Origin of the sequence: Agromyces albus (assembly GCF_004134825.1) — a bacterium.
Classification (GTDB): domain Bacteria; phylum Actinomycetota; class Actinomycetes; order Actinomycetales; family Microbacteriaceae; genus Agromyces; species Agromyces albus.
Genome location: NZ_SDPN01000018.1, coordinates 1 through 55,878, shown reverse-complemented (window position 1 = coordinate 55,878; position 55,878 = coordinate 1). Strand labels below are relative to the sequence as shown.

60 protein-coding genes (1 of these 60 only partly in view) are annotated in these 55,878 nt (G+C 68.4%); 9 read left to right on the top strand and 51 right to left on the bottom strand.

The window, feature by feature from the left end:
• The 3 genes from ptsP to ESP51_RS11145 form a co-directional block, all read right to left on the bottom strand.
• A protein-coding gene (gene ptsP, locus ESP51_RS11155; RefSeq protein WP_129520980.1) for a phosphoenolpyruvate--protein phosphotransferase crosses the window boundary here: on the bottom strand, positions 1-74 show its start. The gene continues 1,609 nt to the left of window position 1, outside the view; only the first 74 of its 1,683 coding nucleotides appear in the window; its start codon is at positions 72-74; the stop codon falls past the left edge of the window.
• Positions 75-116: 42 nt separating this feature from the next.
• Positions 117-383, bottom strand: coding sequence for an HPr family phosphocarrier protein (locus ESP51_RS11150; RefSeq protein ID WP_129520979.1), 267 nt, complete (start codon positions 381-383; stop codon positions 117-119).
• A gap of 91 nt (positions 384-474) precedes the next feature.
• On the bottom strand, positions 475-786 hold the full coding sequence (locus ESP51_RS11145; RefSeq protein WP_129520978.1) for a PTS sugar transporter subunit IIB: 312 nt from the start codon (positions 784-786) through the stop codon (positions 475-477).
• A gap of 228 nt (positions 787-1,014) precedes the next feature.
• On the opposite strand from ESP51_RS11145, the gene ESP51_RS11140 reads away from it, so the two are divergent.
• Entirely contained in the window at positions 1,015-2,940 is a 1,926-nt protein-coding gene (locus ESP51_RS11140) for a BglG family transcription antiterminator (RefSeq protein WP_129520977.1), read from the top strand.
• Between the two features lie 36 nt (positions 2,941-2,976).
• Here the strand turns inward: ESP51_RS11140 and map are convergent, their stop codons facing one another.
• The 23 genes from map to rpsJ all read right to left on the bottom strand — a co-directional run bounded on the left by map (position 2,977) and on the right by rpsJ (position 15,443).
• Positions 2,977-3,804 (bottom strand): type I methionyl aminopeptidase, encoded by an 828-nt coding sequence (map, locus tag ESP51_RS11135; RefSeq protein WP_129520976.1) that lies wholly within the window; start codon positions 3,802-3,804, stop codon positions 2,977-2,979.
• Between the two features lie 9 nt (positions 3,805-3,813).
• Positions 3,814-4,437: an adenylate kinase gene (locus ESP51_RS11130; protein WP_129520975.1), complete on the bottom strand. Its 624-nt coding sequence runs from the start codon at positions 4,435-4,437 to the stop codon at positions 3,814-3,816.
• Complete coding sequence (gene secY / locus ESP51_RS11125; RefSeq protein WP_129520974.1) at positions 4,434-5,756, bottom strand: preprotein translocase subunit SecY; 1,323 nt, start codon at positions 5,754-5,756, stop codon at positions 4,434-4,436. Before secY ends, ESP51_RS11130 begins: the two co-directional genes overlap by 4 nt.
• 113 nt (positions 5,757-5,869) lie before the next feature.
• Positions 5,870-6,532 carry a 50S ribosomal protein L15 gene (rplO, locus tag ESP51_RS21060; RefSeq protein ID WP_129520973.1) on the bottom strand — a complete coding sequence of 221 codons (663 nt, stop codon included), beginning with the start codon at positions 6,530-6,532 and terminating at the stop codon, positions 5,870-5,872.
• Entirely contained in the window at positions 6,532-6,714 is a 183-nt protein-coding gene (gene rpmD, locus ESP51_RS11115; protein WP_206737291.1) for a 50S ribosomal protein L30, read from the bottom strand. The genes rplO and rpmD overlap by 1 nt, the downstream gene beginning before the upstream one ends.
• Entirely contained in the window at positions 6,714-7,415 is a 702-nt protein-coding gene (gene rpsE, locus ESP51_RS11110; protein WP_129520971.1) for a 30S ribosomal protein S5, read from the bottom strand. Before rpsE ends, rpmD begins: the two co-directional genes overlap by 1 nt.
• Positions 7,412-7,771: a 50S ribosomal protein L18 gene (rplR, locus tag ESP51_RS11105; protein WP_129520970.1), complete on the bottom strand. Its 360-nt coding sequence runs from the start codon at positions 7,769-7,771 to the stop codon at positions 7,412-7,414. The genes rpsE and rplR overlap by 4 nt, the downstream gene beginning before the upstream one ends.
• A 2-nt stretch (positions 7,772-7,773) precedes the next feature.
• Positions 7,774-8,310, bottom strand: coding sequence for a 50S ribosomal protein L6 (rplF, locus tag ESP51_RS11100; RefSeq protein WP_129520969.1), 537 nt, complete (start codon positions 8,308-8,310; stop codon positions 7,774-7,776).
• A 4-nt stretch (positions 8,311-8,314) separates the two neighbouring features.
• A complete protein-coding gene (rpsH, locus tag ESP51_RS11095) occupies positions 8,315-8,713 on the bottom strand; it encodes a 30S ribosomal protein S8 (RefSeq protein ID WP_129520968.1) in 399 nt (132 codons plus the stop codon).
• An 87-nt stretch (positions 8,714-8,800) separates the two neighbouring features.
• Positions 8,801-9,388, bottom strand: coding sequence for a 50S ribosomal protein L5 (gene rplE / locus ESP51_RS11090; RefSeq protein WP_129520967.1), 588 nt, complete (start codon positions 9,386-9,388; stop codon positions 8,801-8,803).
• Complete coding sequence (rplX, locus tag ESP51_RS11085) at positions 9,388-9,747, bottom strand: 50S ribosomal protein L24 (RefSeq protein ID WP_129520966.1); 360 nt, start codon at positions 9,745-9,747, stop codon at positions 9,388-9,390. The genes rplE and rplX overlap by 1 nt, the downstream gene beginning before the upstream one ends.
• Before the next feature lie 2 nt (positions 9,748-9,749).
• Positions 9,750-10,118, bottom strand: a complete 369-nt coding sequence (gene rplN / locus ESP51_RS11080; RefSeq protein ID WP_129520965.1) for a 50S ribosomal protein L14 — start codon at positions 10,116-10,118, stop codon at positions 9,750-9,752.
• Between the two features lie 32 nt (positions 10,119-10,150).
• On the bottom strand, positions 10,151-10,456 hold the full coding sequence (gene rpsQ, locus ESP51_RS11075) for a 30S ribosomal protein S17 (protein WP_129520964.1): 306 nt from the start codon (positions 10,454-10,456) through the stop codon (positions 10,151-10,153).
• 2 nt (positions 10,457-10,458) lie between these two features.
• Complete coding sequence (gene rpmC / locus ESP51_RS21185) at positions 10,459-10,791, bottom strand: 50S ribosomal protein L29 (RefSeq protein ID WP_129520963.1); 333 nt, start codon at positions 10,789-10,791, stop codon at positions 10,459-10,461.
• Positions 10,791-11,210, bottom strand: a complete 420-nt coding sequence (gene rplP, locus ESP51_RS11065) for a 50S ribosomal protein L16 (protein ID WP_122937453.1) — start codon at positions 11,208-11,210, stop codon at positions 10,791-10,793. Before rplP ends, rpmC begins: the two co-directional genes overlap by 1 nt.
• 2 nt (positions 11,211-11,212) lie before the next feature.
• Positions 11,213-11,965: a 30S ribosomal protein S3 gene (gene rpsC, locus ESP51_RS11060; RefSeq protein WP_129520962.1), complete on the bottom strand. Its 753-nt coding sequence runs from the start codon at positions 11,963-11,965 to the stop codon at positions 11,213-11,215.
• Positions 11,965-12,330, bottom strand: a complete 366-nt coding sequence (gene rplV, locus ESP51_RS11055) for a 50S ribosomal protein L22 (RefSeq protein WP_129520961.1) — start codon at positions 12,328-12,330, stop codon at positions 11,965-11,967. The genes rpsC and rplV overlap by 1 nt, the downstream gene beginning before the upstream one ends.
• A 26-nt stretch (positions 12,331-12,356) precedes the next feature.
• Positions 12,357-12,638 carry a 30S ribosomal protein S19 gene (gene rpsS, locus ESP51_RS11050; protein ID WP_056734934.1) on the bottom strand — a complete coding sequence of 94 codons (282 nt, stop codon included), beginning with the start codon at positions 12,636-12,638 and terminating at the stop codon, positions 12,357-12,359.
• Positions 12,639-12,650: 12 nt separating this feature from the next.
• Positions 12,651-13,490 carry a 50S ribosomal protein L2 gene (gene rplB, locus ESP51_RS11045; RefSeq protein WP_129520960.1) on the bottom strand — a complete coding sequence of 280 codons (840 nt, stop codon included), beginning with the start codon at positions 13,488-13,490 and terminating at the stop codon, positions 12,651-12,653.
• A gap of 19 nt (positions 13,491-13,509) precedes the next feature.
• The gene (rplW, locus tag ESP51_RS11040) at positions 13,510-13,812 is read right to left on the bottom strand and encodes a 50S ribosomal protein L23 (protein WP_129520959.1); all 303 of its coding nucleotides are present in this window, start codon (positions 13,810-13,812) and stop codon (positions 13,510-13,512) included.
• On the bottom strand, positions 13,809-14,465 hold the full coding sequence (rplD, locus tag ESP51_RS11035; RefSeq protein ID WP_129520958.1) for a 50S ribosomal protein L4: 657 nt from the start codon (positions 14,463-14,465) through the stop codon (positions 13,809-13,811). The genes rplW and rplD overlap by 4 nt, the downstream gene beginning before the upstream one ends.
• Positions 14,466-14,469: 4 nt before the next feature.
• The gene (gene rplC, locus ESP51_RS11030; protein WP_129520957.1) at positions 14,470-15,126 is read right to left on the bottom strand and encodes a 50S ribosomal protein L3; all 657 of its coding nucleotides are present in this window, start codon (positions 15,124-15,126) and stop codon (positions 14,470-14,472) included.
• An 8-nt stretch (positions 15,127-15,134) separates the two neighbouring features.
• Positions 15,135-15,443 carry a 30S ribosomal protein S10 gene (rpsJ, locus tag ESP51_RS11025; RefSeq protein ID WP_017201594.1) on the bottom strand — a complete coding sequence of 103 codons (309 nt, stop codon included), beginning with the start codon at positions 15,441-15,443 and terminating at the stop codon, positions 15,135-15,137.
• A gap of 522 nt (positions 15,444-15,965) precedes the next feature.
• On the opposite strand from rpsJ, the gene ESP51_RS11020 reads away from it, so the two are divergent.
• Positions 15,966-16,418, top strand: a complete 453-nt coding sequence (locus tag ESP51_RS11020) for an OsmC family protein (RefSeq protein ID WP_129520956.1) — start codon at positions 15,966-15,968, stop codon at positions 16,416-16,418.
• A gap of 52 nt (positions 16,419-16,470) precedes the next feature.
• Here the strand turns inward: ESP51_RS11020 and ESP51_RS11015 are convergent, their stop codons facing one another.
• The 7 genes from ESP51_RS11015 to ESP51_RS10985 all read right to left on the bottom strand — a co-directional run bounded on the left by ESP51_RS11015 (position 16,471) and on the right by ESP51_RS10985 (position 23,700).
• On the bottom strand, positions 16,471-17,673 hold the full coding sequence (locus tag ESP51_RS11015; protein WP_129520955.1) for an acyltransferase family protein: 1,203 nt from the start codon (positions 17,671-17,673) through the stop codon (positions 16,471-16,473).
• Positions 17,674-17,866: 193 nt separating this feature from the next.
• On the bottom strand, positions 17,867-19,060 hold the full coding sequence (gene tuf, locus ESP51_RS11010; RefSeq protein WP_129520954.1) for an elongation factor Tu: 1,194 nt from the start codon (positions 19,058-19,060) through the stop codon (positions 17,867-17,869).
• A 111-nt stretch (positions 19,061-19,171) separates the two neighbouring features.
• Complete coding sequence (fusA, locus tag ESP51_RS11005) at positions 19,172-21,286, bottom strand: elongation factor G (protein ID WP_129520953.1); 2,115 nt, start codon at positions 21,284-21,286, stop codon at positions 19,172-19,174.
• Positions 21,287-21,370: 84 nt separating this feature from the next.
• Positions 21,371-21,841, bottom strand: coding sequence for a 30S ribosomal protein S7 (gene rpsG, locus ESP51_RS11000; protein ID WP_129520952.1), 471 nt, complete (start codon positions 21,839-21,841; stop codon positions 21,371-21,373).
• Positions 21,841-22,215, bottom strand: coding sequence for a 30S ribosomal protein S12 (rpsL, locus tag ESP51_RS10995; RefSeq protein ID WP_022889720.1), 375 nt, complete (start codon positions 22,213-22,215; stop codon positions 21,841-21,843). The genes rpsG and rpsL overlap by 1 nt, the downstream gene beginning before the upstream one ends.
• A gap of 288 nt (positions 22,216-22,503) precedes the next feature.
• Positions 22,504-23,151: a spermidine/putrescine ABC transporter substrate-binding protein gene (locus ESP51_RS10990; protein ID WP_129520951.1), complete on the bottom strand. Its 648-nt coding sequence runs from the start codon at positions 23,149-23,151 to the stop codon at positions 22,504-22,506.
• Between the two features lie 72 nt (positions 23,152-23,223).
• Entirely contained in the window at positions 23,224-23,700 is a 477-nt protein-coding gene (locus ESP51_RS10985) for a DUF6121 family protein (protein ID WP_129520950.1), read from the bottom strand.
• Between the two features lie 152 nt (positions 23,701-23,852).
• Between ESP51_RS10985 and ESP51_RS10980 the strand changes: the two genes are divergently transcribed.
• Together ESP51_RS10980 and ESP51_RS10975 are read left to right on the top strand one after the other, a co-directional pair.
• Positions 23,853-24,584, top strand: a complete 732-nt coding sequence (locus ESP51_RS10980; protein WP_129520949.1) for a hypothetical protein — start codon at positions 23,853-23,855, stop codon at positions 24,582-24,584.
• Positions 24,581-25,216, top strand: coding sequence for a hypothetical protein (locus ESP51_RS10975; RefSeq protein WP_129520948.1), 636 nt, complete (start codon positions 24,581-24,583; stop codon positions 25,214-25,216). The genes ESP51_RS10980 and ESP51_RS10975 overlap by 4 nt, the downstream gene beginning before the upstream one ends.
• Before the next feature lie 7 nt (positions 25,217-25,223).
• Here ESP51_RS10975 and ESP51_RS10970 read toward each other — a convergent pair whose 3' ends face one another.
• From ESP51_RS10970 to ESP51_RS10920, 11 genes are all read right to left on the bottom strand, one after another.
• A complete protein-coding gene (locus ESP51_RS10970; RefSeq protein WP_129520947.1) occupies positions 25,224-25,562 on the bottom strand; it encodes a hypothetical protein in 339 nt (112 codons plus the stop codon).
• Complete coding sequence (locus tag ESP51_RS10965) at positions 25,562-26,428, bottom strand: T6SS immunity protein Tdi1 domain-containing protein (RefSeq protein WP_164990492.1); 867 nt, start codon at positions 26,426-26,428, stop codon at positions 25,562-25,564. Before ESP51_RS10965 ends, ESP51_RS10970 begins: the two co-directional genes overlap by 1 nt.
• A gap of 200 nt (positions 26,429-26,628) precedes the next feature.
• Entirely contained in the window at positions 26,629-27,006 is a 378-nt protein-coding gene (locus tag ESP51_RS10960; RefSeq protein WP_129520945.1) for a hypothetical protein, read from the bottom strand.
• A 67-nt stretch (positions 27,007-27,073) separates the two neighbouring features.
• Entirely contained in the window at positions 27,074-27,358 is a 285-nt protein-coding gene (locus ESP51_RS10955; RefSeq protein ID WP_129520944.1) for a hypothetical protein, read from the bottom strand.
• An 11-nt stretch (positions 27,359-27,369) separates the two neighbouring features.
• Positions 27,370-32,553: a polymorphic toxin type 15 domain-containing protein gene (locus tag ESP51_RS10950; RefSeq protein WP_129520943.1), complete on the bottom strand. Its 5,184-nt coding sequence runs from the start codon at positions 32,551-32,553 to the stop codon at positions 27,370-27,372.
• Between the two features lie 7 nt (positions 32,554-32,560).
• Positions 32,561-32,869 carry a hypothetical protein gene (locus tag ESP51_RS10945; protein WP_129520942.1) on the bottom strand — a complete coding sequence of 103 codons (309 nt, stop codon included), beginning with the start codon at positions 32,867-32,869 and terminating at the stop codon, positions 32,561-32,563.
• Complete coding sequence (locus ESP51_RS10940; protein ID WP_129520941.1) at positions 32,862-33,527, bottom strand: WXG100 family type VII secretion target; 666 nt, start codon at positions 33,525-33,527, stop codon at positions 32,862-32,864. Before ESP51_RS10940 ends, ESP51_RS10945 begins: the two co-directional genes overlap by 8 nt.
• A gap of 67 nt (positions 33,528-33,594) precedes the next feature.
• The gene (locus ESP51_RS10935) at positions 33,595-33,888 is read right to left on the bottom strand and encodes a WXG100 family type VII secretion target (RefSeq protein ID WP_129520940.1); all 294 of its coding nucleotides are present in this window, start codon (positions 33,886-33,888) and stop codon (positions 33,595-33,597) included.
• An 86-nt stretch (positions 33,889-33,974) separates the two neighbouring features.
• The gene (locus ESP51_RS10930; protein WP_129520939.1) at positions 33,975-34,655 is read right to left on the bottom strand and encodes an FHA domain-containing protein; all 681 of its coding nucleotides are present in this window, start codon (positions 34,653-34,655) and stop codon (positions 33,975-33,977) included.
• A gap of 33 nt (positions 34,656-34,688) precedes the next feature.
• Positions 34,689-39,029, bottom strand: coding sequence for an FtsK/SpoIIIE domain-containing protein (locus ESP51_RS10925; protein WP_129520938.1), 4,341 nt, complete (start codon positions 39,027-39,029; stop codon positions 34,689-34,691).
• A 22-nt stretch (positions 39,030-39,051) separates the two neighbouring features.
• Entirely contained in the window at positions 39,052-40,143 is a 1,092-nt protein-coding gene (locus ESP51_RS10920) for an Ig-like domain-containing protein (RefSeq protein ID WP_129520937.1), read from the bottom strand.
• Between the two features lie 110 nt (positions 40,144-40,253).
• Here ESP51_RS10920 and ESP51_RS10915 point away from each other — a divergent pair, with 110 nt between their 5' ends.
• Both ESP51_RS10915 and ESP51_RS10910 read left to right on the top strand, forming a co-directional pair.
• Positions 40,254-40,808 carry a hypothetical protein gene (locus tag ESP51_RS10915; RefSeq protein WP_129520936.1) on the top strand — a complete coding sequence of 185 codons (555 nt, stop codon included), beginning with the start codon at positions 40,254-40,256 and terminating at the stop codon, positions 40,806-40,808.
• 5 nt (positions 40,809-40,813) lie between these two features.
• On the top strand, positions 40,814-41,572 hold the full coding sequence (locus ESP51_RS10910; protein ID WP_129520935.1) for a hypothetical protein: 759 nt from the start codon (positions 40,814-40,816) through the stop codon (positions 41,570-41,572).
• Between the two features lie 54 nt (positions 41,573-41,626).
• Here the strand turns inward: ESP51_RS10910 and ESP51_RS10905 are convergent, their stop codons facing one another.
• Both ESP51_RS10905 and ESP51_RS10900 read right to left on the bottom strand, forming a co-directional pair.
• Positions 41,627-42,577, bottom strand: coding sequence for a hypothetical protein (locus tag ESP51_RS10905; protein WP_129520934.1), 951 nt, complete (start codon positions 42,575-42,577; stop codon positions 41,627-41,629).
• Positions 42,578-42,690: 113 nt separating this feature from the next.
• Positions 42,691-43,413 (bottom strand): hypothetical protein, encoded by a 723-nt coding sequence (locus ESP51_RS10900; protein WP_129520933.1) that lies wholly within the window; start codon positions 43,411-43,413, stop codon positions 42,691-42,693.
• A 181-nt stretch (positions 43,414-43,594) separates the two neighbouring features.
• On the opposite strand from ESP51_RS10900, the gene ESP51_RS10895 reads away from it, so the two are divergent.
• Complete coding sequence (locus tag ESP51_RS10895; RefSeq protein ID WP_129520932.1) at positions 43,595-44,608, top strand: acetylxylan esterase; 1,014 nt, start codon at positions 43,595-43,597, stop codon at positions 44,606-44,608.
• 77 nt (positions 44,609-44,685) lie between these two features.
• Here the strand turns inward: ESP51_RS10895 and ESP51_RS10890 are convergent, their stop codons facing one another.
• Both ESP51_RS10890 and rpoB read right to left on the bottom strand, forming a co-directional pair.
• Positions 44,686-48,582 (bottom strand): DNA-directed RNA polymerase subunit beta', encoded by a 3,897-nt coding sequence (locus ESP51_RS10890; RefSeq protein ID WP_129520931.1) that lies wholly within the window; start codon positions 48,580-48,582, stop codon positions 44,686-44,688.
• A 41-nt stretch (positions 48,583-48,623) separates the two neighbouring features.
• Positions 48,624-52,115, bottom strand: coding sequence for a DNA-directed RNA polymerase subunit beta (rpoB, locus tag ESP51_RS10885; RefSeq protein WP_129520930.1), 3,492 nt, complete (start codon positions 52,113-52,115; stop codon positions 48,624-48,626).
• A gap of 351 nt (positions 52,116-52,466) precedes the next feature.
• On the opposite strand from rpoB, the gene ESP51_RS10880 reads away from it, so the two are divergent.
• Both ESP51_RS10880 and ESP51_RS10875 read left to right on the top strand, forming a co-directional pair.
• Positions 52,467-53,225, top strand: coding sequence for a spermidine synthase (locus ESP51_RS10880; protein WP_129520929.1), 759 nt, complete (start codon positions 52,467-52,469; stop codon positions 53,223-53,225).
• Positions 53,226-53,269: 44 nt separating this feature from the next.
• The gene (locus ESP51_RS10875; protein ID WP_129520928.1) at positions 53,270-54,130 is read left to right on the top strand and encodes a spermidine synthase; all 861 of its coding nucleotides are present in this window, start codon (positions 53,270-53,272) and stop codon (positions 54,128-54,130) included.
• A 57-nt stretch (positions 54,131-54,187) separates the two neighbouring features.
• Here ESP51_RS10875 and ESP51_RS10870 read toward each other — a convergent pair whose 3' ends face one another.
• From ESP51_RS10870 to ESP51_RS10860, 3 genes are all read right to left on the bottom strand, one after another.
• Complete coding sequence (locus ESP51_RS10870; RefSeq protein WP_129520927.1) at positions 54,188-55,048, bottom strand: 5-oxoprolinase subunit C family protein; 861 nt, start codon at positions 55,046-55,048, stop codon at positions 54,188-54,190.
• Entirely contained in the window at positions 55,045-55,677 is a 633-nt protein-coding gene (locus ESP51_RS10865; RefSeq protein ID WP_129520926.1) for a 5-oxoprolinase subunit B family protein, read from the bottom strand. The genes ESP51_RS10870 and ESP51_RS10865 overlap by 4 nt, the downstream gene beginning before the upstream one ends.
• Positions 55,674-55,878, bottom strand: a 205-nt coding sequence (locus ESP51_RS10860) for a LamB/YcsF family protein (protein WP_206737290.1), incomplete at its 5' end; no start/stop codon positions are given. The genes ESP51_RS10865 and ESP51_RS10860, both read right to left, overlap by 4 nt.

The window sequence follows — 55,878 nt, the reverse complement described above, 5'->3', positions numbered from 1 at the left end:
AGTCGTTCGGCCATTCGCACGACCGGCCCGACTGCGACACCCTGACCGATGCCCGTACCCGTGATGTTCATCATTCGCCTTCCTCGAGCGGTTCGAAGGGAGACGGATGCCCCGCGCTACTCGTCGTGGTCGGTGCTGAGCAGCTCGACCAGCCGGTCGAGCACGACGTGCTCGTCACCGCCGTCGACGACGATCGTGACGTCGTCGCCGTGGTCGATGCCCTGTGCGATGACCGCGAGAATGCTCGCAGCGTTGACGGGGTTGCCACCGGACTTGCTGATCGTGACAGTGGCCCCCGACGAGGCGACGGCCTGGGTGAAGAGTTTGGCAGGCCTCGCGTGCAGGCCGTGCGTCGATCCGATTCGAACTGTGCGTTCCACCATGATTCCGGTCTCCGTCGCTGGCGTCCGTTCCCTCGTTCACCATATCCCCATGCAGCAGGTGACGAGGGGGCGGCGGTTGCCGCGTACTGGTTCATGATCCGGCCCCAGCGAACTCGAGGGCCAGGTCGAGGGCATCCTCGCCGTCGGGCGCAGCTGCGGCGCTCTCGGGCAGGATCGCGATCGGCACGGATGCCGCCGCAGCGCGTTCACGCAGTCGGTCGACACGCTCCGCGAGGTGCGCGCCGATGAGCAGCACGTCTGCCCCGGCGAGCGCCGCATCCAGCGCGGACTCGCTCGTGGCCTTCGCCTCGACGTCGAGCCCGCGGGCTGCTGCGGCCGTGCGGATCCGGTGTGCCACGAACGTGCTCGACGCGCCGGCACCGCAGACGACGATGATTCGCACCCTGCACCTCCTCGCCCCGGCCGCTTCGCGGTCTCCGTTGATCGTGTCGGCCGCGGCGTGCGCCGCGATCACTGTCGATTCTGCGCCCCGGCACGGCCGGCCTCCAGCAGATCCGCTTCCGCTCCCCCGGAAAATCCGCTGCAGGAGGCGCCCTCGGCCCGCGCCGGGTGGTTGACTGGCAGCACCGCTCGGCGCCGCGTGGCGCGGGCGCCGACCCTGGAGCATTGCGTGGCCGAGAAGTGGGAGCGACTCGTCGAGGTCCTCGCTCGCGAGCACGACTGGACGACGGCCGGGGCGCTCGCCGATCGGCTCGGCGTCACGGCGCGCACGATCCGCAGCTACGTCGCGCAGGCGAACGCCGCCGGCGGCCCGGTGGTCGTGTCGGGCCCGCTCGGCTATCGGCTCGACCGTTCGGCTTGGGCTGCACGTGGTGCACTCGCCCCGAGTGACGTCTCCCCCGCCGCTCGAACGGCTCGCGTCATCCGCTCGCTCATCGACGCCGACGACGGCATCGACGTGTTCGAGACGGCGGGCGACCTGCACGTGAGCGAGTCGACGATCGAGTCGGACCTGGGCCGCATCCGATCGCGCCTCGACGGATCGGCGCTCAACCTCGTGCGGAGCGGGCCGCGGGTCTCGCTCACTGGGCCGGAGTCCGCGAGGCGGCGGCTGCTCGGCGTGCTGTTCCGCGAGGAGTCCGCTCGCGGCATGATCGAGCTCGATGAACTGCGTGCGACGTTTCCCCAACTGCCCGCGTTCCGCGGCGCGCTTGTGGCGGGCCTCGCCGAGGCGGGGTTCGCGCCCAACGAGTACGGGCTCAACGACGTGCTCCTGCACATCGCGATCGCACTCGACCGCGTGGCTCGCGACCATCCGCTCGACGCCGACGACGCCGTGCCCGACCGCGCCGCTCGGGCGGATGCCGACGCAGCCGCCGACGACCGCGGGCGACTCATGCTCCTGCTCGACCGGCTCATCGCCGAGCACTTCGGCCGCTCGATCGGCGAGGCGGAGCTCGGCCACCTCGCGCGCCTCCTGCAGACGCGCGCGGCGACGCGAACAGCGTCAACGGCGACGACGGATGCCCCGGCACCGCCGCAATCCGCCCGCGTCGGCCTCGTGCGGGCCATCGTCGCGCGAGCAGCCGCCGAGTACCTGATCGAGCTCGACGACGGCGACTTCGTCGAACGCCTCGCACTGCACGTCGACAACCTCGTCGCCAGGGCCCAGGAACAGCGCTATTCCCGCAACCCCCTGACGACCACGATCAAGTCGGCGTATCCGCTCATCTACGACCTCGCCGTCTACATCGCGAGCGAGCTGGCGCGCACCGAGGGCATCGCCGTCAACGACGACGAGATCGCCTACATCGCCATGCACGTCGGTGCGAACCTCGACCGGCGCAGGGCGGTCGACGAGCGAGTCCGGGCCGCGATCGTCGCGCCCGCCTACCACGACGTGCACACCGCCCTTGCGGCGCGCATCAGGGCGGCCTTCGGCGACGACCTCGATCTCGTCTCGCTCATCGACCGTGCCGACGTCGAATGGGCCTCGCTGCAGGCGGAGCTCGTGATCTCAGTGGTCGAGCCGGCGGTGCCGGTCGAGCACCTCGTGCTGGTCTCGCCGTTCCCGACCGAGGGCGACCTCGACCGCGTGCGCGGCGAGATCGGGCGCATCCGGCGGGCGCGGCGGCGCGGCCGACTCGCGGCATCGCTCTCCCGGTATATCGCCCCGGAGTTGTTCGTGCGTGGGATGCGGGGCCTCGACCGCGAGGGCGTCATCCGGGCACTCGGCGACCGCATGATCGCCGAGGACGTCATCGACCATACCTACGTCGAGGGAGCAATCGAGCGGGAACGCATGTCGTCGACGGCGTTCACCGAGCAGCTCGCCGTGCCGCACGCGATGACCATGTCGGCCAAGCGCACCGCCATCGCGATCGCGATCGACGAGACGCCGCTCGACTGGGCGGGGGCTCGCGTGAACGTCGTCGCGCTCATCGCGTTCTCCGAAGCGGGGCGGGCCGAGTTCCAAGACGTGTTCGACCAGTTCGTCGAGGCCTTCTCCGAGCGCGAGAATGTGCAGCGGCTCGTGCACGGCGCACGGGACTACCCCGGTCTGCTCGTCGAGCTCGCGCACCTCATGGAGCCCTGAGCCTCGTCGCAGTGGCTCAGGGTCGCGTCGTCCGGCTCAGGGAATCGGAACGGGACGCACGCCGTAGGGCTCGAGCCCCGCAGCGCCGCCGTCTTCGGCGGTGAGCACCCAGATCCCGTCACCGTGCACGGCGACGGAATGCTCCCAGTGCGCGGCATCCGCACCATCGGCGGTGGTGACCGTCCACTCGTCGTCGCGCACGAAGGTCTCGACGGCGCCCGCGACGATCATCGGCTCGATCGCGACGACGAGCCCGGGCTTCACGGGGATGCCGCGCCGGTCGACCCGGTAGTTGAAGACGGGGGGCTCCTCGTGCATCGATCGACCGATGCCATGGCCGACGTAGTCGGTCAGGATGCCGTATTCGCCGTCTTCACGCACGGAGTCCTCGATCGCGGCACCCACTTCATTCAGGTGGGTGGCACCGGCGAGAGCGGCGATGCCCCGCCACAGGGCGCGCTCCGTGACCGAGGAGAGCTGCTCTCGTGCCGCGACCACCTGGGGCCTCGAAGGATCGGCCAGCACGACGGTGAACGCCGAATCGCCGTTCCAGCCGTCGAGCTCGGCACCGCCGTCGACCGAGACGATGTCGCCCGGGCGGAACGGACGTTCGCCGGGGATGCCGTGCACGACGTCGTCGTCGACCGAGACGCACAGGGTGTGCCGGTAGCCGGGTACGAGCTGGAAGTTCGGCCGGCCGCCGAGATCGCGGATGACGCGCTCAGCGGCGGCGTCGAGCTCGAGCGGAGTGGCACCGGGTTGCAGCAGGCGCCGCGCCTCAGCGAGCGCCGCGGCCGTCGCGGCGCCCGCCGCGCGCATGGCACGGAGTTCGACCGGCGACTTGTAGACGGAGCGCTTGAACACGAACGCGGGTCAGGCCGTTGCAGCCGTGGGCGCGTCGGGCAGGATTCCGCGGTCGGCGAGGGCGGCGAAGATTCGAGCCGTGACCTCGTCGAGCGAGCCGACGCCGTCGATCTCGGCGACGATCCCGCGATCGCGATAGATGCCGAGGATCGGCGCCGTCTCGCGTTCGTAGATCGCGAGGCGATTGGCGATGATCTCTTCGGTGTCGTCGTTGCGGCCCTGTTCGACCGCGCGCTGGTGGAGCCGGCGGATGCTCTCGTCACGAGGGACGATGAGCTCGATGACCGCATCGAGGGACTCGCCGCGAGAGCGGAGGAACTCGTCGAGATCGTCGAGCTGGCCCTGATTGCGCGGGTAGCCGTCGAGCAGGAAGCCCCGCGCTGCATCGGGCTGCGAAAGCCGATCGCGCACGAGTTCACTGGTGAGCTCATCGGGCACGAGGTCACCCGACTCGATGATGGCCTGCACCCGCTTGCCGAGCTCGGTGCCGCCGGCGACGTTGGAGCGGAAGATGTCGCCGGTGGCGACCTGCGGAACCCCGAACGCCTGGGCGACGAGCACGCCCTGCGTGCCCTTGCCCGAGCCCTGCGGGCCTACGATCAGCAATCGGACCGAGGCGCCCGACGCCGTCATCGGAGGAGTCCTTCGTAGTGCCGCTGCTGGAGCTGGGCGTCGATCTGCTTCACGGTCTCGAGGCCGACACCCACGATGATCAGGATCGAGGCGCCGCCGAACGGGAAGTTCGCGTTTGCTCCCACGAAGGCCAGCGCGATCAGCGGGATGAGCGCGACGACACCCAGGTAGAGCGAGCCGGGCAGCGTGATGCGGGTGAGCACGTAGTCGAGGTACTCGGCCGTCGGACGGCCCGCACGGATGCCGGGGATGAACCCGCCGTACTTCTTCATGTTCTCGGAGACCTCGTCGGGGTTGAACGTGATCGCGACGTAGAAGTACGTGAACCCGACGATGAGGAGGAAGTACAGGAGCATGTAGAACGGCTGGTCGCCCTGCGTGAGGTAGTTCGTGATCCACGTGACCCACGCCTGCGGCGTCTCGCCGGCGGCCGGCTGATTGAACTGGGCGATGAGCGCCGGCAGGTACAACAGCGAGGAGGCGAAGATGACGGGCACGACGCCGGCCATGTTGACCTTGATCGGGATGTAGGTGTTGTTGCCACCGTACGTTCGCCGACCCACCATGCGCTTCGCATACTGCACCGGAATGCGCCGCTGCGACTGCTCGACGAACACCACGGCGACGACGATCAGGAGGCCGATGGCGAGCACGAGGGCGAAGATCTCGAAGCCGCGCTGCTGAGCGATCGACCAGAGCGAACCGGGGAAGGTCGCGGCGATCGACGTGAAGATGAGCAGCGACATGCCGTTGCCGATGCCGCGCTCGGTGATGAGCTCGCCCATCCACATGATGAGGCCGGTGCCGGCGGTCATCGTGATGACCATGAGGAGGATCGCGTACCAGGCATCGTTCGTGATGAGCTGCGTGCACTCGGTGGCGCCCTGCGGGAACAGTGCTCCGGAACGGGCGACCGTGATGAGGGTCGTCGACTGCAGCACGCCGAGCGCGATCGTGAGGTAGCGCGTGTACTGCGTGAGACGGCCCTGGCCGGCCTGGCCCTCTTTGTAGAGGGTCTCGAAGTGTGGGATCACCACACGCAGCAGCTGCACGATGATCGACGCGGTGATGTACGGCATGATGCCGAGCGCGAAGATCGAAAGCTGCAGCAGCGCGCCGCCCGAGAAGAGGTTGACGAGGTCGTAGAGACCTGCCGCGCCGTTCTGGTTGGCCGCGAGGCACGCCTGCACATTGCCGAAGTCCACGAAGGGCGCCGGAATGAAGGAACCGAGGCGGAACAGGGCGACGATGCCCAGCGTGAATCCGATCTTGCGGCGAAGATCCGGCGTGCGGAAGATCCGCCCGATGGCGTTGAACACTCGTCCTCCTGTTGCTCCGTCGTGGAGTCAGTCCATATGCGGCTCGAGCCTGTCGAGACCCCCGTGAATCATACGCGAGGTCCCGACAGGCTCGGGCAATCGGTGGTGCAGTCCTACTTGACCGAGCCGCCGGCGGCGACGATCTTCTGCTCTGCTGAGCCGGAGACCTTGTCGACCGCGACGTTCAGCTTCACCGCGATGTCGCCGTTTCCGAGCACCTTGACGAGCTCGTTCTTGCGGACGGCGCCCTTCTCGACGAGATCGGCGACGGTGACGTCGCCGCCCTTCGGGTAGAGCTCGGCGAGCTTCTGCAGGTTCACGACCTGGTACTCGACACGGAACGGGTTCTTGAAGCCGCGGAGCTTCGGCGCACGCATGTGGTACGGAAGCTGCCCGCCCTCGAAGCCGGGACGGATGTTGCCGCGGGCCTTGGAGCCCTTGGTGCCGCGACCGGCGGTCTTGCCCTTCGAACCCTCACCGCGACCGACGCGGGTCTTGTCCTTCTTGGCGCCGGGAGCCGGGCGGAGGTGGTGCACCTTCAGCACCTGCTCGCGCTTCTCCGCGACATCCGCCTTGGCGGCTGCCTTCTTCGCGGGAGCCTTCTTCGCGGGAGCCTTGTCGGCCTTCGCGTCGTCGGTCTTCGCGGCAGCAGCCTTGGCAGGTGCCTTCTTCGCGGGTGCCGTGTCGGCCTTGTCGGCGGTGGCCTTGGCCGGGGCCTTCTTGGCCGGGGCCTTCTTGGGGGCCACGGCTTCGACGTCGTTCTTCTCGTCAGCCATTAGTCAATCTCCTCAACCTTCACGAGGTGGGCGACGGTGTTCACGTAGCCGCGGTTCTGCGGGGTGTCCTCGCGAACGACCGACTGGCCGATCCGCTTGAGTCCGAGGCTGCGCAGCGTGTCGCGCTGGTACTGCTTCTCGCTCACCTTGGACTTGATCTGGGTCACCTTGAGCTGTGCCATCACGCACCTGCCTTCGCTGCTGCGGCCGCCTCGGCCGCCGCCGCCTCGGCACGGATCAGGCGCGCGGGGGCGACCTGGTCGTAGTCGAGGCCACGACGTGCTGCGACTGCGCGCGGCTCTTCGAGCTGCGACAGTGCCGCGACCGTGGCGTGCACGATGTTGATCGTGTTCGACGAACCGAGCGACTTGCTCAGGACGTCGTGGATGCCGGCGCACTCGAGCACGGCGCGCACCGGTCCACCGGCGATAACGCCGGTACCGGGGCCGGCCGGACGGAGGAGCACGACACCGGCGGCTGCTTCACCCTGCACGGGGTGCGGAATGCTGCCACCGACGCGAGGCACGCGGAAGAAGTTCTTCTTCGCCTCCTCGACGCCCTTCGAGATCGCGGTCGGGACCTCGCGCGCCTTGCCGTAGCCGACGCCGACGAGACCGTTGCCATCGCCCACGACGACGAGCGCCGTGAAGCTGAAGCGACGGCCGCCCTTGACGACCTTCGACACGCGGTTGATGGTCACGACGCGCTCGAGGAACTGGCTCTTCTCGGCGTCACGGCCACCGCGGTCACGGCTCGGTCCACGCTCGCGGCTGCCACGACGGGCCTCGCGCGGCTCGTTCTGGGGGACCTCGCTCGCGGCGGCGGTCTCCACGGGTGCCTCTGCCACTGCAGCCACCTCGTTCTCCTTCTTGTTGTCGGTCACAGGCTCAGCCCCGCCTCTCGCGCGCCATCAGCGATGGCTGCGACACGACCGGCGTACTTGTTGCCACCGCGGTCGAAGACGACCGCCTCGATGCCGGCCTCCTTCGCACGCTCAGCGACGAGTTCGCCGACCTTCTTGGCCTTGGCGGTCTTGTCACCGTCGAAGGTTCGGAGGTCTGCCTCCATGGTGGATGCGGACGCGAGGGTACGACCCACGGCGTCGTCGACGACCTGCACGAAGACGTGGCGGGCCGAACGCGTGACGACGAGGCGCGGACGCTGCTCGGTTCCGATGACCTTCTTGCGAAGGCGGGTGTGGCGGCGCGAGCGCGCAGCCGTCTTGGTCTTCACAGCCATGATTACTTACCTGACTTTCCGGCCTTGCGACGCACGACCTCGCCGGCGTAGCGGATGCCCTTGCCCTTGTAGGGCTCGGGCTTCTTGATCTTGCGGATGTTCGCGGCGGTCTCGCCGACGGCCTGCTTGTCGATGCCGGCGACCGTGATCTTGTTGTTGCCCTCGACGGTCAGCGTGATGCCGGCCGGGGGCTCGACGACCACAGGGTGCGAGAAGCCGAGCGCGAACTCGACCGACGAACCCTTCTGGGCGACGCGGTATCCGGTGCCGACGATCTCGAGGCCCTTGGTGTAGCCCTGCGTGACGCCGATGATCTGGTTCGCGATGAGCGTGCGGGTGAGACCGTGCAGCGAGCGCGAGTTGCGCTCGTCGTCGGGCCGGGTGACGAGCACCTGGTTGTCCTCGATCTTCACCTCGATCGGGTTCGCGACGGTGAGCGCGAGCTCACCCTTGGGGCCCTTGACGGTGACGGCCAGGCCGTCGACCGTGACGTCGACACCCGCGGGGATGTCGATGGGAAGTCGTCCGATTCGTGACATGGAACTACCACACGTAGGCGAGGACTTCCCCACCCACGCCCTTCTTCTCGGCCTGACGGTCGGTGAGCAGACCGTTGGAGGTGGACAGGATCGCGACGCCGAGGCCGCCGAGCACCTTGGGCAGCTCGGTGGACTTCGCGTAGACGCGCAGGCCGGGCTTCGACACGCGCTTGATGCCGGCGATCGAACGCTCGCGGTTCGGGCCGAACTTGAGCTGCAGCGTGAGGGTCTTGCCGACGCGTGCGTCGGTGACCTCGAAGTCGGCGATGTAGCCCTCGTTCTTCAGGATCTCGGCGATGTGCGCCTTGAGCTTCGAGTTGGGCATCGCGACGGAGTCGTGGTGCGCGGAGTTCGCATTCCGCAAGCGGGTCAGCATGTCAGCGACCGGGTCGGTCATCGTCATGGGTATTTCCTATCGTTCACCAGGTTTCGACGCCCGTTCCACGGACGCCGACCTGTGGTGTGGCCGGGGCGGATGCCCCGGTCCGGTTCAGCTGGGGGTTTCGCTCGACCTGAAGGGGAACCCGAGCTGCTTGAGCAGCGCGCGGCCTTCTTCGTCGTTCTTGGCGGTGGTCACCACAGTGATGTCCATGCCGCGGACGCGGTCGATCTTGTCCTGGTCGATCTCGTGGAACACGGACTGCTCCGTGAGACCGAAGGTGTAGTTGCCGTTGCCGTCGAACTGCTTCTCCGACAGGCCGCGGAAGTCACGGATGCGCGGGAGCGCGAGCGAGAGCAGGCGGTCGAGGAACTCCCACATGCGGTCGCCTCGCAGCGTCACGTGCGCGCCGATCGGCTGGCCCTCGCGCAGCTTGAACTGCGCGATGGACTTGCGGGCCTTGGTGACCTGCGGCTTCTGGCCCGTGATCTTCGTGAGGTCGGCGATCGCGCCGTCGATGATCTTGCCGTCGCGGGCCGCCTCACCGACGCCCATGTTCACGACGATCTTCACGAGGCCCGGCACCTGGTGCACGTTGGTGTAGCCGTGCTCCTCGGTGAGAGCCTTCGAGATCTCGGTCCGGTACTTGGTCTTCAGTCGCGGCTGGATTTTGCCAGCCTGCGTTGCCGTATCGGTCATTACAGGTCCTTACCTGACTTCTTGGCGTAGCGGACGCGGACGGTCTTCTCGACGCCGTCCTTCGTCACGGTCTCGAGGCGGAAGCCGACGCGGGTCGGCTTCTTCGACTCGGGGTCGACGAGCGCCACGTTCGAGACGTGGATCGGCGCTTCGTGGGTCTCGATGCCACCCGTCTTCGAGCCGCGCTGCGTCTGGCCGACGCGAACGTGCTTCGTGACGAAGTTGATGCCCTCGACGACGACGCGGTTCTCGGCGACGATCACCTCGAGCACCTTGCCCTGCTTGCCGCGGTCTCCGCCGCGGGCCTGGCTGCGGCCCGAGATGACCTGCACGAGGTCACCCTTCTTGATGTTGGCCATGACTAGATAACCTCCGGTGCCAGCGAGATGATCTTCATGAACTTGCGGTCGCGAAGCTCGCGACCGACCGGTCCGAAGATGCGGGTGCCACGGGGGTCACCATCGTTCTTGAGGATCACCGCTGCGTTCTCGTCGAACTTGATGTAGGAGCCGTCGGAACGACGGGTCTCCTTGACGGTGCGGACGATGACGGCCTTGACCACATCGCCCTTCTTGACGTTGCCGCCGGGGATCGCGTCTTTGACGGTCGCGACGATGGTGTCGCCGAGACCGGCGTACCGACGCTTCGAGCCACCGAGGACGCGGATCGTGAGCAGTTCCTTGGCGCCGGTGTTATCGGCGACCTTGACTCGTGATTCCTGCTGAAGCACTTCTAACTCCTTCTCTCAAGCAAGCGCGAGGCTTACTTGGCCTTCTCGACGATCTCGACGAGGCGCCAGCGCTTGGTGGCGCTGAGGGGCCGGGTCTCGCTGATCACGACGAGGTCGCCGATGCCGGCGGTGTTCAGCTCGTCGTGTGCCTTCACCTTGGAGGAGCGGCGCATCACCTTGCCGTAGAGCGGGTGCTTCACGCGGTCTTCGACCTCGACGACGATGGTCTTGTCCATCTTGTCGCTGGTCACGTAGCCGCGGCGAACCTTGCGGTAACCGCGGACGAGTTCGGCCGACTCGGCGACCTCGGCCTCGACAGCCTTCTTGGTCTCAGCCATGATCAGGCCTCCTTCGTCTCTGCGGCCTCGGCTGCGGCATCCTCGTCGGATGCCGTTGCCTTGGCCTTCTTCGTCTTCTTCTCGGCCTTGGCCGGAGCCTCGACCGGCGCGGGCGTGGCCCGGATGCCGAGTTCGCGCTCACGGATGACCGTGTAGATGCGGGCGATGTCTCGCTTGACCGCGCGCAGGCGGCCGTGGCTCTCGAGCTGACCGGTGGCCGACTGGAAGCGCAGGTTGAACAGCTCTTCCTTGGCCTTCTTCAGCTCATCGAGGAGTCGCTCGTCTTCAAACGTGTCGAGCTCGACCGGGGTGAGCTCCTTGGTTCCGACGGCCATTATGCGTCGCCCTCCTCGCGCTTGATGATGCGTGCCTTGAGGGGCAGCTTGTGGATTGCACGGGTCATGGCCTCACGAGCGAGTTCCTCGGAGACACCCGAGACCTCGAAGAGGACCCGGCCCGGCTTGACGTTGGCGACCCACCACTCGGGCGAACCCTTACCGGAACCCATGCGGGTCTCGGCGGGCTTCTTCGTGAGCGGACGGTCGGGGTAGATGTTGATCCACACCTTGCCGCCACGCTTGATGTGACGGGTCATCGCGATACGAGCGGACTCGATCTGACGGTTCGTCACGTACGCGGGGGTCAGGGCCTGGATGCCGAACTCACCGAAGGTGACCTTCGTGCCACCGGTTGCCTGGCCCGAACGGCCGGGGTGGTGCTGCTTGCGGTACTTGACTCGACGGGGAATCAACATGGTTATGCCTCAACTCCTGCTGCCACCGGCTCCTGCGCCTTGGGCGCACGGCGGGGACGGTCAGTGCGCTCGGGGCGCGACGACTTCTGGTTGGCCTGCTCACGGGCAAGCTCCTTGTTGGTGATGTCGCCCTTGTAGATCCAGACCTTCACGCCGATGCGGCCGAAAGTGGTCTTCGCCTCGTAGAAGCCGTAGTCGATGTTCGCGCGGAGGGTGTGCAGGGGCACACGGCCTTCGCGGTAGAACTCCGAACGGCTCATCTCGGCGCCGCCGAGGCGGCCGGAGACCTGGATGCGGACACCCTTGGCACCGGCGCGCTGGGCACCCTGCAGGCCCTTGCGCATCGCGCGGCGGAAGGCCACGCGGGCGGAGAGCTGCTCGGCGATGCCCTGGGCGACGAGCTGGGCGTCGGCCTCGGGGTTCTTCACCTCGAGGATGTTGAGCTGGATCTGCTTGCCGCTGAGCTTCTCGAGGTCGGAGCGGATGCGCTCCGCCTCGGCGCCGCGGCGGCCGATCACGATGCCGGGACGCGCCGTGTGGATGTCCACGCGGACACGGTCACGGGTGCGTTCGATCTCGATGCGCGAAACTCCCGCGCGGTCGAGCGACGTCTGCAGCAGACGACGGATCTTGATGTCCTCTGCGAGGTAGTCGGAGTAGCGCTGACCGGGCTTCGTCGAGTCGGAGAACCACCGCGACACATGGTCGGTGGTGATGCCGAGACGGAAGCCGTACGGGTTTACCTTCTGACCCATTACTTCGTACCCTCCTCGGGCGTGGCGAGCACAACCGTGATGTGGCTGGTGCGCTTGTTGATGCGGAACGCACGACCCTGCGCGCGCGGCTGGAATCGCTTGAGGGTGGTGCCCTCATCGACGAATGCGCGGCTGATGTACAGGTCCTGCTCGTCCAGGTAGGTGTTCGAGGCATCGGCCTTGACGCGAGCGTTCGCGATGGCCGAGGCGACGAGCTTGTACACCGGCTCGCTCGCACCCTGGGGTGCGAACTTCAGGATGGCCAAGGCCTCCTGAGCCTGCTTGCCGCGGATCAGGTTGACGACGCGACGAGCCTTCTGGGGGGTGACGCGGATGTGTCGCACGCGTGCGATCGACTCCACCATTTCTTCTCCTCCTTCACGTCACCGCGTCAGCGGCGACGGCCCTTCTTGTCGTCCTTCACGTGTCCACGGAAGGTGCGGGTGGGGGCGAACTCGCCGAGCTTGTGGCCCACCATGGTCTCGGTGACGAACACCGGGATGTGCTTGCGACCGTCGTGCACGGCGATCGTGTGACCCAGCATCGCCGGGATGATCATCGATCGGCGTGACCAGGTCTTGATGACGTTCTTGGAACCGGCTTCGTTCTGCGTAACGACCTTGCGAAGCAGGTGGTCGTCGACGAAGGGGCCCTTCTTGAGACTGCGCGGCATCTTCTTCTACTCCTACTTGCGCTTCTTGCCGACGGTGCGACGACGGACGATGAGCTTGTCGCTCTCCTTGTTGGGGCGACGGGTGCGTCCCTCGGACTGACCCCAGGGGCTGACCGGGTGGCGACCACCGGAGGTCTTGCCCTCACCACCACCGTGCGGGTGGTCGACGGGGTTCATTGCGACACCGCGGACGGTCGGGCGGACGCCCTTCCAGCGCTTGCGGCCGGCCTTGCCCCAGTTGATGTTCGACTGCTCGGCGTTGCCGACCTCGCCGACGGTCGCGCGGCAGCGCGCGTCGACGTTGCGGATCTCGCCCGAGGGCAGACGCAGCTGGGCGTAGGGGCCGTCCTTCGCCACGAGGCGAACGGATGCACCGGCCGAGCGGGCCATCTTGGCACCGCCGCCGGGGCGGAGCTCGATCGCGTGGATCACGGTACCGGTGGGGATGTTGCGCAGCGGGAGGTTGTTGCCCGGCTTGATGTCGGCGCCGGGGCCCGACTCGATCGCGTCGCCCTGCGCGAGCTTGTTCGGCGCGAGGATGTAGCGCTTCGTGCCGTCCACGAAGTGGATGAGCGCGATGCGGGCGGTGCGGTTGGGGTCGTACTCGATGTGAGCGACCTTGGCCGGCACGCCGTCCTTGTCGTTGCGACGGAAGTCGATCACGCGGTACTGGCGCTTGTGGCCACCACCGATGTGACGCGTCGTGATGCGGCCCTGGTTGTTGCGGCCACCGGTCTTCGACAGCGGGCGGAGCAGCGACTTCTCAGGGGTCGAGCGGGTGATCTCTGCGAAGTCCGCCACCGACGAACCGCGACGACCCGGAGTCGTGGGCTTGTACTTACGAATAGCCATAGTGTGTTTCCTCTGCTCCCTAGCCGACAGCCGTGAAGATGTCGATCGAGCCGGACTTGAGGGTGACGATCGCGCGCTTGGTGTCCTTGCGCTTGCCCATGCCGAAGCGGGTGCGGCGGGTCTTGCCCTGACGGTTCAGGGTGTTGATCGACGCCACCTGGACGTTGAAGATCTTCTCGATGGCGAGCTTGATCTCGGTCTTGTTCGAGCGGGGGTCCACGATGAACGTGTACTTGCCCTCGTCGATCAGGCCGTAGCTCTTCTCCGAGACGACCGGCGCGATGACGATGTCACGCGGGTCCTTGTTGTGCGCGGCGCTCATGCCGAGACCTCTTCCTTCTTCGCCTTCGAGGCGATGAACGCCTCGAGTGCAGCCGTGCTGAAGACGATGTCGTCGGAGACGAGCACGTCGTAGGCGTTCAGCTGGTCGACGCGCAGCGAGTGCACGGTCGGGATGTTGCGAACGGCACGCTCGCTGAGCTCTTCGCCGCGGGCGACCACGACGAGGAAGCGCTTGGCCGGCGCGATCGCACCGAGGAGCGCGATGGCGTCCTTCGTCTTCGGGGCCTCGCTCGCCGCGAACGTCTCGACGACGTGGATGCGGCCGCCGCGTGCGCGGTCGGAGAGCGAGCCGAGGAGCGCCGCGGCGATCATCTTCTTGGGGGTGCGCTGCGAGTAGTCACGCGGCTGCGGGCCGTGGACGATGCCACCGCCGGTCATCTGCGGTGCGCGGATCGAACCCTGGCGGGCGCGACCGGTGCCCTTCTGCTTGAAGGGCTTGCGACCGGCGCCGGAGACCTCGCCGCGGGTCTTCGTCTTGTGCGTGCCCTGGCGGGCGGCAGCGAGCTGCGCGACGACGACCTGGTGGATGAGCGGGACGTTGGTCTGCACGTCGAAGAGCTCGGCGGGCAGCTCGACGGTGCCGGACTTCTTGCCGGTCACGTCGAGAACGTCGAGGGTGTTGACGGTAGCCATGGAACTACGCCCCCTTCACTGCGTTGCGGACGAAAACGAGACGGCCGCGAGCACCGGGAACCGCGCCCTTGACGAGCAGCAGGCCCTTCTCGGCGTCGACGGCGTGCACGCGGAGGTTCAGCACGGTGACGCGCTCGCCACCCATGCGACCGGCCATGCGCATGCCTTTGAAGACACGGCTGGGGGTCGACGAAGCACCGATCGAGCCGGGCTTGCGGTGGTTGCGGTGCGAACCGTGCGAAGCGGAGACGCCCTTGAAGTTGTGGCGCTTCATGACACCCGCGAAGCCCTTGCCCTTGCTCGTGCCGACGACGTCGACGAGCTGGCCGGCTTCGAAGGTGGCGTCGACCGTGAGCTCCTGGCCGAGCTCGTAGCTCGCGGCATCCGCGGTACGAACCTCGGCGAGGTGACGGCGAGGCGTGACGCCTGCCTCACGGAAGTGGCCGGCGGCAGGCTTGGTGACCTTGCGCGGGTCGATGGCGCCGGCGGCGATCTGGATGGCGTCGTAGCCGTCCTTCTCGGGCGTGCGCAGCTGCGTCACGACGTTCGGTGCGATCTCGATGACGGTGACGGGGACGAGCTGGTTGTTCTCATCCCACACCTGGGTCATGCCCAGCTTGGTGCCGAGCAGTCCCTTCACGTTCTTGGTAGCGGTGGACATCAGTTACCTCAGAGCTTGATCTCGATGTTGACGTCGGCCGGGAGGTCGAGACGCATGAGCGAGTCGACGGCCTTGGGCGTCGGGTCCACGATGTCGATGAGACGCTTGTGGGTGCGCATCTCGAAGTGCTCGCGGCTGTCCTTGTACTTGTGGGGCGAACGGATGACGCACACCACGTTCTTCTCGGTGGGAAGCGGCACGGGGCCGACGACCGTGGCGCCCGCGCGGGTCACCGTGTCGACGATCTTTCGCGCCGAGGTGTCGATGACCTCGTGGTCATACGACTTCAGTCGAATGCGGATCTTTTGTCCCGCCATCTGCTGACTCTCTCTCTGTCAAGGCGTCGTACCCCTTCCAAGGCATTGGACGCCACGTAGCTACTCCGTGTGAAGCACCACTGTTCTGCTGTCAAAGGCCGGTGATCGAGCCTGTCGAAACCACCTGGACGTGGTGGTCTCGACACGCTCGACCTTCGTGCCCCCTCGCCGACCCCTGCACTCGGGCATTCGCCCGGGCGCAGACATACCAGTGCCTTTGCAGGCAAAGGCCCATATCTTGTGGTTGTCGGCTCAGTTGTGTTCTGCTACCCGCGGCCTAGCCTGACCCCTTTTGCTCCGTGGAGCTGGGTGACTATGCACTGCCTGGCAGTGATCCGATCGGCGCGCACTCGGGCACGCGTTCGAAATGTTGAACTCAACGAGTTTGCCACAGTCCGGCCCTTCATGCAACCCGGGCGTGTCGCGCCACCGCCGTTCCCTGCGTGAGCCCAGGCGAGCGGATGCCTCAGCCCCGCGCAGCACGTGATGGAATCGAAGTGCACACCGCCGACGGGAGGCCACATGCCTGAACACGCGCACCAGGTCAGCGCGCACATCGGACCGGGCAGCGTCTCAGTGACGCGCACCGGAACCCGCACCTACGAGGGGATGAACGAACGCGGTTCGACCGTGCGCATCGGCCCGGTCGACGCGGAAGGACACTTCACGCCGGGCGAACTGCTCAAGCTCGCGCTCGTCGGCTGTGCGGGCATGAGCTCCGACCGGGTCGCAGCTCGGCGTCTCGGCGAGGACTACGCGATCACGATCTGGGCGCACGGGACGTCTGATCCCAAGGAGAACCGCTATCTCCGCATCGACGAAGAGCTCCTCGTCGACCTGTCAGGACTCGACGACTCGGAACGCAGCACGCTCATCGACATCATGTCGAAGGCGATCGAACGCGCATGCACCGTGGCGCGCAGCGTGCACGACAGCATCGACCTCGAGACCACCATCGACGGCACGCCGGCCTGAGCGCCGGCATCGGCGCTGACACCGACATCGACGCCGACACCGGCACTCGGCATCACCTGGATCCGTGGTGGGTCGTCACCGAGCTCGCGGCGACCTGCGGCGCCGTGAACCCCGTGACGAGGAGCAGTGCCGCCGCGACCCCGAGGCCGCTGAGGATGACCGCCGGCCGCCGCACCGGGGCATCCGTCGTCCCGATCCGGAAGGGGTCCTCGATCCACCGCTTCGACAACCCGGCGATCGCGAGGCTCAGCCCCACGAGCAACACCATGAGCCATGGCGGGCTCGGAACGCCGGTGACGTACGGCACGAACATGAACACGGGCCAGTGCCAGAGGTAGAGCGAGTACGACACGTCGCCGACCCACTGCACAGGCGCCAGCCCCGTGAGCCGCGCCGTGGACCACGAGGTCAGCGGCATCCCGGCCCAGATGACGGCGAGCGTTCCGGCGACGGGGATCATCGCGACCCAGCCCGGGAAGACCGTCACGCCGGTGAACGTGACGATCGGCACGACGATGAGCGCGAGGCCGAACCAGGAGATGGCGGTGCGCAGCCGCTCGCGCCCCACCGGCGCCGCAACGAGTGCCAGCAGTCCGCCGATGCCGAACTCCCAGCCGCGGGCGATCGTCGAGAAGTAGGCGAGGTTGTGGTCGGCTGCCGTCAGGGCGACGCCATAGGCGAATGAGGCGACGGTGACCACGGCGAGCGCGACGGCGGCGACGGTTCGCACGCTCGCTCCGCGCACTCGCGCGAACCACAGGGAGCCGACCACGAGGAACGGCCAGACGAGGTAGAACTGCTCCTCCACCGAGAGCGACCAGAAGTGCTGCACGGGCGTGGAGCGGAGGTCGTCGCGTGCGGGGTTCTGCGAGTCGGCCGCGAGCTGCCAGTTCTCGACGTAGAGCGTGCTCGTCACGATCTCGCGGAAGAATCCCGACCATTCGCGCTGCGGCACGAACACGAGCGTGAGCACCGACACGGCGAGCAGCGTCGCGACCGCGGCGGGCAGGATGCGTCGGGCGCGTCGCTCGTAGAACCGCTTGAGCGAGACCCGGCGCGCCGATTCGGCGTCGCGCAGCAGGAGCCCCGTGATGAGGAACCCCGACACGACGAAGAACACGTCGACGCCCATGTAGCCCGCCGGCGCCACCGCGGGCCACCCGTGATGGAGCACCACGGCGCAAACGGCGACGGCCCGGAGAGCTTGAATCTCGGGCCGTACGGTGGATCGGGGCAACTCGGGCGGTGAAGCCATCCGATTCAGCGTAACCCGATCGGGGGGTACGGCGCGAACTGTGGATGGTGTAGGCGTAACACAGCGTCCAGTGTCGACGCTCCCCCGCCGGCGAAGGAGCCGGGCGACGACGAAGGGGCCGGGCCCGAAGGCCCGACCCCTGTCGGTGTGCTCGAGGCAGGTCGCGCGGACGCGGCCTCCCTGGTGAGCGGTGTTACTTGATGATCTTCGTGACCGTACCGGCGCCGACGGTGCGACCACCCTCACGGATGGCGAAGCCGAGGCCCTCCTCCATGGCGATCGGCTGGATGAGCTCGACCGTCATGTCGGTGGTGTCGCCGGGCATGACCATCTCGGTGCCCTCGGGCAGCGTGATGACGCCGGTGACGTCGGTGGTGCGGAAGTAGAACTGCGGACGGTAGTTCGCGTAGAACGGGTTGTGACGTCCGCCCTCCTCCTTGGAGAGGATGTACGCGGTGCCCTCGAAGTTCGTGTGCGGGGTGACCGAACCGGGAGCGACGACGACCTGGCCGCGCTCCACGTCTTCGCGCTTGGTGCCGCGGAGGAGGAGGCCGCAGTTCTCGCCGGCCCATGCCTCGTCGAGCTGCTTGTGGAACATCTCGATGCCGGTGACCGTGGTCTTCTGCGTCGGGCGGATGCCGACGATCTCGACCTCGGAGTTGATCTTCAGCGTGCCACGCTCGGCGCGGCCCGTGACGACGGTTCCACGACCGGTGATCGTGAAGACGTCCTCGATCGGCATGAGGAAGGGCTTGTCCTTGTCGCGCACCGGGTCGGGGATCGACTCGTCGACGGCGTCCATGAGGTCGAGGACCGACTGGGTCCACTTCTCGTCGCCCTCGAGAGCCTTGAGGCCGGAGACGCGGACAACCGGAGCGTTGTCGCCATCGAAGCCCTGGCTCGAGAGCAGCTCGCGGACCTCGAGCTCGACGAGCTCGAGGATCTCCTCGTCGTCGACCATGTCGGACTTGTTGAGCGCGACGAGCAGGTAGGGCACGCCGACCTGCTTGGCGAGCAGCACGTGCTCACGCGTCTGGGCCATCGGGCCGTCGGTCGCCGCGACCACGAGGATCGCGCCGTCCATCTGGGCAGCACCGGTGATCATGTTCTTGATGTAGTCGGCGTGACCCGGGGCGTCGACGTGCGCGTAGTGGCGCTTCGGCGTCTCGTACTCGACGTGCGAGATGTTGATCGTGATGCCGCGCTGACGCTCTTCGGGAGCGGAGTCGATCGACGCGAAGTCGCGCTTCACGTTGGTGGCCGACGGGAACTTGTCAGCGAGCACCTTCGAGATCGCCGCGGTGAGCGTCGTCTTGCCGTGGTCAACGTGACCGATCGTTCCGATGTTGACGTGCGGCTTGGTCCGCTCGAACTTGGCCTTAGCCACTGTGGGTCCTCCTCAGGACTCGTGTAGGAACCCCGGGCGCTGGATTGCGACCGGTGTGCTACGGGGTTTCGTTGATATGTTACGCGAACCGGTTGGCTCGTGCGTCGGAGGCTATTCGCCCTTGTTCTTCTGGACGATCTCGTCGGCGACAGCCTTCGGGACCTCCGCGTAGCTCTCGAACTCCATCGAGTACACTGCGCGGCCCGAGGTCTTCGACCGCAGGTCGCCGATGTAGCCGAACATCTCCGAGAGCGGGACGTGCGCACGCACGACCTTCACGCCGGCGGCGTCCTCCATTGACTGGATCTGACCGCGACGCGAGTTCAGGTCGCCGATGACGTCACCCATGTATTCCTCAGGGGTGCGCACCTCGACGGCCATGAGCGGCTCGAGCAGAACCGGGTTCGCCTTGCGAGCGGCTTCCTTGAAGCCCATCGATCCGGCGATCTTGAACGCCATCTCCGAGGAGTCGACGTCGTGTGCAGCGCCGTCGAGCAAGCTCGCCTTGACGCCGACCATCGGATAGCCGGCCAGGATGCCGTACTGCATGGCGTCCCGGAACCCGGCGTCGACCGACGGAATGTACTCGCGCGGCACGCGACCACCCGTGACCTTGTTCTCGAACTCGTACGACTTCTCGGTCGTGACCTCGAGCGGCTCGATCGCGAACTGGATCTTCGCGAACTGGCCGGAACCACCGGTCTGCTTCTTGTGGGTGTAGTCGTGCTTCTCGACCGCGCGCTTGATCGTCTCGCGGTAGGCCACCTGGGGCTTGCCCACGTTGGCCTCGACCTTGAACTCGCGCTTCATGCGGTCGACGAGGATGTCGAGGTGCAGCTCGCCCATGCCCTTGATGACCGTCTGACCGGTCTCCTGGTTCTGCTCGGTGCGGAAGGTGGGGTCCTCCTCGGCGAGCTTCTGGATCGCCGTGCCGAGCTTCTCCTGGTCGGCCTTGGTCTTCGGCTCGATGGCGACCTCGATCACGGGGTCGGGGAACGTCATCGACTCGAGCACGACCTGGTTGTCGGGGTCGCAGAGCGTGTCGCCGGTCGTCGTGTCCTTCAGACCGATGACGGCGTAGATGTTGCCCGCGGTGACCGAGTCGACCGGGTTCTCCTTGTTGGCGTGCATCTGGAAGATCTTGCCGATGCGCTCCTTGCGGCCCTTGGTCGAGTTGATGACCTGGGCACCCGAGTCGAGGTGACCCGAGTAGACGCGCACGTAGGTGAGGCGACCGAAGAAGGGGTGCACCGCGACCTTGAACGCGAGCGCCGAGAACGGCTCCTGCGCGTCGGCGTGGCGGAGGATGACCTTCTCCTCGTCGCGCGGGTCGTGGGCCTCGATGGCCGGCACGTCGAGCGGCGACGGGAGGAAGTCGATCACGGCGTCGAGCATCGGCTGCACGCCGCGGTTCTTGAACGCCGAACCGCACAGCACGGGGTAGATCTCGGAGTTGATCGTGAGCTTGCGCACCGCGGCCTTGATCTCCGCGACGGTGAGCTCCTCGCCGCCGAAGAACTTCTCGAGCAGCACGTCGTCGGTCTCGGCGACGGTCTCGAGGAGCATCTGACGGTACTCGTCGGCCTTGTCCTTGAGGTCGGCCGGGATCTCCTCGATGGCGTACTTCGCACCCATCTGCACGTCGCCCTTGGCGTCTCCACGCCACGTGAGCGCGCGCATCTCGATGAGGTCGATGACGCCCTCGAAGTTCGACTCGGAGCCGATCGGGAGCTGGAGCACGAGCGGCTTCGCGCCGAGGCGCTTGATGATCGTCTCGACCGTGAAGTAGAAGTCGGCGCCGAGCTTGTCCATCTTGTTGACGAAGCAGATGCGCGGGACGTTGTACTTGTCGGCCTGGCGCCAGACGGTCTCTGACTGGGGCTCGACGCCCTCCTTGCCGTCGAAGACGGCGACGGCACCGTCGAGCACGCGAAGCGAGCGCTCGACCTCGACCGTGAAGTCGACGTGGCCGGGGGTGTCGATGATGTTGATCTGGTTCTTGTTCCAGAAGCAGGTCACGGCGGCAGACGTGATCGTGATGCCGCGCTCCTTCTCCTGTTCCATCCAGTCGGTCGTCGAGGCGCCGTCGTGGGTCTCGCCGATCTTGTGGTTGACGCCCGTGTAGAACAGGATGCGCTCAGTGGTGGTGGTCTTGCCGGCATCGATGTGCGCCATGATGCCGATGTTGCGGACCTTGCTCAGGTCGGTGAGCACGTCTTGTGCCACGGGGGTTCCTCCGGGAGGTTCAGGAACGGAAGGGGTGGGGTGAGCGGATGCCGCGGGCTGTGGGCCGCGGCATCCGCTCTGCCATTACCAGCGGTAGTGGGCGAAGGCGCGGTTCGACTCGGCCATCTTGTGCGTGTCTTCACGACGCTTCACCGCGGCGCCGAGGCCGTTCGAAGCGTCGAGGATCTCGTTGGTGAGACGCTCGGTCATGGTCTTCTCGCGACGAGCCTTGGCGTAGCTGGTGAGCCAGCGGAGGGCCAGGGTGTTGGCGCGGTGGGGCTTGACCTCGACGGGGACCTGGTAGGTCGAGCCGCCGACGCGGCGCGAACGCACCTCGAGGGTGGGGCGCACGTTGTCGAGCGCCTTCTTGAGGGTGGCGACGGCGTCTTGGCCGTTCTTCTCGGCGACGTTCTCGAGCGCGTCGTAGACGATGCGCTGCGCGAGGTCCTTCTTGCCGTCGATGAGGATCTTGTTGACGAGCTGGCTGACGACGGGCGAACCGTAGACCGGGTCGGCGACGACGGGGCGCTTCGGAGCGGGTCCCTTGCGAGGCATTACTTCTTCTCCATCTTCGCGCCGTAGCGGCTACGGGCCTGCTTGCGGTTCTTCACGGCCTGCGTGTCGAGCGCGCCGCGGATGATCTTGTAGCGCACGCCGGGGAGGTCTTTCACTCGACCGCCGCGCACGAGCACCATCGAGTGCTCCTGGAGGTTGTGGCCCTCGCCGGGGATGTAGGCGGTGACCTCGGTGCCGTTCGAGAGCTTCACACGGGCGACCTTGCGGAGCGCCGAGTTGGGCTTCTTCGGGGTGGTGGTGTACACACGCGTGCACACGCCGCGCTGCTGGGGGTTGGCCTTCAGGGCGGGAGCCTTGGTCTTGGTGACCTTCGGCGAGCGACCCTTGCGGACCAACTGCTGAATGGTTGGCACTGCTTCTCCTTGTTATTGCTGCACGGTGACAGCGTGATGAATTTCACATCATGACCCACCGGCACTGCAGAGCTGCAGCGCCTGTGAGATGGTGGGTATGCCGTGGGGGCCCGCCCATTGGGCGGCCCTTGCAGTGTGCGACTTGTGCGAACCTAGCGTGCCGCCATGGGCACGGTTCAAGCGCGCGTCAACGCGCACACCCGGTCAATAGTAGTCGGCGGGTGTCATCCGGTCAAATGACGACGGATGCCGCGAGCGGCCCGCGACGCCCCGGTGAACCTGCCCGGCTCAGCCCGGCCATCCCGGTGCATCGAGCTCCCGATCGAGGTCGGCGAGGAGCTCCTCCACTTGCGGCTCCACGAACTCCACGACGGCCTCGCCGATGCGGTGGCGGTGCTGCGCGAGCTCGACGCAGATGCGACGCCCGAGCTGCTTCGCGAAGTCGTCGGCGAGCCGGACCTCCTCACGGAGGGCCTCCTTCTCCTCGAGGGTGAATGGGCGGGGCGGGGGCTCGTTCGTCGCGGCCGCGACATCCGCCTCCAGCCCGGTCAGGGTGAAGAGGAACGGCTGGTCGGGCACCGGCTCGGGGTCGAGGTCGAGTCCGAGGAACTCGGGGTCGAGCCCCTCCCCCGCGCGATACGGCCGGCGCGCCTTGCGCTCCTCGGCGAGACGGATCTCGCGGTGCAGCATCGGCAGGTTGCGCGCCGTGTAGTCGTCGACGGCGGCGTCGACGATGCCCTTCATGCGCATCGAGAACGCGTGCTGCACGGGATGCGGCACATCGACGTCGAGCCCGGCCGCGGCGAGGATCGGCGAACCGAAGCACCTCGTGCAGAGCCGCACGCGGGCGCGATGGGTGCCCGGCCGCCACCGCGGCAGCCAGGCGAGCCAGCGGTCGACCTCGTGGCTCACGCGCGCCTCGACGGAACCCTCCACGCGTTCACGATACTGCCCGAGGCATCCGGGCACGTCGATCGTCGTTCGGCTGGGCGCGCCGTGAGCCGGGAGTCACTCCTCCTCGTCGCGCTCCCACGGCCAGCGCGGGCGGCGCGCTCCACCCGATTGCGCTTGCGCGACGAGAGAGGCGAGCCATGCCACGAGCGCCGCGCAGGCAGGGATCAGGAGCCCGAAGAGGCTCACGCCGAAGGCGAGCCCGAAGATGAGGCTCGCGAGGACGGTGCCCGTCGCGACCGCGTAGCCGACGATCGCCACCACGACCGCGGCGAGCCACGTCCAGAGCGCTGCGAGGAGCACAGTCGTGAGCGTCGCGAACGGTGGTCGCAGGCCGCGTGCCAGGGAGAGGAGGAGCGCCGCGACGGATGCCCCGACGGCGGCCGGCCCGACGAACGGCCCCGCTGCGCCGCTCGGGATCACCTCGGCATCGGTGAGCAGACTCGCGAACCCGTAGAAGCAGACGACGAGCGCGAGATAGAGGGCCGCGGCGAACGCGGCCACGACCCAGGCGCGGCGGCGGGATTCCTCCATGCTCCGACCCTACGCTCGCGAACGGTGCGAGCGTCGGCGCGACGTCCACATCCGGTCGGCTCCGTCGATGCGCGAGCACCGGCCGATGCACGACGGATAGGCTATGGGAGCCCTCGGGCCCGCCGTGGCCCATGACGACCCGGAGGAGAGCCGTGGGGGAATCCCAGTACGTGGCACGCGTCGATCACGCCAAGACCGACGGCGTACGTCGGTGGAACGCGGGCATGCTCATCGTCAGCCTCGCTCTCGCCGCCACGTTGGCCGTGGGCCTCGCCTTCGCCGCCATGACCGGCATGGGCTGGTTCACGATCCTCATCGCCTCGCTCGGGGTGACCGCGTGCGTGACCTCGGCCATCCTCGCCGTGCGCCGCGGGCGTGCGCTGGCGCTGCTCGTCACCGGCGACGACATCGCCCTCACCGTCGACGCGGCCGGGGTGCGCCTCGCCGGCGCACCGCTCATCGCATGGGAGCAGATCGCCTTCGTCGGCGTGATCGACGATCGCGAGCGCACCGGCCGGCTGCAGCGTCTCCCGGTATCGGGACCGCTCGCACGCGCGACGGTTCGCGCCGGAAGCCCCACCCTGCTGTGCGAGATCGGCGTCCGCGACGGCGTCCGGCTCAAGCAGGCGTTCGGCGGTGCTCGCGGAGCCGACCGCGTCACGCTCTTCGATGAGTTCGACGGCACCCGCCGCGGGCTCATCCCGCTCATGCTCGACGTCGTGGTCGACGACGCGACGGCGCATCAGGCAGCGCAGGTGCTCGTCCGTGAGGCGGAACGCCGCGGCATTCCCGCTCGGTCCTTCACCGCGGTGTTCGCGTACTTCGAGTGGAAGGGCCCGATGCTCGACCACAAGTGGCTGGCAGAGAAGGAGAAGCGCACGTGATGGAACCACAGGAGCAGCCGCTCTACGCCGCTCCGGAAGAGGTGCGGCGGGTTCGCTCACGCGCACAGATGATCGGCGCCGCGGTGATGATCGGCGTCGGCGCGTTGGCGCTCGTCCTCTCCGTGACGTTGTTCGGCGCGCTCGTCGACCTCTCCGCTGACTACGAGGGACGGCGATCCGGCATGCGGGGACTCGTCGCCCCCGGGGCGGTGTTCCTCAGCGCCGCCGCCGTCATCGGCGGTCTCATCTGGTTCTTCGCGTACTCGTACCGATGGGAGCGCATCGCGACCGGCGCGAGACTCACCAAGCAAGCGGCCTCATACGTGCGCGTGGCACCGCACGAGGCGGCGGAGCTGCTCGAGCGATTCCGAACGGGTGACCCGCGCATCTACCTGCCGGTGCCGGTCGCGAAGAACGGCAACGTGGTGCTCGGCGTCTGGCTCGCGCGCGCGGATGCGATCGCCTATGTCGGCATCGCCGTGCGGTCGGGGCGAGACTGGCAGGCTCTGCCGCTCGTGCCGCTGCGCGACAACGCCTACGAGGCGATCAGCCGCCTCTCGATCGACAACTACGGCGCCCGAGCGAGCCAGACGGTCGTCAACGGATTCCTCGACCCGTTCCTGCGGAACTAACGATCGGTCAGGCGCGCGCCCAGCCCGGGAATCCGGCGCATCCATCGGTGAGGCGGATGAACCCGTCGTGCTTGTCGGTGAGGATGGCGTAGGACGTCGCGGCGTCCCCTGAGCTCACGGCCTCGTGCATGCGGTCGAGGTTGCGCAACGCCGTCGGCAGCCAATCGAGGAACGGTCCCGGCGGGATGCTCGAGGCGTCCTCGCTGAGAATCCCGCGAACAGTGGTGATCGCCCTGGCGAGTTCGGGAAGGTCCTGCGGACGAAGCGTCGCCGAGATGCTCACGCCCACGAGTTCGGTCACCGGCTCCCGCAGTCGGTCGCAGCGTTGCTCGAGTGTTTCGGCCATCAGGCGCCTGCACCCCCGCCCGTGAGGTCGAACTTCTCGATCGGCGTGCGCACCCCGTCGCGGAAGGCTCCAAGACCTGCATCGAAATCGACGGCCGAACCGACGAACAACACCGACTCGTCGGGGGCGATGTAGATCTTGCCGCCGCCGCGCACGGCGTGGACGAGGCAGATGCCGAGCCCGTCGGGAAGCTCGATGGTGTTCAGGACCGGGTCGGTGGTGAGCTTCGCGAAGAGTGAGGTGCCAAGCTCGATCAGTCGTTCGGTGCTGCCGGCTTCGGCCGTGCCGCCACCATCCGACGCGACAAGCAAGGGCCGGCGCACCTGCGGCTGGCCGGCGAGCTGGGCGATGAGCGCGAGGTGCTCGTAGAGCCCGCCGAGCTGCAGGTGCCCGGCATCGTTCGGGCCGCCGAGCGCGAGCAGCGGCACGAATCCGAAGCACTCCTCGAACGCGGGCACCCCGTCGCGCTCGCGCGCGGCCGGGTACGGCTGCCACTCCCAAGCGACGTCGCGTCGTGCGGGGTCCTCGATGAGTGCGACGAGCTCGTCGAAGGATCGCCCTTCGATGACGTCGATCGCCCCGAAGCGTGACTTCACCACGAGGTAGAGCCCGTTCGCGTGGAAAACGACATCGCCGAGCGCGGTCGTGAACAGCACCGTCGCGCCGTCGGGCAGCCCGAACACGCCCTCGAGCATCGACGCCGCGCGCGCCGGGTCGACGACACGGAAGAACCCGTCGTCGCCGACGATACCTGCGCCCTGCGCCCGCCACAGTTCGACGACCCCGGCGGGCACCTGCCCGGCAAACTGTGCGATCGTCTCTTCGGCGATCGGCGCGACGAGGTCGAAGCTCCGGAAGCTGGTCATTCGTGCCTCTCTGAGATGTGTAACTGCGTCAGTGCGCCGGGGTTGCCCGTTGGCTGGCATCACCCGGATTCGATGGCCGTGCCACCCTGCGGAAGTCTATCGACTGCGCCAGACTGCGAAATGGGGAGCTCTCCCCATGCCTCGGTTCCAGGTGGCGATCGCGCCGGGCCCGGCGGTGCGGAACCCTGGCGCAGACCGGGTCAGCTCCTCGACACGCGCCTGGAATGGGCAGGGACATCGACGCCGACAGTGACGAACGGGTCGACGAGAACGTGGTATTGCTCACCGGACAGCTGCTCGGCCTTCAGGATCGCGCGAGCCGCGATCACCACGGCACTCTTGGCATCGGCGTGCAACCCGTCGCGGAAGGCGTTCAGCTCCTCGGCCCTCGGCAGCAGGGCTAAACGAACAGCTCGCTCGAGCTCCGAGTTCTCCGCGGCCGATGGCTTCGTCGCGCGGCTTGCTTCCTTGCCACCGGTTCGACGCAGGGCGACCGCGCGATCGAATGTCGCGGCGAGCGCTTCGGGCGGGAGCGCCGCCGCGTCGTCGACGAACCGGCGGGTCGACACATCGAGCATCGGACTTCCCTTCACGCTGGAGCGGACGCTCCGAGCCTACCCGGGCGGCTCCGCCGAGCCGCAGGGGTCACTCGGACACCGCGACCGGTCTCATCTCCTCGATCTTCTCCAGGTTCAGGGTGTGCACATCCTCACGAATCTCCCCGGACTGCTTGTCGATGAAGATGACCATATTGTCCCACCGGCCGAACGCCTCACGGCCTTCGACCAGGAACTCGCGGGCGCCCCACACCGGCAGGTAGTCGGAATCGTCCTCGTACCATTCGGCGATGTACAGTTCGCCCGCGATCGCCGGCGGGTGCTCGGCGAAATGCCGTTCGAGCGCGCTTCTCGCTTCCTCCAATGTCACCATGGCTCCAGTCCTTATGCCCAGGTCTCGCCGAGACCAGTCGTGTTGTCGTGGCCAACGGTCACGTCGTGTACCGCTGCTCCGGCAGATGTGAACGGTTCCGGCGGCGCGGGGGGCTGCGCCGACGGGCCGGAGGGCAGCACAGGCGGTTTGGGCTTGACCGCCTGCTCGATGTAGCCGGCACCCCCCGCGAGCCGCAGGTTCTGCGCTTGGAGGAAGCCCTTATTGTCCCAGGCGCGTTGCTTGTCCGCCAGACTCGCGCTGGGATCGGAGAGGATCTTCTCGAGCTCAAGGGTCAGTTCATTGTTGCGATCCCGCCACCGGGCGTTCGCCGCCAGCTCACGGTCGATCATCATCTCGGGCTTCTTGGCAATGTCGGGGTTTGCCGCCCAATCCTTCAGAAGCTGCGCCTCGGGCACCGTCCACGGCTTCGAGGTCTTGAGCACTTCCGAGGACGGATGGAGATCGTCGACCCTGAGCACCTTGATCGTGTTCATCTTGTGGACATGAGCCGACGCGTCCACCATCGCGGTCTGCCCATCATGGAATTCGATCCCGTCGGCTCCCTTCACGACCGTGAAGACGTGGCCACCACCCATTTTCCAGAAGCCGCCGATGAACCCGCGGCCGCCCTCGGGCCAGGATTCGGTCAGCCGCTCCAGCTTCTTCATCGTCGACTCACCCTCGACGTCGTCGAGGTTCTGGAACTCGCGCCGCGTGCCATCGGCCTGAACCCAGTCCGAAGCAATCTGCATCGGGATTCTGGCCTCGTACTGAGCGTTCGTCGCACCGGTCGCGGGGTTGGAGGCGATGCCCAGCACGGTCGGACTCGCGATCACGTTGTAGCCGCGGAACCGGAGCTCGAGTGCGTTGACGACGAAGTGGCAGTTGTTCAAGAACCGGCCCGCATCAGCCGCCCATCCCGCTGCGTTGACGGTGGAGATCGAAACGGCAGGAGCCTCGGCGTCGAACAAGCGCGGGAAGGCCGCGTCGAGGATCGGATCGTGCATCGTCGCGGGTACGGGCTCGGCTTCCGCCTCCCCGTGGGGGTCCGACGACGCCGATGCATCGGGCGCGCCCAATCCCTCGGAAACGTCCTCGTCAGCCGGAGCCGACTCTCCCTCGGAGCCCTCCGATCCGGTTGAATCATCCGCGGGAGCGGTCTGCTCGGGGCTCTCCGATCCGGTCGACGATGCCTCGCCATCCGAGGCACCCGAGGGGGCAGGCCCTGCCGGGGCATCCGGCGCCGCGTCTCCGAACGGGCTGACCGTGGGCTGAGGCACAACTCCGGCTCGGGTCGGCGGAGCGGAGGGGTGTCCCGTCACCGGAAGCGCCGAGGTGAGCGTCGCTTGTGTGGCATCCGGACTGACGCCGACCGAGTCCGTCGCACCCAGGTGCACGTTGAGTTTGACGTGTGCGTGCAGTGTCGCAGGGACATCCGCCATCGCACCCGCGACGTCTTGGCGGAGGTCGTCGATCCGGTCCCGCCATTGCCTGCCGAACGAGCTGTTCTCGCCCAGCGAGCCGGCGCCGTCGAACCGGTCGGCCCGGCCGCCGGCGACCTGATCAGGCCCATGCAGCACGGCTTGGCCCTTCATGGTCACGCCTGCATCGGCGAGGGCATGGTTGGCTGCGGCCTGTAGGGTCTGCGCTACCCGGCCCTCTTTCAGGTAGTAGTTGACGTTGTGCCGCCACTCGGCGATCGAGAGCTTGTTGAGCCCCTGCTGCTGTAGACCCACCTGGCGCTGGAACTCGACCCAGTCGTGCTTGGCGTTCGACATGTCGAAGGCTTCGACCTCGATCGGGTCCTTCAGCGAGTACGAGCCGTCGTCATTGCGAATGATCGGTGAGTCGGGCCGCGACGCGAATTCGTCGAGCTGCTCCCGAATCTCGGGGGTGAGTTCGGGGATTTGGTACCCGTTGTACGTCGTGCCGGCTTTCTGCGAGCCGTCGGAGGCGTGATCGGCTGGGACGGTCGCCTGCCCCGCATACCTCGTGTTCGCGGAGCGGTCGCCGTCGGGCGCGGATGCCTCGGGAGCGCCCGCAAAGGGCGTCGCTTCCGAGTGCACGGGCGACGGTGGCGCTGCTGCGGGGTCGGGCGAGTGCTTCGTACCCTCGGGCGTAGCCGGTGCGGAGGCATCCGGTGCGGAGGCATCCGGTGCCGCTGCTGGAGTGGTTGAGGCATCTGGTGCCGCCGGAGTGCTGGAAGCATCCGGGGCCGCCGGCGCGACGTGCTCGGGCGGGATGGAGGCATCCCAGTTGGTCGCGTTCGGCTCGTTCGGCGGCCAGGGGCTCATCGTGCCGGGCTGGGCGTCGACGACCCACACGTTCGTTCCGTCGAAGTAGGCGTTGAACCAGTGACCGTCGCCGGTGGACCGGTCGATGCCGACCACGCAGTGCGATCCGGCGCCGAGCGCACGCAGCGACGCCTCGATCTGCTCCGGCGTCATCGGCGTCTGCGGGTTGCCGGTGCGCGCTTCCATCTGAGGCGTGGAGAGGGTGCCGGTGGGCGACTCGGTCGTCGGAGACCCGTTGAAGAAGTCGTTCATGATCGACGACGTGTTGCCGCAGTTCGTCGCGTAGCCGTTGGCGGGATCGGACGGGTCGTAATTCGGGTTGATCTCGTCGAGCGCGGCCTTGATCTCGTCGAGGGTGCGCTCCGAGCGGTTGTTCTGGCTGGTGTCGGGCTTCTCGGCGTCCTTCGATCCGTCTTGGCCGGATCCGTCTTGGCCCGTTCCGTCTTCGCCCGATCCGTCGGAGGCGGTGCCATCGGCTGCGTCGGGGTTCGTGCCGTCGGGGACGGAACCGTCGGGCGCCGTGCCATCGGGGCCGCTCGCGGGCGGGGCCGCAGGGGACGTCGGCGCTGCCGGGGTCGATCCCCCAGGCGTGTGGGTCGGCAGGAACGACGGCTTGCCGAGCATCGCCGCGGCACCGGCCATGGCGGCAGCGCCGCCGACCGCGGCGACGTCCTCGGGCGATACGACGTCATCGCCGTCGCCGGCATCGGATGCCTCCGGCGCTCCCGTCTCGGAGTCAGTGCCGGCTTCCGTGGCGGGCGCGTCCGTGGCGGGCGCGTCGGCATCGGTCGCCGTCGTGGTCGTGCTCGAGGCGGGCGCAGCGGCGACGGGCGCCTCGGGCTGGCTCGTCGACCCGGCGTCGGGCGCCGTGGGCGCCGTCGCGTCGGGCGAAGCAGGAGCAGCCACATCGGGCAAAGCAGGAGCCGTCGCATCCGGCGAAGCAGGAGCAGCCACATCGGGCGAAGCAGGAGCCGTCGCGTCCGGCGAAGCAGGAGCAGCCACATCAGGCGAAGCAGGAGCCGTCGCGTCCGGCGAAGCCGGCGCACTCACATCAGGCGAAGCAGGAGCCGTCGCGTCAGGCGAAGCCGGCGCACTCACATCAGGCGAAGCCGGCGCACTCACATCAGGCGAAGCCGGCGCACTCACATCAGGCGAAGCAGGCGCACTCACATCAGGCGAAGCCGGAGCCGTCGCGTCAGGCGAAGCCGGAGCACTCACATCAGGCGAAGCAGGAGCCGTCGCGTCAGGCGAAGCAGGAGCCGTCGCGTCAGGCCCAGCAGGCGCACTCACATCAGGCGAAGCAGGCGCACTCACATCAGGCGAAGCAGGCGCACTCACATCGGGCGAGGAGCCGGAGGTGTCGGCCGCACCACTACCGTCGCCGGTGGACGGTGCGTCGACGCTGACATCGACGCTCGATCCGTCGCCGGTCGTGCTGCTGCCGCCGCCGGAACCCGGAGTGGGGATGCCCGACGAGTCGGTGTCGACGGTCGTTCCGGACCCATTGCCGTTCGAGCCCGATCCCGCGCCGCTCCCCGGCGTCGGGGCATCCGTCGTCGTCGTCACACCGGGCGAGTTCGCACTGTTCCCGGGACGGACGGCGTTGATGCCGCGACCGCCGGCGGTGAGCCCGCCACCGAGCAGCGCGCCGAGCACCATGCCGGAGATGGGATTGAACTCCTGCCCGGTGATGCCGGACTCCACGGCCGAACTGGCCAGGCCGTCGACCGCGCCTGCTCCGGTCTCACCGGCGATCTGGCGGGCGCCCGGCCCGAACCCGGGGCCGCCGCTGCCACCGAGTGTCCGCGAAACCGGCGACGCCACAGCCCCGCCGGCGAACGCTGAGATGAAGGCGGTCCCGACATCCTGCGGGGTATAGCCCTTCTCGTCGGCGCGCATGTGGTTCACGGTGGTCGTTGCGATCGCGCTCGCGAGGCCCGCCTGCAGGCCCTCCTTCGCGGCCCGCAGGCCGCCACGGACCAAGGCGCCCTTGATGCCGCGGATGCCGCGGAGGAAGTCCTTGAGTCGATCGATGAGCTTGGCGATCTTCCAGCACCAGCGGATCACCGTCGTGCCGACCTTGGCAGCCGTCGCCAGCGCTCCGAGCCCGGCGGTGACGACCGTCAGGAGGCCGCCGATCGCGAGCTCGGCGGCGATCTCGATGGCCATCTGCTTCAGGAACCAGCCGAGCTCTTCCCGCATCTGGCGGAGCTGTGTGCGGAAGTCCGCGATCCACTGCTGCATGCCGTCGGCGCTCTCGCGCATGCTGTTGAGTCCCTCGGCCAGGCTTGCGCGGCACGAGAGCATCTTGTCTTGCTGGGGCAGCGTCATCGCAGACACGTTCGGCATACTGCTCGTGACCCGCGAACGTGCCGACTGGATGCTGTCGCCGAAGGTGCCCCAGGCCTCAGAGGCGGCTTGGAGCTTGTCCTCGTCGCCGGTCGGAATGACGACGCCGATCTGCGAGAGTCCCCATTCGATGAGCTCCTGGAACTCGCCGAGCGCTCCCGGCCAGCCGGCTCCCAGCGCGCTGGGCACGCTCGCCTTCGACTCGTCGATGGTCGCCGTCGCCTCGGCAGGAGAAGCCGACGCGGGATCGATGCCTGCGCCGACCTTCTGCGCACCGTCGTAGGCTCGCGCGGTGTTCGACAGGGCTGCATCGAGGATCCGAAGGGCGTTGCCGAACGAGGCCACACCGTCGATCGTCGGGCCTGCCAGGGCGTCGTACCCCTCGCTGCCTTCGCAGAACTCCTCCGCCGCGTTGTCGTCGCCGGCCATGCCGCCGCTGCTGTTCAGCCGCGATTGCAGCGTCGAAACGGCGCTGTCAAGCGACTTCGCGATGCTGTAGAGATCTTCGCCGTCTTGGACCAGGCGTGCCGGATCCAGCTTCACGTTCGCCATCTGTGTCCTACCCGAGGTCCGATTCGATCGTCTTCCACGCGGTGTTCAAGCTCTCGATCGTCGCGTCATACGCGTCGAACGCAGCCTGCGCCTGCTTCTGCAGGGCCTCCGCGGTCTGTTCCATTCCGGTCGCACCGACCGTCCACGCTGCAAACGAGCCGAGGAAGGCCTGCATCGCCGGCCCCTGCCACTCGGCGGGCAGCATGTATGCGAAGCCGCTCGCGCCCTGCTTGAGCGCGGAGCAATATCCCATGAGCTCGGTCATCGTCTGCGCGAGCGCGCGCAACTCCGCCGTGTCGGCTTGCTGCTCAGCCACGATCGGCTCCGTCCTCGACGTCAGCCGTCGGCGATCCATCTCCTGAGCCGGCGACGTCGCCGGACGGCTCGGCCGTCACGACGGGCTCGACCGCGACGAACGGCTCTCCGTCGGCGCCGAGGCGGAACACGCCGGTGCCGATCGAGTCGTCGTCGCCGTCGCCGTCAGTGTCGCCCGGGCCTCCGCCCGTCGCCTGGCCGGTCTTCCGAGAGCCGAGCATGCCCCCGCCGAACTGTTCGACCTCGTTGTCGCCGGCGTAGTCTCTGCCGAAGAACTCGGCCATGTCCTCTGCCTTCTCCTCGCCCGAGGCGACTCGCTTGCCGAGTCCGCCGGTGGCGTTGCGCATGGTGACGAGACCCTGCTGGCGGCCACGGAAGCTGCCGCCGACGCCCGACTCGGTCTGCGTGTACGAGCCGTCGGCCGAGATGAGTCCCTGTTGCAGGGCCGTCAAGGCCAGCCGGACCTGCCCGGCGAACGTCATGAACGTGTCCCAGTTCTCACCGAACTTCTCCGCGTCCTCACCGACCCAGGTCGTGCCCGCCATGCGGGCGACGACCTGATCGGCCGACGCGAGATTCGAGTCGAACGTCACGACGACGTTGCCGATGAGGGCCGCGACCTCGCTCAGCGAGTCGGAGCGAACCTTGAAGTAGACCATGCCAGATCCCTAGGTCGTGGTCGGACTCCGACGCGCGAGCCGCGCGTCGGAACCGAACCCGCGGATGTCAGCCGTTGAACGTGCCGGCGATCGCGTTCTCGCTGTCTTCGTAGGACAGCGCGGCCTGGTTGAGCAGGTCGCTGATGCCCTGCAGCGATTCCTTCAACTGGAGACCGGCCTGGTCCCATTGCCCGTACAGCTCATTGAAGCTCTGCGAAGCCGTGCCCGACCAGTCGCCTGAGATCAGGCCCTCGACGAGGGACTTCAGGTTCGACAGCTGGGATTCGATCGACTGCGAGCCGGACGAAAGCTGACCGGCGACGCCGGCAAGCGAGTCAGAAGTGACGCGGATCTCCGCCATGGTTTCCTCCGTTGAAATTCAGGGTGTTCCCGTACGTTACCGCGCACTCTCCCTGAAGCGTGATGGGGAGCGGTCCCCATGCCGGACTAGACCTGGCGGATGACGAAGCTGACGTCGCCGACCCAGACAGTGTCACCCGGAGCGACCTCGAGCCGTTGGCCCGCGCTCTCGAGCGGCATGTGGCTGCCGTTGCGCTCGACCGCCGAGCCGTTGCTCGAGCCGGCGTCACCGACCGAGATGCTCCCGTCGACGAGGTCGAAGAACAGGTGCACACGGGAGACCGACCGCGTGTCATCGTCGACCTCGATTCCCTGCACGCCCATGGCGAGGGCGGTGTCGCCGGGTTTCCGGCCGATCACGGCGCTGCCGCCGACGGTCACTCGCTGTCCGGTGGAGAACGCGAGTTCCACTCGCTCCACCGGGGTGCGTGGCTTGGGCTTCGAGACGGATGCCGCGGATGCCGCGGGTTCATTCGCCTCGGACGCGGCGCCGGGGCGCTGCTGCCACGGGAGGGTACCCGGAAGCGGCACCGGCTCGATGCGCGACGGCACGCGGGCCGCCGGCGCCGCGGCATCCGTCGGAACGGGGTTCGACCGCTCGGGCGCGAACTGGGCGGGCACGGGCGGCCTCGTGGACTGCTGTGGGATGAGCTGCCCGCATTCGAGGCAGTACATGCTGTTCGGCTGCAGCGTCGCATCGCAATATGCACAGCGCGCAGAGGCCACGGAGATCTTCCCTTCGTCGAGGAGTGCGGTCGGCAGCGCCACACCGGCATCCAGTGTATTGGCCGACCGGATGGTTCACTGGCGGATGTCGGGAACCCTGACCGGGAGCCATCCGCCCGCCGTCGTGAACACGCCGGCGCCCGCGGACGCCCTGCCGAGCATGAACTTCGGGATCGGCGAGCCGATCACCTGCGTGCCGTTGATCGCACTCTCGGGCCGGAGCACGAGGGCGCGCCGCGCCTTCTTCGCCTCGACGAGCGGCCCTCCGAAGAGCGTCGAGACCGACTCGGTGTCGACGGCGACGATGAACGTCGAGCGATGCTTGACGCCGGTCAGGGCGTGCTCGATCGGTGCGTTCTTGAACTGCTCCGCGTCGTCGACGACGATCGTCACGTGCTCGCCGAGTCGGTCGAGGATCTCGTCGAGCTGGGCGGGTGTCGTGTCGCCCGCGGTGATGATCGGCGCGGAGTGGCCGGCCGCGACATCCGTCAGGATCGAATTGCGCGGGGAGACGACGAGGATCGGCTCCTTGCGCCAGGCGAGCTGGTGCACGATCGCGGCGAGGGCGGAGGATCGACCCGACTTGCGGCTGCCGGTGACCACGAATCCGCCCTCGGCGGGCCAGTCGAGCGTGAGCTTGGAGAGCAGGTCGCCGCCGACCGCCACGACCGGGCCGTCGATCGGTCCGGAGTCTCCGAGCGGGAGCTCGTACGCGGCGGTGAGGGCGAGGTAGGCGGGCAGCGGATCGACCCGGAAGGGCTGCGGGAGCTCCGCGAGCTGGCCGAACTGGTCGAAATGGTCGCGCACGTGCTCGACCGTTCGCCTGAGCGCCGTGGTCTGGGCCTCGCCGCGGGTGTCCCGGACCAGGACCGCGAGCTGCGCCTCGGTGCCCGTGGCGCCGTACAGCACGCGCCCCGGTGGGAGATCGAGCGGGATGTCCTTGGCGAGGATTCCTGCGGTGCGATAGTCGCTGATGTCGCGCATCGGCAGCACATACTGCTCGTCGATGAACGAGGTGATCTTGTCGCCCGAGATGCCGCGATCGCCCGTGATGAGCACCCGCACGCCGACGGCGGGGCCCTCACGCAGGACCCGCATGAACTGGTCGCGGAACGTGATGAGCTGGTCGGGGTTCATCGTCGAGAGCATGCGCTCCCACCCGTCCATCGCGAGGATCATGTACGGAAGGGCCTCTGACGGCGCCGCCTGCGCGCGCTGCTCATTGATGTGTCCGACACCGGCGGTCGAGAGGATCGCCTGACGCCGGCCGAGCTCCTCCAACAGTCGCTGGAGCAGTCGTGGCAGGCGATCTGCGTCGAGCTGCGTCACGACGGCACCGCAATGCGGAGCGTCGACGAACGGGAGGAGTGCCCCGTTGCCGAAGTCGATCACGTACAGGTGGAGGTCGGCGGGCGAGAACTGCTGCACCGCTTGGGCGAGCATCGTGCGGAGCGCCGTCGTTCGCCCCGACATGGAGCCGCCGAAGAAGAGCACGTGGGACGCGTCGGCGACATCCCAGGTCAGGCTGCGTTGCGACTGCTCCCCCGGCACATCCTCGAGTCCGAGCACGATGGAGGTCGGGGAGATCTGCTGGTCCTCGAATCGCTCGAGCGGCAACGCCGTCGGCAGCGGCATGAGCCACGGCGACGGGTTCTTCGCGATGCCGAGCTGCTGCGTCGCGGCGGTGATGAGGTTCACGAGGGCCCGGAGATCGGTGTCGTCGTGATCGGTGTTCACCGCGTGCATCGCCGGCGAGGGCGGGTACTTCACCGGGAATCCGAGCGAGGTCCACTCGAGCGGCGCCTTCCGCGGAAGCACCTTCACCGTGCGCTGCACGCCCGGCCGAATGCCCGCGACGCGTGCTGTCTGGAACCCGGCGGGTGCGGCGGACGGGCCGAGTCGCACGTAGCCGCGACCAGGAGTGGACGGACTGATGAAAGCCGCCTCGCCCGAACCGAGGATGTCGGTCGAGTCCCCGCGGTCGGTCACGCGAAGCGCGACGCGAAGGCTGATGTTCGACTGCATCTCGGGCGTCACCACGCCCGATGGACGTTGCGTCGCGAGCACGAGATTCACGCCGAGCGAACGACCGACGCGCGCGATGCGCACGAGCCCGTCGATGAAGTCGGGCAATTCGGTCTTCAGCTCGGCGAACTCGTCGATGACGATCATGAGCCGGGCGAGGCCGCGCCGGGCCGCGGTCTCCGCGTCCTTCGCCCAGGCACCGTCGACGTCCTTCGCGTTCATATCGCGCAGCACGCGCTCGCGTCGCTTCAGTTCCGCGTCGAGCGAGGCGAGCGCGCGCTCGGTCTCGCGGGCGTCGAGGTTCGTCACCATTCCGACGGTGTGGGGCAGTCGCTCGCAATCCGCGAATGCCGACCCGCCCTTGTAGTCGACGAGCACGAAGTTCAGCGCGTCGGGGCGATTCGCCATGGCCAGGCTCACGACGAGCGCCTGCAGGAACTCCGACTTGCCGGAGCCCGTCGTACCGGCGACGAGCGCATGGGGGCCGTCGCGAGAGATGTCGAGGGCGAACTCACCGTCGGCGTTCGCGCCCACCACGACGAACGTGTTCCGCGGCTGGCGCTGCCACCGCTGCACGAGCTGGCCCGGGTCGTCGAGGTCGATCTTCAGCAGGTCGACCATGCGCACGCTCGTCGGCAGCATCGCGTCATCGCCGACACCACTGACGTGACGGATCGAGCAGAGGTTCCGCGCGAGCTCCTCGGCACGCACGAGCGAGAGGCCGTCGAGCAGCACCGTCGGGAAGTACTCGGTTCCCGTCTCGAACCGGGCGAGCGACGGATCGACGGGGTCGATGACGACGACGCTCTTCGCCTCCTCGGGAAGGCGCGCGCGCTCGGAGTCGAGCGCGATGACGTGCACGCCGTGCGCAGGGCCGTGCTCGAGCACCGGCACCATGCCCGGCAGCATTCGGAAGTTCCGGGCCCCGTCGACGATGATGACGACGTCGCCGGGCGCCTCCATGCCGCGCTGGCCTGCGGCACGCATCCGGTTCTCGACCATGACCGCAGCTTCGCGCAGGCGCTCCCTGCGACTGTCGTCGGTGTTGCCGAACATCGCGGGCACCGGGCCGCCGGGCTGCGCATGCGGCAGCCATTGCGCCCATTCCCACGCAGCGGCGTCGTCGGCATCGCAGATGACCATGACCTCCGCGTCGCGCGGGGAGCGCAGGGCGACGAACGACGCGAGCATTGCGCGTGCCGTGTTGCGCGCGGCATCCGCTGGACCCGCGATGCCGACGACGCCCTTCCTGAGGTCGGCAGCGACAGGCACCGGTGTGACGCCGACCCGCGGGGTCGTCGCGCGGTCCTTGCCACCGCCCTCGAATCGCACGTCGAGGGCCACCTCGGTGACACCGACGCGGAGCAGGAGCGCGTCGTCGTCGCCGCGGCGCCGCTCCCAGAGTCGTGACAACGGCGCCATGGCGATGTCGGCGACGACCACCGGGTCGGGGAGGCGGTACCAGGCCTCGAGTCGCTGGATGCGAGCGAGCTCCGCGATGCGCCGAGCGGCTGCCTTCACGTCGTCGATCCACTGGGCCTCGGTCTTCAGGCCCTTCTTCTTGGCCATCTTCCGATTCGCGATGAACGAGCCGATCACCATGATCGGGCTCGCCGCCGCCATCAGCAGCATGATCGCGCGCCCGAACACGATCGCCATCGTGACGCCGAGCACGACGGGGATGATCGCCGATAGCCACGGCATCGGCGATTGGTCGGGATCCTCCGGCTTGTCGCCCGGCAGCTGGACCACCGGTTGCACCTTCGACGGACGGATGCGCGATGGCCGGTTGAACTCGCGCGCGCCGAGCGCATCGCGGGTGAGGTCGGCATCAGGCGACGGGGCGATGCCGATGCGGAACATGCTGCTGCCGAGGTGGAAGAGGTCGGCCGGCACGAGCTCGGTGGGCCCCTCGATGGGCTCGCCATTGACCCAGATCGTCGCGCCCTCGACCGCCGCCGCGACCGTGGCGGTGAGCGGAGCGATGCGTCCGTCGGCCGCGGCAGTCGGGGCACTCACGGCGAGTGTCGCGTGCACGGGCGCGAGGGCAGGATCGGCGATGGTGACCGATGCGCTCGTCGCCGTGCCGATGTCGTAGGACCCCCCTCGGGCGAGCGGCAGGGTCTCGCCCGCGAACGGGCCGCCCACGACCTCGAGGCGGAGGGTGCCGGGAGCCGCCGACGCGATCGGTGCGGCCGGCCGTGTCGCGCCCGAGAGGAGGGGGGACTCCGCGAGCGGAGTGTTCGCCGGCGCAGCGCGATCGAGGAGCGTGGACGGCACGCCGAGGGATTCCGCGACCTCGCCGATGGTCGTGGCCTCGTCGGTCTCGAGCATCCAGGACGTCGGCCTGCCGTGCTGTGCCGGATCGTCGATCGTGACGCGAACCGTCATGAGTTCCACCCTCCTACGGCGCTCATCGTGCGCCTACCCGGTTCAATGTGGCGATGAGCGCAGCGAAGGCGCCCTCGCGTTCGTCGCCAGTGCTCTCGACGGGGACCGCCGGCACGATGTCGGATGCCACAGGCTCGCCGGCGTCGACCGCCGCAGCCGCCACGAGGCCACTGGCCGGCCGCGTACCGTCGTCGGCGACGAGCGTCACCGATCCCGTCGCCTGCTCGCCGTCGGCAGCGGCGACCCGGAAGCTGAACTGATCGATCGCAGCGCCGGCGGCCGGTGCATACTCGGCCGTGCCATCGGGACCGCACACGACCGTGCCGTGCACCGCGGCGCCGCAGCCGACGAAGCGCAGCTCGCTGCCGCCGTTCGAGAACGCCAGCGAGCTGAGGTCGAGCGAGGTCGCGCCCGATGGCGCGAGCGGCGCGAAGACGCTGAGCGCCACAAGCGCATGCGATCCGGGACGGTAGACGGGCACGAGGTAGCTCGTCTCGCCGGAGGGCGTGCCGAAGTCGTCGACGAAGCGGACGACGAGCTCGGCTTCGCCCTCGAAGCCTGCTTTGGGCCGGAACACGGCGTGCGTCGACGTCGCACTCGCGGTGCCCGCGCCCTCTGGACGCACGCCGACGACCTCGAGCGCACCGCCGTTCGTGCATACGGTGCACTCGACGCCGAGATCGCTGATGGGCACCATCACGACCGACCCTGCCGCTGCGGGTGCGGCCGAACGGTTGGACGCCACGGACGGAGCCTCAGGGGGTTCCGTCGTGACCGTGTAGTCGAACGCCAGGGAGGTGCGCCCGTTCGAGAGCGAGACGGGAATGACGGTCGCACCGGCATCGGGGTCGAACGTCGTCGCGGCGAGCTCGATGTGCTCGGCGTCGCACGCGACGACGAGCGGTGAGGCTGCACCCGGACCTTGGCAATCCACGATCTGCCAGCCCTCGGCCGGCTCGATCGACGCGGTGCCGAGATACGGGACCGCGATGTCGGTGGGACCTGACGGCGACGGCGCCGACTCCGCCGCGCCCGCCACCGTTGGAGACGTGAGCGCGACAACGACGAGCGTCACGGCGGCAGCGGTGATGCCGCGCCCGATCGCCCCCGCCATCGTTCTCCCGTCGTCGCGCTCGTCGAGCGACTGAGCGCCCGATATAGCATGGTACGCGGTCGGCGCCGGCCGACGAGCCCGGCCGCTTGCCAGGTCGACGAAGGGGAGCGATGTCCGACAGCCTGCGACCGCAGACGACAGCGGCCAAGACGATGCTCGGTGCGGCACCCGGGCAGACCCGCCTCGACACCGCGGTCGCGGCGCGGCCGCTCGGGACGACCGGCTCGGTGCTTCCAGAGCTCGCCGAGGCTCCGGTGCGCGAGCGCAAGTGGTGGCTGCATCCGGCGTTCATCGTCTCGATGAGTCTCACCGTGCTCGCGCTGCTCGGCGCCGCGGCGTGGTTCATCGTCTCCGCGCTCACCGACGACTCCGTGCGCGTGAGCGGCGTGACCGTGAGCGACGACGCCGGCAACGCGCACCTCGACTGGAGCGGACCCGACGCGGCGTACGCGCTGTTCGCGGTGCACGGCGACGGCGAGATCGTCGATCTCAGCCAGCTCGTGCGCGGCACCGAGGCATGGATCCCCGCTGCCGCGGGCCTCTACGACGACGACACGTGCTTCGTCGTGCGTCCGGCGTCGATCGGCGACGACGTCTCACTCGACGCGTCCACCCTCGACGGGCAGCGCGGACAGAGCACGTGCGTCGCCGACATGGCCGAGTGATGCGGATGCGGCATCCGGCCGTCGCGGTCCTCGTCGCCTTCGGCGTCCTTCCGCTGGCTGCGTGCAGCGGCGCATCGGCCGACCCGCCGCCGGCGGCCGGCGTCGACCTCAAGGCATTCGACGCGGCCGCGACCCCCGGCAACGGCCTCTGGCTGCTCAGCGGAGCCGCGGTCGCCGATGAGGTCGTCGCGGCAGCTCACGCGGCCGGTTCGGTGCACTACACCGGCACCTTCACCGAGCTCACGCTCGGCACCCCAGACACGGAGCCAGCCCCCGGGCGTACGCTCGCCGTCGACTTCACCGGGCGCCCCGGGGAGGCGATCGCGCGGATCAGCGCGGGCGACGTCGCGTTCGAGGCCGTGCTCGTCGACGGACGCACCTACGTTCGCGGCAACGCCGCGTACGCTGCGCACACCGGGCTCGTGGAGGTCGAACAGGGCTTCGTGTGCTCGATCGGCGAGGAGACGTTCCTCGCGGAGTGGGCGCCGCTGCTGCGGCCGGCGAATCTCGTCGCCGCACTGCTCGAGTCGAGCGAATCGCTCACCGTCACGCCGCCGGCCGGCGAGGAGCCGACGGTCTCCGTCACCGTCGGGGCATCCGACGGGCCGGTCGGTTCCATGGCCGTTCAACGATCCGGCCCGCCGCTGCCGGTGACGTTCACGGCCGGCGACGGCACGGGCGACGGCAACTTCGCCTTCACGGCATGGGGTGAACCGGTCGACGTGTCCGCACCGATCGACCCGGCCGTGGACTGCGCGTCGTGAGCCGAGGCGGGTCGACGGTCGCCGCCCTCGTACTCGAGGCCTGACGACTCAGGCTCAGCGGCGCTGCGGCTGCGGTCCCGCCGCGAGCTCGCGGTCGTACGCCTCGCGGGCGACCCTGTTGCGTTCGGTGACCGTGCGGCCGCGCGCGGCGAGCCAGCCGCCGAACCAGACGGGGATCTCACGGGCGATGATGAAGGCCGCGAGCGCGAAGGGGTCGAGCCAGCGCTCTGCGATGAACCGGCCCGCCTCGTCGGCGGTGAGGGTCCACGCCTCGACCGTGAGCAGTGAGCCTCCGATATAGGAGAAGTACACGAGCACGCCGACGAGCAGCCCGAAGACCGCGTAGTACCACCACGCCCCCCGGTTCACGATCGCGGCGAGCAGGGCGAATCCGATGAAGAACGCGGCCACCGGCACCCAGAAGACCGGGCGCGCGAGGAACTCCGTGAAGACCCCGACGCCGTCGGTACGGCCCGCCCCGTACCACGTGACGAGGAGGTAGGCGACACCCGCGTAGAGCACTGCGAATACGACGGCGCCGATCAGGGCGACGAACACGCCGAAGCCGCGATTGCCGCGTCGCTTCGGCGGAGTCGGCGCTTGCACGTAGATGGTCTGCGGACCGGCGGGCTGCGACGCAGCGGGCGCAACGGCCGGTTCCTCGGCGAGCGTCGCGGCGCCGGCCGCGGCGCCGGGCGTCATGGTCGCTGACGGAACGTACGTCTCGCGACGCACGGCATCGGCGGCGACGGGCTCGGCGTACGCATCGGCATCCGTCGCATCGTCATCGGTCGCATCGGTGGCGGGCGAACCGGATGCCGCAGCCTCCGCTTTCGCGCGCTCGACGGCCGCATCGAGGCGAGCCGTTGCATCGGGCCCGTCGCCCGTGTCCACGGACGCCGGGGTCGGGGCGCCGGGGTCGGATACGGGCTCGACGTCTGGGGCGGTGTCGTCGACCGGCCGCTCTGCGTCGCCCGGCTCTGTTCCGGGAGTCGTGCTGCTCATGATCGCGCTCCTTCCGGGCGCACTGCGCGCCCGCGGTGCGGCCACTGTACCAACGAGCCGCGCCGGGAGCCGGCAGCCCGCGCCGCATGACGCGAGGCCGTGTGGGGCGTGGATCAGCCGAAGAGCGCCGCGACGATGTCGTGCGTATAGCCGTCGGGGCCGGCGTTGACCCACCACGTTGCGATCCAGACGCCGTCCCTGATGAAGTGGGATTCCCCTGATTTCCCGTCAGGACTCGGGGCGGACTCGATCACGCATCGGGTGCCCTCCAGCTCCTCGTAGCACGTGAACCCCGCGGAGGCGAAGTGCTCGAGCGTGCCGGCGGCCTCGTCAGGATCGACTCGTGCGACATCCGTCGTGAGTCCGCGGTCCGAGCCGCCTCGCGGGTTCGCCCAGCTGCAGGTGAGCTCGGCCGTCGATTCGAGCAGCGCGACGGCGACTTCATCCTTCGAGCCGCGCCGCACACCGCTCCCGGGTTCGAGCGTCCACGCCGGATTGAGGACGAGTCCATCGAACTCGGCGGTCAGGTCGCGCGTGTAGATATCGGCGCAGTCCGAGGGGATCTGTGCTCCGGCGGGCGTCGGCGTGGCCTCGTCACTCGGAGTCGGCCCGTCGCTCGGTGTCGGGCTGCTGGTCGGTGTGGGACTGCTCGTCGGAGTCGGGGGCCCCGACGGCGGTGCCGTCGGGTCGGGGTCATTCGTCGACCCCATCGCCATGCCGACGAGGATCGCGATCACGAGGAGCAGCAGCACGATGGCGATGATCAGCCAGAACAGCGGCCTGCGCGTGATCGGTCGCTCTTGAGCCGGCGGTTCGGGCGGTACGGACTGGGTCATCGCGTGTCCTTCGATTCGGGCCGCATGAAGCTGTGCGCAGAGCGTATCGCCCCGATGGGTGCCGAGTCATCAAGGCGCGCACCGGTCGCTGCTCGACCCGCGCAACGTGCCTCGCCGTTGGTCCGATACGCTGGGCCTTCGAAATCGCCACCGCAGCCGATCGACGGAAGGACCACCCACCGTGCCCCGCATTGACGCCCCGATCGAGGAGTTCCGCCATCTGCGGCCCTCGGTCACCGAACCCGAGGACTTCGACGAGTTCTGGTCGACGACGCTGCGCGAGGCCCGGTCGCTCGCCGCGCCGCCCAGGCTCACACCGATCGACTCGCCGCTCTCGTCGTTCGAGGTCTACGACGTCACGTTCAGCGGATTCGGCGGAGAGCCGGTGCTCGCGTGGCTCGTGCTGCCGACAGGGGCAACCGGGCCGCTCCCGGCGATCGTCGAGTACGTCGGCTACGGTGGCGGGCGCGGCCTGCCGCACGAGCGGCTCGCGTGGGCGGCATCCGGATACGCGCACTTCATCATGGACACCCGCGGCCAGGGCAGCGTGTGGGGCTCGGGCGGCGGCACGCCCGATCCGCACGGCTCCGGTGCATCGGTGCCCGGCTTCATGACTCGCGGCATCGCCGATCCCCACGACTACTACTACCGCCGCGTCTTCACCGACGCCGTGCTCGCCATCGACGCAGTGCGTTCACTCGCGCAGGTCGACGCGAGCCGGGTGGCGGTGTGCGGCGGCAGCCAGGGCGGCGGCATCACCCTGGCGGCGGCCGGGCTCTCGGAAGGACTCGTCGCGGCGATGCCCGACGTTCCCTTCCTCTGCCACTTCGAGCGAGCCGTCGGCCTCACCGGCAGCGACCCGTACGAGGAGATCGTGCGCTTCCTCTCGGTGCATCGCGGCGCCGCGGCGACGGCGTTCCGCACGCTCTCGTACTTCGACGGCGTCAACTTCGCGAAGCGCGCGACAGCGCCCGCCCTGTTCTCGGTCGGGCTCATGGACCCGGTGTGCCCGCCCTCGACCGTCTACGCCGCCCGCAACCACTACGCTGCCCACGCTGACATCGTCGAGTACGAGTTCAACGAGCACGAGGGCGGGCAGGGCGTGCAGTGGCAGCGCCAGGCCGAGTGGCTCGCTGCGCGCGCAGCGGTGCTCGAGGAACGCAAGCCTGAGCGGATGCCGCCGCGCGTCGCCTGAGCGGATGCCGCGGCACTCCGCCGCGAGAACGCCGAAGGGCCCCGGATCGCTCCGGGGCCCTTCAGTCGTTTCGGTGACTACGAATAGTTGCCGGGGGTGAAGTCGTCGCTCGAGAATGCGTCGAAGTCGACGAAGCTCAGGTCGCCCTCGGTGAATGCCGCGTCGTCGGCGAAGATGCGGTTCGGGTACCGCTCCGCCTTCGCCTCCTCGGTGGCCTCGACCACGACGTTCCGGTACCTGGGAAGGCCCGTTCCGGCGGGGATGAGCTTACCGATGATGACGTTCTCCTTGAGCCCGAGCAGCGGGTCGGACTTGCCCTCCATGGCGGCCTGCGTGAGCACGCGGGTCGTCTCCTGGAAGGAAGCTGCCGACAGCCACGACTCGGTCGCGAGGGAGGCCTTGGTGATACCCATGACCTCCTGGCGAGCCGATGCCGTCTTCTTGCCCTCGGTGAGCGCCGCACGGTTGATGCCGTTGTACTTCAAGCGGTCGACGAGCTCGCCCGGCAGCAGGTCGGTGTCGCCGTGGTCGACGACGGTGACCTTGCGCAGCATCTGGCGCACGATGACCTCGATGTGCTTGTCGTGGATCGGCACGCCCTGCGAGCGGTAGACATCCTGCACACCGTCGACGAGGTGCTTCTGCACCTCGCGGACACCCTTGACCCGGAGGACTTCCTTCGGGTCGACGGTGCCGACGATGATCTGCTGGCCGAGCTCGACGTGCTGACCGTCTTCGACGAGCAGGGTCGAGCGCTTGAGCACGTTGTACGCGATCGGCTCGTCGCCGTTGTCGGGCGTGAGGATGACCTTGCGCTGACGCTCGGTCTCGTCGATCGTGATGCGACCGGGAGCCTCGACGATGGGCGACGCACCCTTGGGGGTACGTGCCTCGAAGAGCTCCTGCACGCGGGGAAGACCCTGCGTGATGTCGTCGGCCGAAGCCGAGCCACCGGTGTGGAAGGTACGCATCGTGAGCTGGGTGCCCGGCTCGCCGATCGACTGCGCCGCGATGATGCCGACGGCCTCGCCGATGTCGACGAGCTTGCCCGTCGCGAGCGAACGGCCGTAGCACTGAGCGCAGACGCCGACGCCGGACTCGCACGTCAGCACCGAACGGACCTTGATCGTCTCGACGCCCGCACCGATGAGTTCGGCGATGAGCACGTCGCCCACGTCGGAACCGGCGACGGCCACGACCTTGCCCTTCGGGTCGACGGCGTCAGCCGCGAGGCTGCGCGCGTAGACCGCGTTCTCGACGTTCGGGTCGCGCACGAGCGCGCCCGTCGAGTCGGTGGTCGCGATGCGGAGGTCGAGGCCCTTCGTCGTGCCGCAGTCGTCTTCACGGATGATGACGTCCTGCGAGACGTCGACGAGACGACGCGTGAGGTAACCCGAGTCGGCCGTACGGAGGGCCGTGTCGGCCAGACCCTTGCGGGCACCGTGCGTCGCGATGAAGTACTCCGCCACCGACAGCCCCTCGCGGTACGAGGAGATGATCGGGCGAGGGATGATCTCACCCTTCGGGTTGTTCACGAGGCCTCGCATGCCGGCGATGTTGCGCACCTGCAGCCAGTTACCACGAGCACCGGACGTCACCATGCGGTTGATGGTGTTGTCTTCGGGGAAGTTCTCCTGCATGGCCTTGGCGACCTCGTCGGTGGCCTTGGTCCAGATCTGGATGAGCTCCTGGCGGCGCTCGAGGTCGGTCGTGAGACCCTTCTCGAACTGCGACGTGACCTTCGCGGCCTGCTTCTCGTACCGCCCGACGATCTCCGCCTTGTTGGGCGGCGTCAGGATGTCGGAGAGTGCCACGGTCACGCCGGAACGGGTCGCCCAGCGGAAGCCGGCGTCCTTGATCCGGTCGAGGGTCGCGGCGACCTCGGTCTTCGGGTAGCGCTCGGCGAGGTCGTTCACGATCGCCGAGATCTGGCTCTTGCCCGACTGCTCGTTGATGTACGGGTAGTCGACCGGGAGCGCCTCGTTGAAGAGGGCGCGACCGAGCGTGGTCTCGAGCAGGTACGGCTTGCCCTGCACGAAGCCCTCGGGAGCCTGGCCCTCGGCGAAGTAGAGCCCCTCGAGGCGGATCTTCACCGTGGCGTTGAGGTCGAGCGCGATCTGGCCCGGACGGTTCTGGTCGAACGCGAGGATCGCCTCGGCGATCGACGAGAACGCACGGCCTTCACCTGCTGCGCCGTCCTTCTGCGTCGTCAGGTGGTGCAGGCCGATGATCATGTCCTGCGTGGGCAGGGTCACCGGACGGCCGTCTGACGGCTTCAGGATGTTGTTCGACGCGAGCATCAGGATGCGGGCCTCGGCCTGCGCCTCCACCGAGAGGGGAAGGTGCACGGCCATCTGGTCGCCGTCGAAGTCCGCGTTGAACGCGGCACACACGAGCGGGTGCAGCTGGATGGCCTTGCCCTCGACGAGTTGCGGCTCGAACGCCTGGATGCCCAGGCGGTGCAGCGTGGGCGCACGGTTCAGCAGCACGGGGCGCTCGCGGATGATCTCCTCGAGCACGTCCCACACCTGCGGGCGCGAACGCTCGACCATGCGCTTGGCGGCCTTGATGTTCTGCGCGTGGCTCAGGTCGATGAGGCGCTTGATCACGAACGGCTTGAAGAGCTCGAGCGCCATCTGCTTGGGCAGACCGCACTGGTGCAGCTTCAGCTGCGGGCCGACGACGATGACCGAACGGCCCGAGTAGTCGACTCGCTTGCCCAGCAGGTTCTGGCGGAACCGGCCCTGCTTGCCCTTCAGCATGTCGCTGAGGGACTTGAGGGCGCGGTTGCCGGTGCCCGTGACCGGGCGACCACGACGACCGTTGTCGAACAGCGCGTCGACCGCCTCTTGGAGCATCCGCTTCTCGTTGTTCACGATGATCTCGGGAGCACCGAGGTCGAGCAGGCGACGCAAGCGGTTGTTGCGGTTGATCACACGACGGTAGAGGTCGTTGAGGTCGGACGTCGCGAAGCGGCCACCATCGAGCTGCACCATCGGGCGCAGCTCGGGCGGGATCACCGGGACGACGTCGAGCACCATCGCGGCCGGCGAGTTGCCGGTCGAGAGGAAGGAGTTGACCACGCGCAGTCGCTTGATCGCGCGGATCTTCTTCTGGCCCTTGCCCTCGGCGATCTGCGTGTGCAGGTCTTCCGCCTCGGCCGCGAGGTCGAACGCCTCGAGGCGCTTCTTGATGGCCTCGGCGCCCATGTAGGCGTCGAAGTACATGCCGAAGCGGTCCTGGAGCTCGTGGAACACGGAGTCTTCGGGCTTCAGGTCGCCGACCTTGAGGGTGCGGAAGTCCTCCCACACGCGCTCGAGGTGCGCGATCTGCTCGTCGGCCGACTTGCGGACGCCGGCCATCTCCTTGTCGGCGGCGGCCTCTGCGCGCTTCTTCTGGTCGCTCTTGGCGCCTTCGGCCTCGAGCCCTTCGAGCTCGGTCTCCTTGCGGGTCATGAGCTCGGCGATGCGCGCGTCGCGCTGGTCGCCGATCGTCTTGATCTCGAGGCGAAGCTCGTTCTCAAGGCCCGGCATGTCGGCGTGACGACCCTCGTCGTCGACGTCGATCACCATGTAGGCGGCGAAGTAGATGACCTTCTCGAGGTCTTTCGGCGCCATGTCGAGCAGGTAGCCGAGGCGCGAGGGCACGCCCTTGAAGTACCAGATGTGCGTGACGGGGGCGGCGAGCTCGATGTGGCCCATCCGCTCACGGCGCACCGAGGACTTCGTGACCTCGACACCGCAGCGCTCGCAGACGATGCCCTTGAAGCGCACTCGCTTGTACTTGCCGCAGGCGCACTCCCAGTCGCGGGAAGGTCCGAAGATCTGCTCGCCGAAGAGGCCGTCTTTCTCGGGCTTGAGCGTGCGGTAGTTGATGGTCTCGGGCTTCTTGACCTCGCCATATGACCAACGACGGATGTCGTCGGCGGTGGCCAGACCGATGCGAAGCTCGTCAAAAGTGGTTGCGTCGAGCAATTTCTCTCCTAGAAAAGTCTCAGTCGTCGTTCTGGCCGGGTTCAGATCTCGTCGATGTTCGACGACTCGAAGCGTGCCGAGATGTTGATGCCGAGCTCCTCCGCCGCGCGGAAGGCCTCGTCATCGGTGTCGCGAAGCGAGACGGCGGTGCCATCGGCCGAGAGCACCTCGACGTTCAGGCAGAGCGACTGCATCTCCTTCATGAGCACCTTGAAGGACTCGGGGATGCCGGGCTCCTGGATGTTCTCGCCCTTGACGATCGCCTCGTACACCTTGACGCGGCCGAGGATGTCGTCGGACTTGATCGTGAGGAGCTCCTGCAGCGCGTATGCGGCACCGTAGGCCTCGAGTGCCCACACCTCCATCTCACCGAAGCGCTGTCCACCGAACTGCGCCTTACCACCGAGCGGCTGCTGGGTGATCATCGAGTACGGGCCCGTCGAGCGCGCGTGGATCTTGTCGTCGACGAGGTGGTGGAGCTTCAGGATGTACATGTAGCCGACCGAGACCGGGTGCGGGTACGGCTCACCGGAGCGGCCATCGTAGAGCTGCGTCTTGCCGCTCGAGTCGATGAGCCGCTCGCCGTCGCGGTTGGGGAGCGTCGAGTCGAGCAGACCCGCGATCTCCTCCTCGAGCGCGCCGTCGAAGACGGGGGTCGCGACCTTGGTGCCGGGCGCGGCCTCGTGAGCGTCCTTCGGGAGCTTCTTGGCCCACGACGGGTTGCCGTCGACCTTCCAGCCCTGCTTGGCGACCCACCCGAGGTGGGTCTCGAGGACCTGGCCGAAGTTCATGCGGCCGGGGATGCCGAGCGGGTTCAGGATGACGTCGACCGGAGTTCCGTCGGCGAGGAACGGCATGTCTTCGACCGGGAGGATCTTCGAGATGACGCCCTTGTTGCCGTGGCGTCCGGCGAGCTTGTCGCCCTCGGTGATCTTGCGCTTCTGGGCGATGTAGACGACCACGCGCTGGTTGACGCCGGAGCCGAGCTCGTCGTCGCCGTCTTGCGAGTCGAAGACCTTGACGCCGATGATCGTGCCCTGCTCACCATGGGGAACCTTGAGCGACGTGTCGCGAACCTCGCGGCTCTTCTCGTTGAAGATCGCGCGGAGCAGTCGCTCTTCGGCGGAGAGCTCGGTCTCACCCTTCGGCGTGACCTTGCCGACGAGGATGTCGCCGGGCCGAACCTCGGCGCCGATGCGGATGATGCCGCGCTCGTCGAGGTCGGCCAGCAGGTCGGGGCTCACATTCGGGAGGTCACGGGTGATCTCCTCCTTGCCGAGCTTCGTGTCGCGGGCGTCGACCTCGTACTCCTCGATGTGGATCGACGAGAGCACGTCGTCTTTCACGAGGTTCTGGCTCAGGATGATCGCATCCTCGAAGTTGTGACCCTCCCACGGCATGAACGCGACGAGCAGGTTCTTGCCGAGCGCGAGCTCGCCGTTGTCGGTCGCAGGACCGTCGGCGACGACCTCGCCGACCTCGATGCGGTCGCCCGCACTGACGACGACGCGGTTGTTGTAGCTCGTGCCCTGGTTGGAGCGGTCGAACTTGCGCAGGTAGTAGGTCTGCGTGCCGCCCTCGTCGAGCTGCACGGTGACCGAGTCGGCCGAGACCTCGACGACGACGCCGGCCTTGTCGGCGGTGATGACGTCACCCGCGTCGACGGCTGCGTAGCCTTCCATTCCCGTGCCGACGAAGGGGCTGTCGCTGCGCAGCAGCGGCACCGCCTGACGCTGCATGTTCGCACCCATGAGGGCGCGGTTCGCGTCGTCGTGCTCGAGGAACGGGATGAGGGAGGTCGCGACCGAGACCATCTGGCGCGGCGAGACGTCCATGTAGCCGATCTCGTCGGCGGGGAAGAGGTCGACCTCGCCGCCCTTCTTGCGGGCGAGCACGCGCTCCTCGGCGAAGTGCGAGTCCTTCGTCAGCGGGGCGTTGGCCTGCGCGACGATGTACTCCTCTTCTTCCATTGCGGTGAGGTAGTCGATCTGCTCGGTGACCTTGCCCTTGACGACCTTGCGGTAGGGCGTCTCGATGAAGCCGAACGAGTTGATGCGCGCGAACGACGCGAGCGAGCCGATGAGGCCGATGTTCGGGCCTTCAGGGGTCTCGATGGGGCACATGCGGCCGTAGTGCGACGGGTGGACGTCGCGGACCTCGACGCCGGCGCGGTCACGCGAGAGGCCACCGGGGCCGAGCGCCGAGAGGCGGCGCTTGTGCGTGAGACCCGCGAGCGGGTTGTTCTGGTCCATGAACTGCGACAGCTGCGACGTGCCGAAGAACTCCTTGATCGCGGCGACGACGGGTCGCACGTTGATCAGGGTCTGCGGCGTGATCGCCTCGATGTCCTGCGTCGTCATGCGCTCGCGGACGACGCGCTCCATGCGGCTGAGGCCGGTGCGCACCTGGTTCTGGATGAGCTCGCCCACCGCGCGGATGCGACGGTTGCCGAAGTTGTCGATGTCGTCGACGTCGAGGCGGAGCTCGACGGCCTTGCCACCGCGACGACCGGCGAGGGTCGTGCGCTCGTCGTGCAGGGCGACGAGGTACTTGATCGTGGCGACGATGTCTTGAACCGTGAGCACCGAATCGGTGAGCGGCGCCTCGAGGCCCAGCTTGTTGTTGATCTTGTACCGGCCGACCTTCGCGAGGTCGTAGCGCTTCGGGTTGAAGTAGAAGTTGTCGAGGAGCGCACGCGCGGCCTCGGCAGCGACCTGCTCGCCCGGACGGAGCTTGCGGTAGATGTCCTTGAGGGCTTCTTCCTTCGTGAGGATGTTGTCCTTCTCGAGGGTGATCGCGATCGACTCGTAGCCGGCGAACTCCTCGAGGATCTCCTCGCTCGTGAGGCCGAGGGCCTTCAGGAAGACCGTGACCGACTGCTTGCGCTTGCGGTCGATGCGAACGCCGACCTGGTCGCGCTTGTCGATCTCGAACTCGAGCCAGGCACCGCGGCTCGGGATGACGCGAGCCGAGTAGATGTCTTTGTCGGACGTCTTCTCGGGGGTGCGCTCGAAGTAGACACCCGGCGAACGGACGAGCTGCGAGACGACGACGCGCTCGGTGCCGTTGATGACGAAGGTGCCCTTGGGGGTCATCAGGGGGAAGTCGCCCATGAAGACCGTCTGGGTCTTGATCTCACCGGTGAGGTGGTTCATGAACTCGGCGTTCACGTAGAGCGGTGCGGAGTAGGTCTTGCCCTTCTCCTTGCACTCGTCGATCGAGTACTTCTCTGGCTCGAGCTCGGGGTTGGTGAACGAGAGCTGCATGGTCTCGCCGAGGTCTTCGATGGGAGAGATCTCCTCGAAGATCTCCTCGAGGCCGGTGGTCTCAGGCAGGTCTTGGCGACCGGCAGCCTTCCCTTCAGCGACGCGCGCCTTCCACGCGTCGTTGCCGACCAACCAGTCGAAGCTCTCCGTCTGGAGGGCGAGGAGGTCGGGTACGGTGAGAGTGTCGGTGACCTTTGCGAACGAGAGACGACTTGCGCCGCGTCCGTTCTTGGGAGTGGGCGTGGTCGCGTTGCGCGCAGCAGCCAAGTGAATTAACCTCCATCGACCCCGTCGGGCCGGTTCACTGTCGGTAGCGGAGAGTGGTACCCCTCAGACGTATGCGAATGCTCGAGGTTCATAACCCCGGCACGCAAAGCCGACCGCAATATGAAGGCATGGTGGGTCTGGGAGCGCAAAGGTTAACTATATGTCGATCCCGGCCCCGTGTCCAGTCGAATCTTGACCTCTTCGCAAAACTCGGGTATAACCCAGCTTCACCCCCCGAATGAGGGCTCGTGCGGGGCGTTTTCGGGGGCCGCGGCCGATGGACGACGACGCGGCCGTGGCATCCGCAGCACCGGCGACGCCGATCGCCGGGCGTCGTGCCACGATGCATGCATGGCCGAGCGCATCGAGTTCGAGACCGACGTGTTCACGCCGTCGGGCCTCACGCTGCTCGTCGACGGCACGGCGCAGTCGCACGTCGACCCCGTGGATCCGACGCGCCTCTTCTTCGAGTACGTCCGGCGCATCGGACACGTGCTCGACGCCATGCGGCCGGCACGGGAGCCGATCTCGGCGGTGCACCTCGGCGGCGGCGCGCTGACGCTCCCCCGCTACGTCGCCGCGACCCGGCCGGGCTCCACACAGCTCGTGGTCGACCACGACGCCGAGGTCATGGCGATCGTGCTCGACCGGCTCCCTCTTCCAGTCGATTCCGGCATCGAGATCGTCATCGCGGATGCGCGCGACGTGCTCGGTCCGCTCACGCAGCGGCCACCGGCCGATGTCGTCGTGGTCGATCTCTACGCCCGGCTCGAGGCACCCGCGTTCGTCGACGAGCCGTCGTTCATGGCCGGATGCCTCGCCATCCTGGCGCCGTCGGGACTCGTCATCGTGAACGTCGCCGACGCCCCCGGCCTCGCACGGCTTCGGGCGCAGGCTCGCGCCATTGCCCGCGCCGACCCCAGGGCAGAGCTCCTCGTCGCCGGCGACCCGGCGGTGCTGTCGGGCGCGGAGGAGGGCAACGCGATCCTCGTCGCCGCGCTCGGAGGCCTCCCCGCCGGACTCGAGGAGCGGTTGCTCGAGGCAGGACCGTTCCCCGCGGCCGTCCTCACGGGGCACCGGCTCGACACCGTGCTGTGGGGCGCGTGCTGAGCGCGGGCGACGGCGCCAGCTCGGCGGCGGGTAGCGTGGCATCCGTGCCAGACCTCGAACGCCGCCTCGCCGTGAGCGGGCATCTCGCGCGCCTCGAGGAGTCCCGGCAGGTGCCCGGCTCGTGGACGCTCTACGTCGACGGCACGCCGCAATCGCACGTCGAGCTCGACCGGCCCGACTGGCTCGGCTTCGAATACGTGCGGCGCATCGGTCACGCCGTCGACCTCGTGCGGCCCGAGGGGCAGCCGATCACGGCGGTGCACCTCGGGGGCGGCGCCCTCACGCTCCCGCGCTACGTGGCAGCGACGCGGCCCGGTTCGCGCCAGCAGGTGGTCGAGCTCGAGAGCGACCTCGTCGAGTTCGTGCGCGAGCACCTTCCGCTCCCCCGCGGGGCGCAGGTGCGGGTGCGGCACGGCGACGCCCGCGAGGTGCTCGCGAAGCTGCCGGGGGGTCTCGACGGCGCCGTCGACATCGCGATCGTCGACATCTTCTCGGGCGCTCGCACTCCAGCGCACGTGACGAGCGCCGAGTTCTACGGCCTCGTGTCGCCGAGGCTCGCGCCCGGCGGCATCCTCGCCGTGAACGTGGCCGACGGCGCCGGCCTGGGGTTCGCGCGCTCGCAGGCGGCGACACTCGCGCACGTGTTCGGGCACCTCGCGATCGCGGCCGACACCTCGATGCTGAAGGGCCGGCGCTTCGGCAACGTCGTCATGTACGCCTCGCACGACGAGCTGCCGTTCGGCGGGATGCCGCGGCGGCTCGCGAGCGATCCCGCCCCCGCGAAGCTCGTCGACGGCGAGGAGCTGCGCCGCTTCATCGCGGGCGCCCCGGTGGTGACGGATGCCACGGCGGTGCCCTCACCGCCGCCCGCGAGATCGGTGTTCCTCTCGAAGCCCGGCGGCTGACGGGGCATCCGCTCCCCCGCTCGTACTCGCGCGCCGCGTTGCTGCGTGTTCGGCCGCTCACGCGTGCCGGAAGCGCAGCTCCTGCCCGGGCCGGAGCTGCGCGACCGCATCGAGCGAGCCCGGCGCGACGATCGCGATGACGGGGTAGCCGCCGGTCACGGGCCGGTCGGCGAGCAGGACCGTGGGGGCACCGCCGCCGGCCACCTGGATGGAGCCCGGCACCGTCGCCTCGCTCGCGAGCTCGCCCTGGACGCGACGCTCGAGCGGCGGGCCGACGAGCCGCGCCCCGATGCGGTCGGCCTGCTCCGAGAGTCGCCACGGGGAGTCGAAGAGCGCGGCGAGCGCGGCATCGGTGAACCACTCGGCTCGGGGTCCGGGGAGCAGGGCGATCGTCACCGGGCCATCAGGCGGCGGGAAGGCCGCCTCCTGGTCGAGCAGGGGCACGGATGCCGCGGGCTCCGGCCCGATCGCGAGCACCTGCCCTGCCTCGACCGCGTCGGGCCCGATCGCGGCGAGGGTGTCGCGCGACCGCGAGCCGAGCACCGGCGGAACCTCGATGCCGCCGCGCACGCCGAGCATGTACCGGATGCCGCGTTCGGCCATGCCGAGCTCGAGCACCGAGCCGTCGGTCGCCCTGGCCGCCGTGTAGGGCGCGACCGGCCGGCCGTCGAGCGTCACCGGGCCCCACGCACCCGTCACCGCGAACCACGCCTCACCGTCGAAGCGCGCCCGGAAGCCGCCGACGAGGAGCTCGAGCGCGGCGAGCCCGTCGGGATTGCCGACGAGCCGGTTGGCGAGCCGCAGGGCGCCGCGGTCGAGCGCTCCCGAACCGGCGACGCCGAGATGGGCGAGGCCGGGGCGCCCGAGGTCCTCGACGAGGGCGAGCGGGCCGGGCTGCTCGACGCGCAGCCGGGTCATCCGGCGCCGACCGCCTCGAACCGCACGCGCCGGCCCGGAACGAGGACCGCCGGGGGCTGCGACTCGGGATTCCACAGCTCGGCGCCGGTGCGACCGATGAGCCGCCACCCGCCCGGGCTCTGCCTCGGGTAGACCCCGCCGAACGCTCCGGCGAGCGCGACCGATCCGGCCGGCACGCGCGTGCGCGGCGCGTCGAGCCGGGGCACCTCGAAGGGCCAGTCGTCGCTCACGAGATAGCCGAAGCCGGGAGCGAAGCCGCCGAACGCGACCCGCCACTCGATCGAGGAGTGCAGCTCGACGAGGGCGTCGGCCGTGACGCCGAGGAGCGAGGCGGTCGCGCGCAGGTCGGGCCCGTCGTAGGTCACCCGGATCGTGACGCCGTCGGCGGAACGACCGGCCGAACGGACGGCCGGCTCCGCCGGGATGCGCCGCACCCACGTCGCAGCCGATTCGAGGGGCAGCGTTGCGGGATCGACGGCGACGAGGATCGTGCGCGCGGCCGGCACGAGCTCGACGACGCCGGGCTGGTCGCTTGCGGCGAGGGCGTCGTGCAGGGCGAGCACCTCGTCGAGGCTGTCGCACTCGACGAGGAGGGCCGAGTCGCCGCTCGGCAGCAGCCGGCGGCTCACGCGAACGCCTCGATCGCGATGCCGGCGCCTTCGAGCGCGGCGCGCACAGCGCGGGCGATCGCGACCGCCCCAGGGGTGTCGCCGTGCAGGCACAGCGAGTCGGGGGCGAGTTCGACTCGGCTGCCGTCGTCGGCCGTGATGCCGCCCGTCTCGGCGAGCTCGAGGGCGCGGTCGGCGGCGGCGGCCGGGTCGTCGACGATC

Coding starts and splice junctions, on each gene's coding strand:
- rplR (WP_129520970.1), bottom strand. CDS start 7,771: ATGGCTGTGAAGACCAAGACGGCTGCGCGCTCGCGCCGCCACACCCGC.
- rpmC (WP_129520963.1), bottom strand. CDS start 10,791: ATGGCCGTCGGAACCAAGGAGCTCACCCCGGTCGAGCTCGACACGTTT.
- rplD (WP_129520958.1), bottom strand. CDS start 14,465: ATGGCTACCGTCAACACCCTCGACGTTCTCGACGTGACCGGCAAGAAG.
- rpsJ (WP_017201594.1), bottom strand. CDS start 15,443: ATGGCGGGACAAAAGATCCGCATTCGACTGAAGTCGTATGACCACGAG.
- ESP51_RS10960 (WP_129520945.1), bottom strand. CDS start 27,006: ATGCTCGATGTGTCGACCCGCCGGTTCGTCGACGACGCGGCGGCGCTC.
- rpsS (WP_056734934.1), bottom strand. CDS start 12,638: ATGCCGCGCAGTCTCAAGAAGGGCCCCTTCGTCGACGACCACCTGCTT.
- ESP51_RS10935 (WP_129520940.1), bottom strand. CDS start 33,888: ATGGCGGAGATCCGCGTCACTTCTGACTCGCTTGCCGGCGTCGCCGGT.
- ESP51_RS11020 (WP_129520956.1), top strand. CDS start 15,966: ATGCCTGAACACGCGCACCAGGTCAGCGCGCACATCGGACCGGGCAGC.
- ESP51_RS10920 (WP_129520937.1), bottom strand. CDS start 40,143: ATGGCGGGGGCGATCGGGCGCGGCATCACCGCTGCCGCCGTGACGCTC.
- ESP51_RS10965 (WP_164990492.1), bottom strand. CDS start 26,428: ATGACCAGCTTCCGGAGCTTCGACCTCGTCGCGCCGATCGCCGAAGAG.
- rplV (WP_129520961.1), bottom strand. CDS start 12,330: ATGGTGGAGTCGATCGCACGCGTGCGACACATCCGCGTCACCCCCCAG.
- rpsQ (WP_129520964.1), bottom strand. CDS start 10,456: ATGGCTGAGACCAAGAAGGCTGTCGAGGCCGAGGTCGCCGAGTCGGCC.
- rpsH (WP_129520968.1), bottom strand. CDS start 8,713: ATGACGATGACCGACCCGGTCGCTGACATGCTGACCCGCTTGCGGAAT.
- ESP51_RS10985 (WP_129520950.1), bottom strand. CDS start 23,700: ATGGAGGAATCCCGCCGCCGCGCCTGGGTCGTGGCCGCGTTCGCCGCG.
- ESP51_RS10940 (WP_129520941.1), bottom strand. CDS start 33,527: ATGGTCTACTTCAAGGTTCGCTCCGACTCGCTGAGCGAGGTCGCGGCC.
- ESP51_RS10870 (WP_129520927.1), bottom strand. CDS start 55,048: ATGACCCGGCTGCGCGTCGAGCAGCCCGGCCCGCTCGCCCTCGTCGAG.
- ESP51_RS10880 (WP_129520929.1), top strand. CDS start 52,467: ATGGCCGAGCGCATCGAGTTCGAGACCGACGTGTTCACGCCGTCGGGC.
- ESP51_RS10900 (WP_129520933.1), bottom strand. CDS start 43,413: ATGACCCAGTCCGTACCGCCCGAACCGCCGGCTCAAGAGCGACCGATC.
- rplO (WP_129520973.1), bottom strand. CDS start 6,532: ATGGCTGACGAGAAGAACGACGTCGAAGCCGTGGCCCCCAAGAAGGCC.
- rplW (WP_129520959.1), bottom strand. CDS start 13,812: ATGAGCGCCGCGCACAACAAGGACCCGCGTGACATCGTCATCGCGCCG.
- rpsG (WP_129520952.1), bottom strand. CDS start 21,841: ATGCCTCGCAAGGGACCCGCTCCGAAGCGCCCCGTCGTCGCCGACCCG.
- rpmD (WP_206737291.1), bottom strand. CDS start 6,714: ATGGCACAGCTCAAGGTGACCCAGATCAAGTCCAAGGTGAGCGAGAAG.
- rplC (WP_129520957.1), bottom strand. CDS start 15,126: ATGTCCACCGCTACCAAGAACGTGAAGGGACTGCTCGGCACCAAGCTG.
- ESP51_RS11150 (WP_129520979.1), bottom strand. CDS start 383: ATGGTGGAACGCACAGTTCGAATCGGATCGACGCACGGCCTGCACGCG.
- rpsC (WP_129520962.1), bottom strand. CDS start 11,965: ATGGGTCAGAAGGTAAACCCGTACGGCTTCCGTCTCGGCATCACCACC.
- ESP51_RS11015 (WP_129520955.1), bottom strand. CDS start 17,673: ATGGCTTCACCGCCCGAGTTGCCCCGATCCACCGTACGGCCCGAGATT.
- ESP51_RS10910 (WP_129520935.1), top strand. CDS start 40,814: ATGCGGCATCCGGCCGTCGCGGTCCTCGTCGCCTTCGGCGTCCTTCCG.
- ESP51_RS11130 (WP_129520975.1), bottom strand. CDS start 4,437: ATGACGGCGTCGGGCGCCTCGGTCCGATTGCTGATCGTAGGCCCGCAG.
- ESP51_RS10915 (WP_129520936.1), top strand. CDS start 40,254: ATGTCCGACAGCCTGCGACCGCAGACGACAGCGGCCAAGACGATGCTC.
- rplE (WP_129520967.1), bottom strand. CDS start 9,388: ATGACCGATACGGCAACGCAGGCTGGCAAAATCCAGCCGCGACTGAAG.
- rplF (WP_129520969.1), bottom strand. CDS start 8,310: ATGTCACGAATCGGACGACTTCCCATCGACATCCCCGCGGGTGTCGAC.
- rplX (WP_129520966.1), bottom strand. CDS start 9,747: ATGGCCAACATCAAGAAGGGTGACCTCGTGCAGGTCATCTCGGGCCGC.
- ESP51_RS10970 (WP_129520947.1), bottom strand. CDS start 25,562: ATGGCCGAAACACTCGAGCAACGCTGCGACCGACTGCGGGAGCCGGTG.
- ESP51_RS10905 (WP_129520934.1), bottom strand. CDS start 42,577: ATGAGCAGCACGACTCCCGGAACAGAGCCGGGCGACGCAGAGCGGCCG.
- rplP (WP_122937453.1), bottom strand. CDS start 11,210: ATGTTGATTCCCCGTCGAGTCAAGTACCGCAAGCAGCACCACCCCGGC.
- rplB (WP_129520960.1), bottom strand. CDS start 13,490: ATGGCTATTCGTAAGTACAAGCCCACGACTCCGGGTCGTCGCGGTTCG.
- ESP51_RS10955 (WP_129520944.1), bottom strand. CDS start 27,358: ATGGTGACATTGGAGGAAGCGAGAAGCGCGCTCGAACGGCATTTCGCC.
- ESP51_RS10925 (WP_129520938.1), bottom strand. CDS start 39,029: ATGACGGTTCGCGTCACGATCGACGATCCGGCACAGCACGGCAGGCCG.
- ESP51_RS10950 (WP_129520943.1), bottom strand. CDS start 32,553: ATGGCGAACGTGAAGCTGGATCCGGCACGCCTGGTCCAAGACGGCGAA.